The sequence below is a fragment of the Roseateles sp. GW821-FHT09B06 genome, from assembly GCF_059418245.1.
Genome location: NZ_JBWKPM010000001.1, coordinates 216,283 through 269,796 on the forward strand (window position 1 = coordinate 216,283; position 53,514 = coordinate 269,796).

Here is a 53,514-nt window from a genome sequence, read left to right on the forward strand (position 1 = left end):
CTGCTGCTGCTGCCGCTGCGCAAGGCGCTGGCCAGGCTGGATGTCTACCGCTTCGTCTGGCATCCCGCCCTGGTGGACCTCGCGCTCTTCGTGCTCGTCTGGGCCGGCCTCACCTGGGGATCCGCCGTCTTCGCCAGCCATTTGACTTCCATCCTGGGATAAGCGCATGAAGCCTGTCTTCAAACTCATGGGCCGGCTGACGGCCACCGCCCTGATCGTCGCGGCCTCCGCGGCGGCCGGCCATTATCTGTGGGGGCATTACCGCGAGGCCCCCTGGACCCGGGACGCCAAGGTGCGCGCCGACGTGGTGCAGATCGCGCCGGATGTCGCCGGGCTGGTGGAGCGGGTGCATGTTCGCGACAACCAGTTCGTCAAGGCCGGCGAGCCGCTCTTTTCCATCGACCGCGCGCGCTACCAGCTGGCGCTGGCCCAGGCCGACGCCAGCTTGCGCGGGTTGCGGGCCCAGATTTCCCAGGCCGCGCGCGAGGATCGCCGAAATGTCGCGCTCGCCGAGCTGGTCCCTGCCGAACTGCGGGAGCAGAGCGCCGCCCGGCTCGACCAGCTGAACGCCTCGCTGGCCCATGCCGGCGCGGCGCTCGAGACCGCACGCCTGAACCTGAGCCGGACCGAGGTGAAGGCCTCCGTCGATGGCTGGGTCACGAACCTGGATCTGCGCCCCGGCACCTATGCGACGGCGGGACGCCCGCTGCTGGCCCTGGTCGACCAGCAGTCCCTGCATGTGGTCGGCTACTTCGAGGAGACCAAGATCCCGCGCGTGCATGTCGGCGACGCCGTGGCCATCCAGCTGGTCGGCGAGTCCGGCAAGCTCAGGGGCCATGTCGAGAGCATCGCCGCGGGCATCGAGGACCGCGAGCGCCAGAGCAGCTCGAACCTGCTGGCCAATGTGAACCCGACCTTCAACTGGGTCCGCCTGGCGCAGCGCATTCCGGTGCGGGTCCGGCTGGACGCCGCCCCCGCCAACGCGCAGCTGATCATGGGCCGCACGGCCACGGTCGAGCTGAGCCGGGCCTCGCCCGCCGGCGCCACCCCGGCCCAAGGAGAGCTTTGATGCGCGGCCTGCTCGCCATCGCCGCGGCGGCCTTCCTGGCCGCCTGCTCGACCGTCGGCCCCGACTACGGCCGCCCCGCCGCAGCGCTGGCCAACCAGCCGTCCGCACAGGCCGACTTTCTCGGCAGCGCCGACCCGGCCTACCTGAGGGAAGAGCTGCCGCGCCATTGGTGGCGCCTCTATCAAAGCCCGCCCCTCGACCGCCTGATCCAGGAGGCGCTCTCCGCCAACACGGACCTGCGCATCGCCGCGGCCAATATCGGTCGCGCCCGTGCCGGCGTCGACCACGCGGACGCGGCAACGCGGCCGGCGACGAGCCTGTCGGCCGCGCCCTCCTATGCGCGCCGCTCGGCCGAGGAAGAACTCAGGCCCGGCAAGGCGCTGCCCAACAACTGGGTCTACGGCGCCGGCCTGTCGGTCTCCTACCAGGCCGATCTGTTCGGACAGATCCGGCGCGCCATCGAGGCGGCCCAGGCCGACCTGGGCGCGGCCACCGCGGCGCGCGATGCCGTGCGCGTCACCGTCGTGGCCGAAACCACCCGGGCCTTCCTCGAGGCCTGCGCGCTGGGCCGCGAGATCGGTGTCGCCGAGCAATCGGTGGCGCTGCAATCCAAGAGCACCGCGCTCGTGCGGCAGCTGGCCCAGGCCGGCCGCGGCAACGCCATCGACGTCACCCGCTCCGCCGCCCAGGAGGAACAGGTACGCGCCACCCTGCCCACGCTGCGAGCCCAGAAGCGGCTGGCCCTGTACCGGCTGGCCGTGCTGACGGGCCGCACGCCGGCCGAGTTCCCCCAGGAGGTGCAGAGCTGCCTGCAGGAGCCGCAGATCTCCCAGGCCCTTCCCGTGGGCGACGGGGCGGCGCTGCTGAATCGGCGCCCCGATCTGCGCCGCGCCGAATTCGAGCTGCGCTCGACGACGGCCCGGATCGGCGTGGCGACCGCGGAGCTGTACCCCAAGGTCTCGCTCGGCGCATCGCTGGCCTCGGTCGGCCTGGCCAAGAACTTCGGGAATGCGGACACTTTCAAGTTCTCCCTGGGGCCGCTGATCTCCTGGCAGTTCCCGGACAGAACCCGCGTTCGGGCCCAGATCCGCGCCGTCGAGGCCGAGCAGCAGGCCGCCCTGGCCCGCTTCGATGGCGCGATCCTGAACGCCCTGAAGGAGACGGAGAGCGCGCTGGAAGTCTACGCACGCGACCTGGAACGCCGGGCCAGCCTGGAGAAGGCCAGAGACAAGGCGCGACAGGCGGCCACGGACACCGAACGCCTGTTTGCCGCGGGACGCTCGGGCTACCTGCCCGTGCTGGATGCGAACCGAACCCTGATCGCCGTCGAGCAGACCGTCGCGGCCGCCGACAGCAAGCTGGCCGCCGACCAGGTCGGCCTGTTCCTGGCCCTGGGCGGCGGATGGGAAGAATGAGCCAGCAACCCGACCTCAAACAGGAGCACCGCATGAGCACCAGCCGTACACCACTGTATTTCGACGACCTCCAGCCGGGCGATCGCTTCACGACCGACAGCTACGCGATCAGCGGCACCCAGATCAAGGGCTTCGCGAACGAGTTCGACCCCCAGCCCTTCCACCTCGACGAGGCCGCCGCCGAGCGCTCCTTCTTCGGCGGGCTGGCCGCCAGCGGCTGGCACACCGCGGCCATCACCATGCGGCTGCTCGTCACCAGCGGCCCGGCGCTGGCCAACGGCATCGTCGGCGCGGGCGTCGAGATCGGCTGGACCGCTCCGGCCCGCCCCGGGGACGTCCTGCATGTCGAGAGCGAGGTCCGGGAACTGATCCCCTCGCGTTCGCGACCCGATCGCGGCATCCTGGTGCTGGCGTCCAAGACCCTGAACCAGCGCGGCGAGGTCGTGCAGACCATGACGGCCAAGCTGATGCTGGCGCGCCGCGCCTGAAGCCGCGCGCGAGGCCCGCCCCTTTTCCATGCCGAGGCCATACCATCGGCCATCTGCAACTCGGCCGCGCCCCATGGACCGCATCAGTGCAATGAGGACCTTTGTCCGTGTCGTCGAGGCCGGCAGTTTCACCAGGGCGGCGGACTCGCTGGACCTGCCCAAGGCCACGGTGAGCCGGCTGATCCAGGGGCTGGAAGACGAGCTCAAGGTCCGCCTGCTGCAGCGGACCACGCGCTCCATCTCGGTGACCACCGAGGGCGCCGTCTACTACGAGCGTGTCGTGCGCCTGCTGGCCGAATTGAACGACATCGAGGCGAGCACCCGGCAGTCCCTGTCCAGCCCGGCGGGTCGCGTGCGCGTCGAAACCGCGGCGGCGATCGGAACCCTGGTGCTGGTCCCCGCCCTGCCCACCTTCTACGAGCGCTACCCCCATATCGAGGTGGAACTGGGCCTGGGCAACCGGACCGTCGACCTGGTGTCGGACAATATCGACTGCGCCATCAGGGCCGGTGTCGTGACGGACCAGGCCGTGGCCGCGCGGGTCGTCGGGGCATCCCCGTTCATCACCTGCGCGAGCCCCCGCTACCTGGCCTTGCATGGCACGCCAACATCGGCGGCCGATATCCCGGGCAGGCACCGCACCATCGGTCTCGTCGGCAGCGGGGGCAAGGCGCTGCCCTTTCGCTTTGCCGGAGCCCAGCATGGCCCGGACATCGAGTTGACCCTGCAGCACCGGCTGCTGGTCAACGACAGCAATGCCTATCTGGCGGGCGGGAAAAGCGGCCTGGGCATCATCCAGGCGCCCGTGTACTCGGTCCGGGAAGCCCTGAAAGCCGGGGAGCTGGTGGCCATCCTGACGAACGGCCAGACGGCGCCCACCCCGATCAGCATCATCTACCCGCCCAACCGCTTCCTCAGCGCCAAGGTCCGGGTTTTCATCGATTGGGTAGCGGCCCTCTTCGAAGCCGATCCGGCACTCCGGCGCGCCTAGCAGCGTGATGGCGGGCGAGCGCGGCGAATCACTGCGACCCGTGAATCACCCCATTTCACGAACGTTCGCAAAGTCGACTTCGGCCGCGCGACGACCTGCCGTCTTTGCCTCGTAGGACCGCATGTCCGCCACCTTCGCGAGCGCATCAAAGTTTGCCCCGTCCCGGCCGAGTATCGCAATGCCTATGGACGCACCGATGCTGACTTCGGCCGCCCCCAGTTGAATCGGCCGGCTTAGTGAGACCGCGATGCGATCGGCAATACGGGAAGCACGGTCGTAACTATCGATGTTCGGCAATGCCACCAGGAACTCGTCACCGCCCACGCGAGCCAGAAGATCGTCATCCCGGCATTCCTGCTTCAGCCGCATTGCCACCACCCGCAGGACTTCGTCGCCGGCGGCGTGACCGAAGCGGTCGTTGACGGGCTTGAACCTGTCCAGGTCGAAGGCCATGACGGTCAACGCAGCGCCGGCCAGGGTCTCGATCCTCTTGGACAAGCCGCGGCGGTTCAGCAGGTCCGTCAAGGGATCCCGCAGCGCCCTCACCCGCAGCTCATCAAAGGCGGCCTCTCCGGTGCGCACGAGTTTGGACGAGTAGCCGATGGCCCACAGGATAAAGACGCCAAAGGTCAGGCCTGCGCCCAGCGCCAGGCGTTTGAGCTGCTCGAGTTCCTGCTGGCGCCTCTCACGTCGCTCGCTGAGCAGTCTTCGCTCCTCGGTCTCAAGCGCGTCCAGCGTCTCGCGGAGGCGGCGCGCGCCCTCTGCACTCAAGCGCCTGATCAGGACCTGGTGGAGTGCATCTTGACCATCGCGCTCGCCAATCACGACGGAGCTGCCCCTTGCAATGTGCGTAGCCGTGGATGTTTCCGAGCCGCCGCCGCAACACGCCCCACAGCGCTCGCCTCACGGTGAGCAGCGCGAGCGCCCCGACAGAAACCTACGACCGGGTCAACACCAGCAGCACGTCCGAATACCAAGCCAGGTTGAGCCCCAGCGAGGCATCGCGCAGCGTATCGCGCGAGGCCATGTCCATGCGGGAGGCATGCACACCCAGCAACTGCCACGGCAGGCCGGCATCGCCGTAAGGATCATGGCGCACCACCGGTGCGCCACTGCTGCCGCGATGCATGGGCGCGTCGGTAACAAAGCAACCCTGTCCTTGGAAACGCACGCCAAAGGCCGAAGCCACCACCGCGCCGCGCGCGACCGGCAGGTGGTGCAGGGTGTCGTGGAAACCCAGCGGAAAACCCACCACCAGCAGCGGCTGGCCCAGGCGCACGGCCTCCATCTGCACCCGGACATGGCTGGGCGTGAAGGCAAAGAACTGCGGATGCCGCGGCATGAGCATCGATGGGATCTCCAGCGCGGCCACGTCCACATCGCCGCCGCCGTCGATGGCCTGGCGCCACAGCGGGATGCCGTTGTCGTAGAGCGGCAATGAGACGCCGTATTGCCGGGTCAGGTCCGCGCCGGCAGCATGCAAGGCGAACTCGATGCGCTGAGGCTTGTGGTCCGAGGCCAGGTCCAGCAGCACATGGCGACTGGTGATCAGGAACAGGCGCATGTCGTGGCGGAAGAAGAAGCCGCTGGCCGCCGTCAGGGCCTGAGGGCCGATGAAGGTGGCCACGCGGGTGCAGGCCAGCAGCAGCGGCTCCACACCATGGGGGCGAGGCTGAGCCGTGCAGCCCGGGTGTTGAAGCGGCTGGCTGCAAGAGGCCCCGTTTCCGTGCCCCATCATCCCGGGCCTCGATGCCTGGATCGACAGCGGCGGGCGCGCCCCGCCGGGCGCACGGCAAGACAGGCTCGGCCCGCCATCGAGGCCAAGCCATCGATTGCCCGGACAGGGGTGGGCACCGTCATGGCAGGCGGCTCGTTCGTATCAGCGCCGCAGCGCGCGCACCAGCAGCGCCAGCAGCATGCCGGCGCCCGTCGCAATCAGCACCGAGCGCACCGGATGAGTGCGGACATGCTCAGACGCATCGTCTCGCCAGGTTTCGGCCAGCTCGCGCATATGCTCAACGCCGCGCTGCGTCGCATCCCCGGCCTTGGCCACGAACTTGCGCACCGCCTCGCCGCCTCGCGCGGCAGCCGGATTCAGTTCACCATCGACGATCTGCGTCGCGGGTGTCGAAGGGTCTTGCAGGTCTGAACGGTTCATGGTGGTTTCTCGTTGAGAACAAATTGGCGCCGCCGGCCGCAGATACAGACTGCGGCCGGCGGCGCGGTCACGCGAGCCGGGTTCGTGGAACCAGCGGCAGCACCATGCTGCAGCAACGGGAGGGCTCGGTCGGTGCGCTGCCCCACATTGCGGGCCGAGCGGCCGCCAGAGCGATCCGGGTCGCACCGGATCGGCCCGCCGCAGCGGGGCCGGTTCCGTGCGTCAGCGCACCGACAGGGGCTGGCGATCGGCAGGACTCTGGCCTCGGACAGGCGCACGGGATTCGGTGCCCGCGCCATACACAAGGACTGCCATGAACATCCCGATCGAAACCAAGCCCGCGCTATGGGGTGCGGCCGCCGGCGCCGTCACGCTGGCCGTCATCGGCTTTACCTGGGGCGGCTGGACAACCGGCAGCCGCTCCGAAGCCCTGGCTCAGGCGCGTGCCAACGATGCGGTCGTGACCGCACTCGCGCCGGTCTGCACGGAGAGATTCGAGCGAGCCAGCGATGTGGAGATCCAGCGCGTCGCGCTGCTGAAGACCGAAGTCTGGTCGCAAGGCGACTTCGTGGAAAAGGGCGGCTGGGCCACCGGTTCGACCGGCAAGCCGCCATACCTCACCGCCGTGGCCAACGCCTGTGCGGCCCTGCTGGTCAACAAGGCCGCTCAACCCCTCACCAGGAGCCCATGATGTCCAAAGGTCAACGCGGCAACAAGGAAGCCAAGAAGCCCAAGCAACCCAGGCCGCTCGAGAAGAAGGTCGCGCCCCCACCCCATGAACCGATCGTCGGCAAGCGCCCGCCCGGCGCCGGCTGAGGTGCGCGGCCGGCTCAGCGAGGCATGGAGGCCGCCGAGGCGAGCATCAAGGCCCGCACGCCGGCGCTGCTGCCCGGCCTCTCCAGCAGGTAGCGCTGCAGGCAGGCCTCGCGCAGCGAGCGATTCGTCAGGGTCTGGCAGCGCCAGGTGGCCTCGGCAAGCAGGCCGCTGGCGCGGCGCTCCGCATCCCCCTGGCGTACGCCGTCCCGTACGACCGCCCCGAGGGCGGCCAACAGGCCGAGCGCGCCCAGCGTTCCGATCAAGATCAGCGCAGCCATGTGCGGCATCCTCGGTTCAAGCCGGTCTTGAAGCTGCCGGCCGCCGATGGTCTTCGCGGCCCGGCACCTGGGGCGCGGGCCGACGGTCTCGCATCACGGCCGCACGATGATCTGGTTCTTCACCTGCTTCACGCCGGCCACCTTCCAGGTCAGGCCCTCGGCCATGGTTCTTTCGTTCTGGCTCTTGGCGAAGCCCGACAGCATCACCGTGCCATTGAGCGTTTCGACGCTGATGGCCGAGGCGTCGACGCCGCGGTCGTCGACGAAGCGGCTCTTCACCGCGGTGGTGATGGCGCTGTCGTCGAGATAGGCACCCACGGTTTCCTGGCCGCGCGTGACGGCGCAGCCGACGGTGCTCAAGAGGGCGGCGGCGCTCAGCGCGGCGATGAGGATCTGACGGGTGACGTTCATGGCGATACTCCTGGGGTGAATCGTGCGGTGCTCCGGCGGCCTCCATCGGCCAGCCAGCCCTTCAACTCGTCGGCATGCTGCTGTTCATCAGCGGGTCGTTCATTGCATGTCCTTGACGGGCTCGGTCGAGATCCTGAACTCGCTGCCGAGGACGGTCGGTGCGTCAACGCACCGACCACAGCGCGCCCTGCGCCCAGGCTGCTCCGGCAACCACTCCAGGAGATCCCTGATGAAGCCGTCCCCTAGCCCCTTCACCCCGAGCCCGCTCGCCGCGGCCGTCCTGTCCCTTTGCGCGGCGCTCGGCGCCTGCAGTTCCATGCCTGCCGACAATGCCCTGCTGGTCGAAGCCCGCGGCAACTACCGGCAGACCATGAGCGACCCACAGACCCGCGAACTCGCCGCGCCCGAACTGCGTCAGGCCGGCACCGCGCTGGCCCTGGCCGATGCCGCCTGGCAGCGCGAGGATCCCCCCGCCACCGTGACCCAACTGGCCCATCTGGCCAAGCAGCAGACCGCGCTGGCGCAGGAGACGGCCCGCCGCAGGGCCGCAGAGCGGTCCAGCTTGAGCGCCCAAGCCGAAAGCGACCGGCTGCGCCTGGCGGCCCGCACCAGCGAGGCCGACACCGCCCGCATGACGGCCGGTCTGGCCCAGAACCAGGCTCAGGCGGCCCTGCAGCAGAACGACGCCACCCAGGTGCACAACCGGCTGCTGGAAAGCTGGCTGCGCGACATGAACGCCAGGCCGACCGAGCGCGGGCCGGTGATCACGATCGGCGACCTGCTGTTCGACAGCAACCGCTCGGAGCTCCGGCCCGAGGGCCTGCGCAGCATCGACAAGCTGGTCGACTTCATGACCCAGTACCCGCAACGCCGCGCCCTGATCGAGGGCTTCACCGACGACCAGGGCGGCAGCGGTGCCAACCATGCGCTGTCGGACCGCCGCGCCGACGCGGTGCGCATGGCCCTGGTGGGCCGCGGCATCGGCCGGGACCGGCTGGACACCCGGGGCTACGGCGAGGCCCATCCCGTGGCCGGCAACGACAGCCAGGATGGCCGCCGGCAGAACCGCCGCGTCGAGATCTTGCTGTCCGATGACAGGGGGCAGATCCCGCCCCGCTAGCGAGCGAGCGCCTGGGCCGCGGACCTCAGTCGCCCAGCGGCATCACGAAGCAGCTCAGCGGCGCCCGCAAGGCCGGCCAGGCCAGCACCTGGCCGGGGCGCAGCAGCTGCGCGTTCTCGCTGTCCATCAGCGCCAGCGCCTCGCCGGGCGTGCCGCGCAGCAGGATGAAACGCAGCTCCCGACCCGCCCGCCGCAGGCTCAGCTCGGCGCGCGGCCAATGCGTCGGCAGGCAGGGCGTGAAGCTCAGCGACTCGGCCTCCAGGCGCAGGCCGAAGATCGACTCCACGGCGGCCCGATGCAGCCAGGCCGCCGCGCCGGTGTACCAGCTCCAACCGCCCCGCCCCACATAGGGCGGCGCGCTGCAGATGTCGCCCGCCATCGCATAGGGCTCCAGCCCGTAGACCGCGCCCTGGGCCGGATCGGCGCTGCGATGCGCCGGGCTCAGCAGGCAGAAGTAGCGGTAGGTCTGATCGCAGTCGCCGCCGCCGATCGGGCGGTGCCGGGCCAGTCGCGTCTGGGCCATCAAGGCCCAGATCCCGGCATGGCTGTACTGCCCGCCGTTCTCGCGCACGCCGCCCGGATAGGCCTGGATATACCCTGCCTCGGGCCGCGCCGCGACCAGGGGCGGATGCAGCAGCCGGATCAACCCGGCCGCCGGATCGACCAGCTCGGCCTCCACCGCGGCCATGGCCTGCTGCTGGCGCTGCGGCGGCGCCAGGCCCGACAGCACGGCCCAGGCCTGGGCAATCAAATCGATGCGCGCCTCGGCGTTGGCGGCCGCGCCTAGCGGGCTGCCGTCGTCGAAGAAGGCGCGCCGGTACCAGCGGCCATCCCAGGCCGGCCCCTCCAGCGCCGCCTGCCAGCCCTCGGCCGCCCTGGCCCAGCGCTGGGCCCGCACCACCTCGCCGCGCGCCAAGGCCAGCGGCGTGAAGTCGGCCACCAGGCGTCCCAGCAGCCAAGCGAGCCAGACCGATTCGCCGCGGCCCTCGTGGCCGACCCGGTTCATGCCATCGTTCCAGTCGCCGCCGCCGATCAATGGCAGGCCATGCACACCGACGCCCAGGCTGCAATCGATGGCGCGCGCCGCATGTTCGTAGACGCTGGACTGCTCCGCGCTGGTGCAGGGCGTCTCGTACAGGTCCTCCGCCCCTGCGGGCACCGACGCCCCCTCGACAAAGGAGCAAGGCTCATCCAGCAGCCCGGCATCGCCGGTGGCGCGCAGATAGTGGAGGCAGGCCCAGGGCAGCCACAGCCGGTCGTCGGAGCAATGGCTGCGCACGCCGGCCCCGCCGGGGGCATGCCACCAATGCTGGACATCGCCCTCGGGATACTGGCGCGAGGCGCTCAGCAGGATCTGCTCGCGCAGCAGTCGCGGCGCGGCCCAGCTCAGGGCCAGGCAATCCTGCAGCTGGTCGCGAAAGCCGGTGGCGCCGCCGGCCTGGTAAAAGCCCGCCCTGGCCCAGAGCCGGCAGGCCACGGTCTGGTAGAGCAGCCAGCGATTGACCAGCGCATCGAACAGCGGGTCGGGCGTCGATACCGTCGTGGCGCCCAGCAGCCCATCCCATTGCGCCCGCGCGAGCACCAGGCGCTCGCCAGGCGGCCGCAATGCCGATTCGGCCGCCAGCTGTCGCGCCGCGGCCGGACTGTCCGCGTGGCCCAGCAGGAACACACGCTCGGCGGAGTCGCCCGGCGCCAGAGTCAGGCGCGTCGCCAGCGCGGCGCAGGGATCCAGGCCCGCCGCGCGCCGCTGCCCGAAATGGTCGGGCAGCTGCAGGCGGCCACGCGCATCAAAACACTCGCGCCGGTCGCAGCTCCAGTCGGCGTCCTCGTCCGCCGCGTCGGGCGCCAGCGCCAGCGCGAGAAAGGCCGTGGCGCCGCCGAAGCCGCCCGCCTGCTCGCAGCGCATCGCCAGCAGCGCCTGCAAGCGGCCCGCGGGCAGGCGCTGGCAGTACAGGGCCGAGGCCAGCTCGGCGCGCTCGCCGCGACCGGCACCCAGCTGCCATTCGGCCAGCCCCACCAGGCGCAGCCGCCGCCGGCGCCCGCCATGGTTGCGCAGCCGCAGCTGCACCTGCTTGAGCGCCGTCACCGGATCGACGCACCAGGTGGCGCTCAGCACCAGCCCATCGCGCTCATGGGTGATGCGGCTGTAGCCCTGGCCATGGGCAATGCGATAGCGCAGGGCACCGTCCCCCCAGGCCGAGGGCGCGACGCTCCAGCATTCGCGCGTCTCCAGGTCCTGCACCCAGAAATGCTCGGAGGGCGGATCGGCGACCGGGTCGTTGGACCAGGCGGTCAGCGCATGCAGCCGGCTGTTCAGCGCCCAGCTGCCGCCCCCGCCGCTTTCGGACAGATGGGCACCGAAGCCGGGATTCGCCAGCACATTGATCCAGGGCCGCTGCGTTCTCATGCCGGGGCCGACGTTGAAGCGGAACTCGCCGCTGTCAAGGTCGAAACGCCCCACCGGCGGCAGATTGCCCCCCGGCGCCGGCCTGGCCCGCCCGACCAGCGCGGCCGCGCCCTCTTCGCGCCGCTGCAGCGCCCGCTCGTGCCAGTCGGTCCAGGCCTGGACCTGCTGCAGGAAGGGCCGGCCATCGGCATGGAAGTGCAGGCGCGCCAGCCGGCGCAGGGTGTCCAGCTCGCCCGCCTCGAGGCTGCCCGCATCGAGCACGACGAAGGCGGTGGCCTCGGGGGCATCGGCCTGATGCCGCTCCCGCAGCGCGGCCAGCTCGCGCTGCAGGCTCATCTGGTAGGAGGCCGGCTCGGCATTCAGCACCACCAGATCGCAGGCCACCCCACCCCAGGCCCACAGGCGCAGGGCCTGGGCCAGGCTTCGCAACAGGCTCAGGCCCTGCATCGCACCGGCACTGACCAGCACGATGGGCCGCTCGCCCGAGAGCCCGAAGCGCCACAGCAGGCGCCGATCGCTGCGCATCTCGGGCGCCTCGCGCTGCGGGCGCGCCAGGGTCAGCAGCAGGGCCGTACTGAGGCTCTGCACCGCGGCGAAATGCTCGGGCCCGATCCGCAGCGCCCGCAGCCGGATGCCGGCCAGTGTGGCCGACATCAGCGAGGCGCGTTCGATATGGCTGGGCTGGCGGTACTTGTCGATCACCGCGCGCAGCAGCCCGGCCGAGTCCCCCGCCGCGGTGGCGAAGGTCAACACCGCCTTGGCCTGCGGCGCGATGCGCAGCGTCAGCGCCAGCGCGCAGACCGGGTCCAGCCCGGTGACCTGCTCGCCGGCTGCCGGCAGCAGCAAATCACCCAGCGGCTCGTGCGGCGCGCGGTTGCGGCCCAGCCAGCACTGGCGCTGCGTCTGCAGGCGGACGGCCAGCGGTGCCGGTTCGGCGGCGGCGACGAAATGCGCGGCCAGCAAGCCGACCTCCGCGGCACGGCGCGGCCGGCGTTCGAACAGCAGGGCCTGCTGGGCCGCCAGCCATTCGGCGCGCAGGAACAGATTGCTGAAGGCCGGGTGCGCCGCGTCGGCGCCGGCCGCCGCCAGGGTGGGCTCCAGCACCGAGACCAGTTCCAGCTCCAGCACCTCGTCGCCCAGGTTGCGCAGCTCCACCTGGCGGAACTCCAGATCGTCCTCGGGGCTGACCCAGACCGTCAGCTGGCTTTGCAGCCCAGGCCAGGCGGCGCTCAGGCTGACCCGGTCGGCATGGAAGACGCAGCGGTAGTCCGCCGCCTCGTCCGGCGCCGGATGCTGGCTCAGGGACACCAGGGCCGCGCCGGGCCGCGGGCGCAGGAAGAAGAAATGGCCCCAGGCGTCCCGCAGCGCATCGTCGCGCCAGCGGGTCAGATCTTGCGTGCCCCAGCGACTCCAGCCTGCGCCGTTGGAGCGCAGCGCGACACGGTAGCGCCCATTGGAAAGCAGATGGCTGGGTTCGACCGCGCTCACGCCCGGCCGCAGCTCGCGCCGCTGGCCCGGCGCGGGGCGCTGCTTCACCAGCGGTGTTCCCGCAAGCACGGGCAGGCGCAGATGGGCGATCTCGCGCGGCACCCGCTCATGCAGCAGCGACGCCACCGCTTGCAGGTGCGGATTCGCCATGGCCCAGCGCTGGGCCACCCCGTCCAGCAGCGCATTGGCCAGGGCCACCAGGCTCATGCCCTGGTGATGCGCCATGAAGGTGGCCACCGGGGTGCAGGGTTCGCCGATCTGCTGGCGTTCGGGCGTGAAGTCCAGCGCCTCGATGAAGCCGAAGCGGCCGCGCGCGCCCAGCGCCTGCAGCGCCGAGAAGTTGCGGCAGGCGCGGTCCGGCGCGATCTGCGCCGCCAATGCGGTCGCATACGGCGCGATCACCAGCTCATCCGGCGGGCTGCGGCGCAATGCCAGGCGCGGCACGCCCTGCGGCGCGTACTGGTAGGCCAGGCTCTGGTCGCGCCCGGCATAGGCGGACTCGGAGATGCCCCAGGGCAGCCCATGCGCCTGGGCAAAGTCGATCTGCTCCCGCAGCGCGGCACGGCTCGACTCCTCCAGCAGGCTGCCCCGCGGTTCCGCCAGCACCAGGCCCGGCATCAGGTATTCGAACATCGAGCCCGACCAGGAGCGCAGGCAGGCCCATGTGCCCACCGCGTGCAGTGGCCGGCCCAAGGCCAGCCAATGGCGCACCGGCAGCTGGCCATGCGCGATCGCCAGCAGGCTGGCCAGGCGCGACTCCGACGCCAGCAGGTCGTAGCAGGCGGCGTCGAGCTGCTGCTCCATGACCCGGTAGCCGATGTGCAGCAGATGCCGCCTGGGGTGATAGAGGAAGGCGAAATCGGCCTCGCGCGCCAGGGCCTCGGCGTGCATCGCAACGGCCAGCAGGCGCGGCCCCAGCTCGGCCTGTTCCGGCGGCAGGGCGCGGCAGGCCTGGGCCACGGCGAGCAGATGGGCGCAGAGATTGCCGCTGTCCACGCTGGAGACATACAGCGGCAGCAAGGCCGCGCCGCTCTGGGTGTCGTACCAGTTGAGGAAATGGCCGCGGTGCCGCTGCAGCCCGGCCAGGCTGGCCAGGGTGGCCTCCAGCCGCTGCAGCAGCTCGGCCACGGTGATCCAGCCGAAGGCCTGGGCGCAGGCCGCGCCGAGCAGGTACAGGCCGATATTGGTCGGCGAGGTGCGATGCGCCAGCATCTCGACCGGCAGCAGCTGCAGGTTGTCCGGCGGCAAATGGCGGTCCGCGGGGCCGACGCAATACTCGAAGAAGGCCCAGGTGTCGCGCGCGATGCCCAGCAGCTGCTCGCGATCCGCGACCCGCAGCGGCCTGGGCGGGCGCCGCCCCCGGCCGGCCCAGGCCACCCACAGCGGTGCGCCGGCCCACAGCAGCCCGAGCGCCGCCGCCGGCGCCAGGTACGCCGGCGCGCTGGTCGCCAGCAGCAGGAGCAGGGCCGGCAGCGGCGCGCATCCATGGCGGCGCAGCAAGGCGATCGGATCCGTGGACAAGGCGGACTGCACCGCGGCGGCCGTGGTCCATTGCAGCAGATGGCGGCGGCTGAAGAGCAGCCGGTAGAGCGTGCGCGCCACCGCGTCCAGAGCCGCGCCCGCGAGGCCCGGCAGCATGGCCAGCTGCCAGAGCCCTCCGGCCAGGGCGCGCGCCAGCTCCGCCAGCGCCAGCTTGTAGAAATGGCGTCGGGCCAGGTCGACCCGCGCCGAGGTCAGGCCGGCCAGCGCGCCCAGCAGCGGGCCGGCGCTGAAGGCCGCCAGCACCAGGATCAGCGCCACCCGGGGCGCCATCAGCTGACCGGCCAGGGCCAGCAGCAGCAGGGTCAGGCTGGCGGGCGCCACCAGCGAGCGGCGCAGATTGTCGAACAGCTTCCAGCGGTTCAGCGCTCCCAGCGGATAGCGGGCCGGCTGCAGCAGCAAGGGCAGCAACTGCCAGTCGCCGCGCACCCAGCGATGCAGGCGCGCCGCAGCCACATCGGGATGGGCCGGCGGCGCCTCGATCAGCGCCACGTCGCCGAGCACCGCGCAACGCACCAGCGCGCCCTCCAGCAGATCGTGGCTCAGCACCCGATCGGCGGGCAGCCGGCCGCCCAGCATCCGGTGCATGGCCTGCACCTGCAGCAGGCCCTTGCCGCTGTAGCTGCCCTCGCCGAACAGGTCCTGGTAGATCTCGGAGCCGGCGGCACTGTAGGGGTCGATGCCGGCCTGGCCGGCGAACAGGCGGTGATAGCCGGTGGCCTCGGCCGGCGCCGGCAGCGGCATGACCAGGCGCGGCTGCAGGATGGTGAAGCCGCCGTCGACGCGCCGCCCGTCGGCCGCCAGGCGCGGCCGGTTGGCCGGATGGGCGGCCGCCCCCACCAGCTCGCGCAGCGTGCCGGGCGGCAGCCAGGTGTCGCTGTCCAGCGTGACGAGATAGCGGATGCCGGGGGCCAGGGTCGAGGCGGCGCCCAGGTCCAGGAAGGCGCCCGCCGGCCCGCCGGCCAGCTGGGCGATCAGCTGCTCCAGCTTGCCGCGCTTGCGCTCCCAGCCGATCCAGCGCCGCTCGGTGCGGCAGTAGCGCCGCTCGCGCTGCAGCAGGATGAACCGCGCCGGGCCTGGCGGCGCCTCAGCGCCCGCGTTCAGCGCAGCCAGGGCGGCCAGCGCATGCGCCAGCAGCGGCGCATCGGCATCGAGCGTCGCGGCGTCGGCATCGGTCCAGTCGCCCAGCAGGGCGAACTGGGCCTCGCGCTCCGGATTGGCCAGCCGGTGCAGCAGCAGGCGCCGGCACAGGGCGTCGATCGTGGCCCTGTCGCCGAGCAGGGCCGGGATCACCACCAGCACCCGGTGCTCCGCCGGGATGCCGTCGGCCAGCGCCAGCCGCGGCAGCGGCGCGGGCGGCAGCGACTCGCTGATCAGGCGATGCAGCAGCGCCACCACGGCCTCGGAGGCCGGCAGCAGCACCAGCAGCGCCGCGCCGGGCCAGGCCCAGGCCGGCAAGGCCTGCCCCCGCAGCAGCCAGCCCGTGAGCGCGAGGCTCAGCAGCGCCAGCGTCCCCAGGTAGAGCGGCAGCAGGCAGGAGCGCCAGTACGGCGCCAGGCCGCGCAGGCCGAGCGCGCGCAGCAGCTCCGGCCGACCGGCCTCCCGCAGCCAGTAGCCGGGCGCCGCGGCCGGTTCGTCGGACAGCGCGCCGGCGCGCCGCATCAGGTCCAGCAGCAGCCTGGCCACGACCATCTCGCCGCAGCCGCTGCGTCGCGCCAGTTGCTCGATCGCGTGCAGGCTGCGATCGCGCGTGCCGGCATGTTCGGCGGCGAACAGCGGTGCGCCCAGCAGGAGCCGGATCAGCGCGCTGCTGCGCGCGATCAGCTCGGACCAGTCGGCGCCGGCGATGCCGCGCAGCGAGCCCACGGCATTGCTGACGCTGAGGTTGTCCGCGGTCTGCTCCCGCTCCTGCTGGGCAAGCAGCGGCGCCGGGTCGGGCAGCACGCGCCGCAGCCAGGCGCGCAGGCCGGTGCGATCGGCGCCCTGCCCGTCCTGCAGGCTGAGCCAGAGCTGGGCCAGGAAGACCGCATCGACGCCGCGCAGCCGCAACAGCTCCAGCAGCTGGTCCAGCGCCGCGGGGGCGCAGGCCTCGCCGCGCTGGTAGCAAAGGCGGGCCGCTTCACGTGCGGCCTTGTGGGCGGCCAGTCGTTCGGCGAGCCGGCTCAGGCTCTCGACCAGCACCACGCGCAGGCTGGTGGGCAGGGCCCACATCTCGCCCAGGCTCAGTTCGCGGCTTTGCTGATAGGCGCACAGGTAGCGCTGCAGCAGTTCCTCATCAAAGGCCCCATCGGTATGGGCGACAAAGGCCCAGGCCACGCCGTAGATCCGCGGCAGGCCGGCCAGCGGCTCCTCCAGCAGCACCGGCAAGTGGCGGAAATAGGGGCGCGGCAGGGCTTCGCGGATGTCCTGGAGCTGGGACTCGATCAGATGGAAATTGCCCAGCAACCAGTCGGCCGCCGGACTGTCCGCATCGCCGCTGCCGGCCGGTTCGACCATGTAGCGCTGGGCCGCATGCAGCATCCGCACATTGGCGCGCAGGCGCGGAAAGAAGCGGGTGCGATGCCAGCTCGCGGCGCCGGCGCGGTGCGTCTCGCCCAGGCTGCGGCCGTGCTCGGCAAAACGCCGCACCCCGAAGATCTCGGCCCGGATCGGCGGCGGCAAGGGGCCGGCCGCCGCATCCAGCATCAGGTAGAGCGTCTGCGGCGCGTCGGGTAGCAGGCGCCGCAGCTTCGACAGGCTGCTCGATGCACCCATGCTTCACAGCGCCGACCAGGCGGCCCCCAGCAGCACCAGCAGCAGTCCGGTGCTGACCAGGTGCGCGCGCACGAAGCCATGCAGCAGTTCGACCGCGCAGCAGAGGCCGAACCAGCGTCGACCGCAGCCGCAGCGCGCCAGTTGCTCGCCAAGCAGCGAGCGCTCCCGCGCCAGGCAGGCGACGTCGTGGGTGTGGCAGGCGGTGCTCCAGGGATTCAGGCTTGGCATGGCGGTCTCCAGCGCCATCGCATGCAGCGCTGGCGGACAACGGGGGGCGGGGAACGGGGCGAGGCGGCTGAGGATGGCATTCGGTCGGGGCGCTCAGTCCATCCCCCGGCGTGGCGCACTGCCGAACACATGGTCCCAGACGCCGCTGCTGACGCCATAGCAGCCCGACGCGGCGTGGCCGTGGTGCCGGGCATGCCAGCGCTTGCGCCCCAGCAGCCAGGCGTTGCGATCGGCCCGCCCATGGTGGGTGGCGTGATGGATCAGGGTGTAGACCAGGTAGCCGCCCAGCACGCCCAGGGTCAGGGCCTGGGCGGGCCGGGCACCCAGCAGCAACTGGGCCGGCAGGAACACCAGCAGGCCGATCAGGCTGCCGCCGAGCAGGGTCGGAGCGCAGATCAGCGCCGTCGGGCGCCGGTGATGATCCGCATGCCAGGCGGCGAAGGGCTGCAACCCATGCAGCACGAAGCGGTGCAGCACATACTCCAGCAGGCTCCAGCCGAGCAGGCCCAGCAGCACCAGGGCGAGCAGGATCGGGGCATCGGCGCGCGAACTCGCGCGCAGCAGGTGCAGCCCGAGCAGCAGCACCGCGGCGCCGTAGAGCCCGATGTCGGCCCGATAGGCCCAGCGGCCATGTTCCATGGAGAAGCAGTTCATGCCCTAAGCTAACGGCCCCGGGGCCTGGCCATCTGTTCGATGGCGAACACAGCAGCGATGCCAGCCTCGTCTATAGTCAGACCGTCGCAACCCTCGGGGCCTGCTGTGATGTCGACGGAGGACCTGCGCAGCAATCAACTGCTCGCCCAGCTCTCGCCCGCGGAGCGGGTGCATTGGCTGCCGCAGCTGGAAGCGCTGGAAATGCCGCTGGGCCGGGTGCTGTACGAGTCCGGCCGGCCGCAAAGCCATGTGTATTTCCCCACCACCGCCATCGTGTCCCTGCTGTATGTGCTGGAGAACGGCGCCTCGGCCGAGATCGCGGTGGTCGGCAACGAGGGCCTGGTCGGCATCGCGCTGTTCATGGGTGGCGAGACCACCCCCAGCCGGGCCGTCGTGCAGAGCGCCGGCCAAGGCTTCCGGCTGCGCGCCCAGGCCATGAAGGACGAGTTCAATCGCGCCGGCCCGGTGATGCATCTGCTGCTGCGCTACACCCAGGCCCTGATCACCCAGATGACGCAGACCGCGGTGTGCAACCGCCACCATTCGCTGGATCAGCAGCTGTGCCGCTGGCTGCTGCTGAGCCTGGACCGGCTGCAGGGCAGCGAGCTGGTGATGACCCAGGAGCTGATCGCCAATATGCTGGGCGTGCGCCGCGAGGGCGTGACCGAAAGCGCGCTGAAGCTGCAGGCCGCCGGGCTGATCCGCTATGCCCGCGGCCACATCACCGTGCTGGACCGCGCCGGCCTGGAGGCGCGCGCCTGCGAATGCTACGACGTGGTGCGCCAGGAATACGCCAGGCTGCTGCCCGCCAACGCCGGCTGATCGGCATCGCTTGGTGCGCTGGAGCACGGTGGTCGGCCCCGGCGCGGTGCAGACTGCAGTCAGCCTCCGGAGATCTGCGTGCCCGCTGCCCAGAATCACTTGATCGATCGGTTGCCGCGCCCCGACCGGCTGCGCCTGCTGGCCTGCTGCGAGCGGGTTCAGTTGCGGCCGCCGCAGGTCCTGTACCGATCGGATCAAGTCATCCGCCATGCCTATTTCCCGATCGGCGGCCTGATTTCCTTGTTGACCCGCGCGGACGAGCATCCCGCCCTGCAGATCGGCATGGTGGGACGCGAGGGCATGCTGGGCATGTCCCTGGTGCTGGGCGTGGGCCGGACCTCGCTGTGCGCCATGGTGCAGGGCGCGGGCGAGGCCTGGCGCCTGGCCGCGCCGGCCTTGAAGCGCGAGCTGCTGCTCAGCGCAGCGCTGCGGCGCTGCCTGAACCGCTACATCGCCATCTGCATGGCCGATATCGCGACCTCGGTCGGATGCCAGCATTCCCATCTGCTGGCCCCTCGCCTGGCGCGCTGGCTGCTGATGAGCCTGGACCGGGCGTCGGGGCGCGAGCTGCTGGTGACGCAAAGCTGGATTGCCCGCATGCTGGGCGTGCGCCGCGAGGGAGTGACCGAGATCGCCTTGAAGCTGCAGGCCGCCGGCGTGATCCGCTACACGCGGGGGCACATCACGGTGCTGGACCGGGGCGGCCTGGAATCGCGGACCTGCGGATGCTATGCGGCCAGCAAGCAGGGGTACGAGCGGCTGCTGCCCGGCCTGGCGCCGGCCGGCGAGCCGCTGCCGCCGGCGGCCCCGGGCTGATCCGCTCATGCCGAAGCCGCGCTGGCGGCGCGGTCGTCGGGATCGCGGTTCGGGGGCGGCGCCACGGCATGCCCGGCGTCCTCTCGCTGCTCGCCGACCTTGGCAAAGAAAACATGGCCGACTCTCAAGCGCTTGGCCGCATACATCGCCGAGTCGGCGCTGCGCATCAAGGTGGCGGCGGTGCGGCCGTCGGCCGGATGGACGGCGATCCCGATGCTGGGCCGCACGCGCAGGCGCAGGCTGCCGATCTGCATCGGCGCGGCAATGGTCTCGTAGAGCTTGCGCGCCAGCCGGGCGAGTTCGCGCGGGCTGACCGGGCCGCAGCGCAGGCAGGCGAACTCGTCGCCGCCGAGCCGGCTCACCATGTCTTCGCTGCGCACCCGGCGGTCCAGCCGGCGGGCCACCACCTTGAGCATTTCATCGCCGATGTCGTGGCCATAGGCGTCATTGACGGGCTTGAAATCGTCCAGGTCCAGATAGATGACGGCGAGCCGCGCTTGCTCGCCCTGCTCCAGGATCGCGGTCGCATGGGTCAGGCGTTCGATGAAGAAGCGGCGATTCGGCAGAGCGGTCAATGCATCATGCAAGGCTAGGTGCCGCGCCCGACGCTCGCCATCCTGGGTGCTGGCCAGCTCCGCACGGGCCAAGCTCAGCGCCGCCTGCGCCTCCAGGGCGAGCCGCTCCATCTGGTGGATGCGCTCGAACTCGCGATCCAGCAAGGGCCGCAGCTGCGCCAGGGCATCCAGGCATTGCCGCAGTCGATCGTGCATCAGGAACGACGCCAGGACGCCCTCGCCGGTCTGGCCGCCCTGGGCGCAGCCACAGGCATGCGCGCTCGCCTGCAGCTGGCTCCGGATGCCCGACAGCAGCGCCTGCCAGGCCTGGGGCACGGACTCTCCAGCGCCGTCGGGCAAGGCGGCATTCATGTGCGGCGGGCGGCTTTGCGCCCGCGCGCGGGCGGCCGGGCGGCATCGCCGGGGGCCGGCATGACGGGAGCGCCGATGCCGACCTTTCCCGGCGGCGGCGAGCCCTCCGATGTGAAGTCGGCTTCCTGCCGGCTCGGGTTCGGCGACGGTTTGGCCCGCTGGACCTCGGGTAACGCGATACGCTTCATGAGGACCTTTCAGAAAATCGGTATTTGGACCGGCAGCTACTGGAGTCTGGGGGCACGCTGGGCCGCCGTCCGTGCGGCATCGCACGAAAGCCCGCCCCGTGCCGGCTGGGTGCGCTGGCGCACCGACCCCGGCACGTCCATGCGCGCAGGATCGGCTCAAGCCACGGCCGAGGCGATGTTGCCGCGACCGCGGCGGCCGACGAATCCATGGCGGTTCGGCCGACCCGACCTCCGCATCGAGAAGGAGCCTGACATGAACGCTATCGTGCTGATCGCCGCCGCGGCGCTCGCGACGCTGGGGGCGCTGCTGTTCGCGCTGGACTACATCGGCTGGGGCCTGGCGCTCTGGGTCGGTGCCGCCGTCGTGTCCCAGTCCCTCATCATGGCCGAGGTCTGGCGCGAGCTGCGCCAAGGCCGACCGGCCGGCGCACGGCCATGGGCCGGACCCTGGCATGCCGGCGACCTGGTCGCCAGCATCCAGCGGGTGCTGGCCAGGCATTGAGGCCTTCGCCGCGCCCCGGCAAGGCTCCTGGCGGCGCGTCGGTGCTGTAGCGCACAGACCGGGAAACCGGTCGGCGCCATGCTGTGCGCTGCGTTCACCGCATGGGGGATCACATGCAACCGCAAGCGTTCTATCACCTGACGTCCGGATCGGTGCGATTCTGGGTGCTCGTCGACCAGGAAATCGTGGGGGCCAGCATCAGGAAGGAAACCCTGCACTACGGCTACAGCCCCAACAGCCATGACGACGATCCCCTGAACACCTACCTGGCCCATGCGGCCGAGATCGACGAGATCGTGCGCCGCCGCGTCGCCGGCGGTTCGCGCGAGCCGGTGATGGTGCGGGACCACGACATGCGGTGATGCAGCCGATGCAGCAAGACGCGGGCAGCGCCGCGGCGTCGTCCACCCCGCACCGCTTCAAAGGAGCTGTCATGCTCACCTCATTGCTTCCGCGATCCCGTCTCAGCCAGCTCAGGGACGCTCTTTCCAGCAGCGTGGCGGCACTGCATCGCCGCCATGCCGCGGAGATTCCGACGGGCTATATCGAGGACTATGTGTCTCTGAGCTGGCTCGAATGGCATGGCGGCCATCTGCGCCTGACCATTGTCGGCACGAACATCTTGCAGCAACTGGACCATGAGGCCATCGCCAAGGTCCAGCCTGCGCCCCGCAAGCATCCATGAGCGACCGCCCATGCGAAGCCCCCACCTCGGTCAATCTGCCGCACGGATTGATTGACCGGATCACGCCGCCATTCGTCAAGTTCCTGCGCATCGAAGCGGCCGGCGGGGCCGTCCTGCTGCTGTTCACCATCGCGGCCCTGCTCCTGTCGAACTCGCAGGGGTCCGAAGCCTTCCTCGACCTCTGGGAGACGCAGCTCGAATTCCGGCTCGGCGGCCTCGAGTTCAGTCGATCGTTGAAGGGCTCGATCAATGACGGGCTGATGACCTTGTTCTTCTTCCTGGTCGCGCTGGAGCTCAAGCGCGAGCTGGTGCTCGGCGAGATGCGAGATCCGCGCATGGCGGCACTGTCCGTGGCTGCCGCGGTGGGCGGCATGATCATGCCGGCCGCCGTCTTCATCGCGCTGCAGTGGGGGCTGCCGGGGCGGCATGGCTGGGGCATCGTGATGGCCACCGATACGGCGTTCGTCATCGCCTGCCTGGCGCTGCTGGGCTCGCGCATTCCGCACAGCCTGCGCGTATTCATGCTGTTCCTGGCCATCGCGGATGACATTGGCGCCATCCTTGTGGTCGCCATCGGGTACAGCAGCTTTCTGGACTGGCGCATGCTGGCGCTGGCGGCGTTGAGCGTCGTGATCCTGCGCGTGCTGGCACGAATCGGCATCAGACGGCTGCCCATCTATTTTCTTGGCGGAGCGCTGACCTGGCTGGCCATCGATGCCTCCGGGCTGCACGCCACGGTCACGGGGGTGATCCTCGGGGTGATGGCGCCGGCCAGGCGCTGGGTGAGCGACGAGAGGCTGTACGCCATTCTGGATCAGGTCATTGCGCATCCGACGCAGAGTCAAGGCAGCGGCGATACCCGCGACAGGAAGACGCTGCTGATTGCGGAGATCGCTGCGCGCGAATCGCTGTCCCCGGTCGAGCGCCTCGAGATGGCTCTGCATCCCTGGGTCAGCTTCTGCATCATGCCCATCTTCGCCCTGGCCAACGCCGGTGTCCAGCTGTCATGGGAAGGCGCCATGCAACCGGTATCCGCCGCTGTCTTCCTCGGATTCTTCCTGGGCAAGCCGGCGGGCATTCTTCTCTTCAGTTGGCTGGCGCTCCGTTCGGGCCTCGCGACTCGCCCCCCGGACCTGGGCTGGAATGTCATCGCGGGCGGCAGTTTCCTCGCCGGCATCGGCTTCACAATGGCGCTGTTCATCGCCAATCTGGCTCTTGCCGGCCCGTTGATGGACGGCGCGAAGATCGGGATCTTCATGGCTTCACTGTGCTCGGCCGGGGTGGGCTTGGCGCTCCTCATGCGGGCCTCGAGGCCCACCGTCTCCGAGCGCCGCTGAACGGCCCGGCGCCGCCTCGTCGGAAGCTGCTCAGGCCCGGCGAGGCTTGAGCAGCCCCGTCCATTGGCAGGTATAGCTCAGGCAGTTGTAGCGGTGGCGGGGCATGAACAGGCTCAGCAGCCGGTCCAGGGCATGGCGCGGTATGCGGTGGATCCGTCCGCCGCAGCAGGGGCATGTCGGGCGATGGTGGCGCCGCGTGCCCGGCGCCGCCAGGGCATCGATCGAGCGTCCCGGCCTGCGGGCGAGCAGCCTGTGCAGCGCCAACCGTGCTTGAAGAAGGATCATGGACTTGCCTCGGGTGCTTGGTGGTCGCCCTGCCCTGCTCGTGCGCTACCGATGCCGCTTGCCGGCCCGCTCGTCTTCGATCACGAGTGCGTTGATGTTCATGTGGGGATGTTCGACGCCGCGGGCGGCGGCGTCGGTGCCCTGGCGCTCATAAGGCAGGGTGCTGTGACGCACAGACGCCGGGCGTCGGCGGCGCACAGTGGGGGCGTGCATGAATCCTCAGCATCGCCGACAGCCTGGAGGAGCGCACCGGACACCTGCTTCGAGAGGAGATGCTCATGAACAAGCTCTTGACCTTGCTGGCCTGCGAAACCGGCTACGTGCTTCGTTTCGACGATCTGTTCAATCGCGGGCACTGGTACGAATTTCCCTGCGACGCCGATGGGCGCGTCGCTGTCGCCGCCATGAGCGCCCGCGCCCGCGACAGCTACGCGCAGGCGCTTGAGGCGATAGGCCGCGAACTGTCGCTGCCGATCATTGCCTGCGCCGGCACCGCCGTGCAGCGCAGATCGTAGAGGCCGGCCGGCTCTTGGCGGGGCTGCGGCCATGGTGCCGCTAAGCGCCAGGAGAGCGCCGGCCTGCGCAAGCCGACAAAAAGCCCAACAGCCAAAAAAGCCTGCTGGGCAAGTCTTGGCGCCGTCGATCTGAGAGGAGGAGGTGGCGCCAGGATCTGGTTGACTCTACTCCTCCAAGGGAGCGGCACCGGGTCTTTACACAAGCAGGGTGGCGCGGTTCGGGCCCCGGCGAGCCCGGACCGGCACCAGACCTGGCAGGCGGCGCATGCGCTGCATCCCGCATGGCGGCGAGCAGTTGGCCACGCCGGGACAGGGCCTGGCGCTGCTGGCGGGCCCGAGCCCGGCCGCCTGGCTCCTGACCGGCTGCTGCTGCGCCGGCAGCGCACAGCGCGCTGAACGGGGATTCGCTCAAAAGTCCGTCGTGGCGGAGAGCATCACGGTTCTCGGCGCCCCAGCGCCAGGCTGGACAGCAGCGGCATGCCCCAGTAGGCCTTGTTCGTCACATTGGCGATATTGGCCCGCAGGGTCAGCGGCAGGCCGAAGGCGCTGCCGGCATAGCGCGCGCCGAGGTCATAGGTCGTGCGGCCCGGCACCCACAGGGCGTTGTCGGCGCTGATGTACTGCTTGGATACCGAGGTTGCATTGGCCGTCAGGGTCAGGCCCGGTAGCGCGGGCAGATCCCCCTGGTTCACGCCGCCGGCGGTCTTGGTCAGCTTGGGGTCGACATAGGCGGCCCTGCCCATCAGGCGCAGGCCGCGCAGGGCCGTGCCGAAGAAGCCCCATTCCAGGCCCCGGTTGCGCTGCTCGCCACCGAAGGAGAAAACCTTGCTGACCGGATCGGTGTAGCTGCTGGGGCGCTTGATCTGGTACAGGCTGACTGTGTGTGCGAAATCGCCCAGGTCGAGCTTGAGGCCCAGCTCCTGCTGCTTGGTCTTGTAGGGCGCGAACTCCTCGCCCGCATTGGCCGCGTCCATCGGCGCCCTGACGCCCTGGCTGAAACCCTCGATGTAGTTGGCGTAGACCGAGATATTGCTGCTCGCCTTCACCAGCAGGGCCATCGCCGGCGTCGTCGCGCCCTGGTCATAGCGCGAGGTCCTGGCCCCGGTCACGATACTGAAACCGTCGCTGACCACGTCCTGGCGGCGCAGCCCCAGGGTCAGTTGCACCCGGTCCTGTGCGAAGGCCAGGGTGTCCGCGAAGCCGTAGCTGTTCAGGCGCAGCGCCGTCTTGAGGATCTGCGGCGCGACGAAGGGCACGGCCGGCCCCCAGACCGGCTGGTAGAGGTTGGTGGTCCAATCGGCCCCGGGGCACGGTGCGGCGCCCATAGTCGTCCTGCTGCTGCTCGTAATGGCTGAGGCTCAGGTTGTGGCCGATGTCGCCGGTGCGGAAACTGCCACGCAGGCCCAGCTCGGCCGACTTCTTGTCGACCTCGAAGGCCAGCTGAGAGAAGCGCAGGCCGCAACTGGCGCTGGCGGACCAGAGCCCCTATATGCCCTGCATCGTTTTGGGGCTGGGGTCCGTCATGCCAGGGGTGATGCGCGTTTGGGACGTGGAACACGGGGCGTGCGCCATGATCCAGCACGCCTTACCAGCGGCTTTCGGGGGCGAGCAATTCGGTCCCCTTGCAATGATCGATTCCGGCGACTCTGGTACTTGGTCGCCCAGCACGTTCATCCGCTATGTCCTTGGCCGGACGAAGCTCGATTACCTGTTCATCACCAACGCTGACCAGGACCACATGAGCGATTTGCGCGGGCTCAGCCAGGCAGGCATAACCGTTGACACGCTCATACGGAACACCTCGTATACCGGCGCCACGCTGCGCGCGATCAAGCTCGGCGGCGGCCCCCTGACCGGTGATGCCGAGTGGTACGTTGGGGCGTGCGACAGCTTCAACCAGCCCACAAGCCGCCCCTTCAATCAATGCATGAACGGGATCACCTGCGAGGTGTACAGCAACCCGTTTCCGCGATTCATCGACACCAACAACCTGAGCCTTGTTGTGTTCATCAGCTATGGCGGGGCGACCTTTCTATTTCCCGGTGACTTGGAGCGCGATGGGTGGCTTGCCTTGCTTGAGCGGCCCGATTTCCGGGCACGCCTTGGTGACATGTCAGTCCTGATGGCGTCGCACCATGGCCGGGAGAATGGCTACTGCAAGGAAGTCTTCGACCACTGTTGGCCGCACGCTGTCGTCATTTCCGACAAGCCCATAGTGCACGACACTCAGCGCACCCTGCCGGACTATCGGGCGGTGGTGCGGGAAAGTGGCCTGATAGTGAGAACCACCGGCAAACGGCGGCACGTGCTCACCACCAGGCGCGACGGCTGGATTCAGTTCGAAGTGGATAGCAACGGCATCTGCTTCGTAGATACAGAGTGCCAAGGATGAAGGCACGATCCGACGTTCTCAAGGTCGCGAACATCAAATGGCTAGTCATGCTTGCCGCGCTGGATGCGGCCCTGGTGCTGCTGTTCATCGCGCCCGAACTGGTGGACGCGAGCATGATGGCCCTGGTGCGGGCAAGCGTGTCGCCGCTGCTGCCTGTTGCGGTCCTGTTGCTCACGGGGCTCCTGTCGCACGAAGCGAAGGCGAGGCTGGTGTACTGGAGGGTGGCGAACCCGCTGCCGGGCAGCCAGGCGTTCACGAAACACGCGCCTGCAGATGCCCGCATCGACATGAAGGCGCTTGCGAAGAACGTGGGCGCGCTGCCGACCGAGCCAGGCGAGCAGAACGCGAAGTGGTACAAGCTCTATCGGATGGTGGGTGATGATCCTGCCGTGGTTCACGCGCACAGGCTGTATCTGATGTACAGGGACATGGCGGCCATGTCGCTGTTCTTGGTGCCGCTGGTGCCGGCCGCGCTGTGGTACGCCGGGGCAGCGCCGGCCAGCCGCTGGATCGCTGGTGGCTTGTTCGCCCTACAGTACGTGCTGTGTGCCGTCAGCGCCCGTCACAGCGGCACGCGGTTTGTGTGCAACGTGCTGGCCGTCCACTCGACCAGGAAGGTGAAGGCGACCACAGCGGCCGTCGCCAAATGAACCGGCCTGCTGGCCTTCCCTGACGCCACAATTGACCCGTGGAGCCTCATGGCGGAAGTGTTTAAACAGATTCAGCGGGACAGCCTTTCGGGTCGCGCTTGCATCTCTGAAAAATTCGGGTACGCGTTAGGGTACAAATTCAGATGCGAGAAAAAATATCGTTTTAGATCAATGAGTTATCATGAAAATTAGACTCGCCACCTGGAACGTCAATTCCCTGGCCGTGCGCCTGCCCCAGTTGCTGAACTGGCTGTCGGCCAATCCGGTCGACGCCCTGGTGCTGCAGGAAACGAAACTGACCGACGACAAATTCCCGACCCTGGAGATCGGTGCGGCCGGCTATCAGGTGCAGTGGTTCGGACAGAAGACCTACAACGGCGTGGCCCTGCTGAGCCGCGAACCGGCGCAGGACGTGGTGAAGAACATCGTCGGCTATGCGGACGAGCAGGCCCGCGTGATCGCCGGCACCCTTCCGGGACAGGGTGCGGGCGTGCGCGTGATCGGTGCCTATTTCCCCAACGGCCAGGCGCCGGACAGCGAGAAGTTCGTCTACAAGATGGGCTGGCTGGACGGCCTGCGCGCCTGGGTCAAGGCCGAGCTGGCGGCGCACCCGCGCCTGGTGTTGATGGGCGACTTCAATATCGCGCCCGAGGATCGTGACGTCTACGACCCCGTGGCCTGGGCCGGCCAGATCCATTGCACGCCCGAGGAGCGCGCGCATTTCCAGGGCCTGCTGGACCTGGGCCTGGCCGACGCGTTTCGGATGTTCGAGCAGCCGCCCAAGAGCTGGAGTTGGTGGGACTACCGCAACCTGGCCTTCCGCAAGAACCAGGGCCTGCGCATCGACCACATCCTCGTGAGCCCCGCGCTGCAAGCCAGCGTCACCGCCTGCGTGATCGACAAGCTGCCGCGCAAGAACGAACGGCCCAGCGACCATGCGCCGGTGATCGTCACGCTGGATTGAAGCCGCCCTGCGGGCGCAGGCCGAAACATTTGAATCGGGCCGGGGCGGTCAGGTCGCCGGCGGTGCAACGCGGCTGAAACAACGGCGCCCGACGATGGCATCCCATCGAACATCGCAGCAGCCCGCCGGTCACCATGAGCCTGAACTGAGTCAGCCGCCCGCCAACGCCGCCTCGAAGGCCGCGTAGAAACGCCCCACATGCAGCCCATCCATCAAGGCATGGTGGACCTCCACCGCCACCGGCATCCAGTGCCGCCCCGCCTCGTCCCGGCTCAGCTTGCCGAAGGCCAGCTTGGGCACGCAGTCGCCCGCGCCGCGCGCATGACTGAAGCTGCTGAAGGCCAGCCAGGGAATCGTGGTCATGTGAATCATGGCATCGGCGAGTTCGGGCTCGGCCTCGCCCAGCCCAGGCGACACGCGCTTGGCGGCCGCCAGCACCGGCAGCGCTCGTTCTACGAAGGCGCCGAAGTCGGGTTCGTAGGCCAGGTTGGCAAAGCCGATGCTCTCGTCCTCGCGCAGCACCGTGGTGCTGCCATGTACCCGCGCATGCACGCGCACCCGCTCGCCCTCCAGCCGGAAACGGAACGGCGCCACCGCATTGGCCGCCCGCAGCGCCGCGTGGTGGTAGCCGAGGAACAGGGTCGCGCCCGGCTGGCGCCGCACGCGCTCGACCAGGGCCGAGATGTCCACCGGCGCGCACAGGCTGAAGAAGGGCTGGGCCAGCCCGCGGAAATGCTCGAAGGCCGACCGGCGCGGCCAGTGATCCGGATCAAGAAACTCGCTCATCGTGACATCCTACCGGCGTCGCACGGGCTCGCCCGCCACGCGCGCCGCACTTGAGCCACATCAAGTCGCCTCCGCGCAAACCCTGAGAACCTCGCGGAAAAATCTCAGGAGTTCCTTGATGCGAGACAAGCGGCCCGTGAGCCAGCGCGAATACCCCTTCCCCAGCGGGCAGAACCTGGTCTCCACCACCGATCTGAAGGGTCGCATCCTGCATTGCAATGCCGCCTTCGCCGAGGTCAGCGGCTTCACGCGCGCGGAACTGCTGGGGCAGCCGCACAACCTGATCCGTCACCCCGACATGCCGGCCGAGGCCTTCCGCGACCTCTGGGCCACGGTGGCCTGCGGCAAGCCCTGGTCGGGCCTGGTGAAGAACCGCCGCAAGAACGGCGACCATTACTGGGTGATGGCCAACGTGACGCCGTTGCTGGACGGCGGTCGGCCCGTGGCCTATATGTCGGTGCGCAGCGAAGCCAGCCGCGCGCAAATCGACGCGGCCGAGGCGTTGTACGCCCGCATGCGGGCCGAGGCGCGTAGGGGCGATCTGCGGCAGGTGCTGCACGACGGCCAGGTCTTGCGCGGCGGCTCGCTCGGGCGCCTGACCGCCCTGGGGCGCCGCGCCGCACAGCAGTTCGACAGCTGGCTCGGCTATGCGCTGATGGGCGCCTTCGGTGTCGCGCTGGACGCCCTGCCCTGGTCGACATCGCTGCCCGCGCTGGGCTTGCTGGCCGCCGCGGCCAGCGTCTGGCTGCAGTCGCGCCGCCGCGCCGCACTGGCGCCGGTGCTGGACTTCGCCAACCGCTTGGCGGCCGGCGATCTGAGCCAGCAGCTGACGCCCGGGGGCAAGGAATCGACCCGGGGTCTTGAGGTGGCGCTGAATCAACTGACCGTCAATATGCGCGCCCTGGTGTCGGACGGCCAGCGCGAGCTGAGCCAGATGCTGGTGGCCAGCGACGAGATCGCGCGCGGCAACCAGGATCTGGCCGCGCGCACCGAGTCGCAGGCCGCCAGCCTGCAGCAGACCGCGGCCAGCATGGAGCAGATCACCGCCACCGTGCGCACCAGCGCCGAGGCGGCGCGCCAGGCCCATGGCCTGGCCGAGGAGCTGAGCACGGTATCGCAGCGCAGCGGCGCGGTCGTGCATTCGGTGACCGACACCATGGGCGATATCGCCGGCGCCTCGCGGCGCATCGGCGAGATCATCCAGCTGATCGACGGCATCGCCTTCCAGACCAATATCCTGGCACTGAACGCCGCGGTGGAAGCGGCGCGCGCCGGCGAGCATGGGCGCGGCTTCGCGGTGGTGGCGGCCGAGGTTCGGGCCCTGGCCCAGCGCAGCTCCGGCGCGGCGCGCGAGATCAAGCAACTGATCGGCGACTCGGCCGGCAAGGTAGAGGCCGGCGAGCAGCAGACCCGTGCGGCGCGTCAGAGCATCGACGAGACCCTGGGCTCGGTGCATCGGTTCGCCGGCCTGATCGATGGCATCGACAGCGCTGCGCGGGAACAGCTGCAGGTCATCTCGCAGGTGCACGAGGCGGTCCAGCAGCTGGATGGCATCACGCAGCACAACGCCGCGCTGGTGGAGCAACTGGCCGCCTCGGCCGGGCGCCTGAAGACCCAGGCCGGCGAGGTCAATGCGGCGCTGCAGGTATTCCGTCTGCACGGCGGGCGCGCTGCCGCGCCGCTGCCGGATGCGGTGGCGCTGCGCCGCGCGGCCCGGCTGCTGCGGGCCGCCTGAGGCCGGGCCGGGCCGCGCTCAAGCCGCCTCGTCCAGCAGCGCCAGGCATTCGTCCAGCAGCGCGTGCAGGCGCTGCACCCGCTCCTCGCCCAGGCGCGCATTGATCGAGAGCTGGGCGCGTTTCCAGTCGGCCTTCATCGCGGCGCGCTTCGCGCGCCCCGCTGCGCTGGCTCGCACCTGGCTGCTGCGGGCATCCTCGCCCGGCAGTTGCTCCACCCAGCCGCCGGCCAGCAGGGGCTGCAGATTGCGCGACAGGGTCGAGGTGTCCAACCCCATGCGGCGCGCCAGCTGGCTGGGCTGGATGGGGCCGAGCAGATCGATATGCGAGAGCAGCGAGTACTGCGTGGTCTTCAACCCGCTGGCGGCAAAATAAGGTTCGCAATGCTGAGACACGCGGCGCGTCAGCTGGCGCAGCTTGAAGTTGGTGCAGCCGCGCGGGCCGGCCGGGTCGGCAGCAGCGCGCGCCGACATCTTCCTTGCCGGGGTCTTTGTTGCCTGGGTGACAGTGGCCATGGAATTATTGTATCTACAATAGTTGCAGCCACAAATTCAGGAGCACGCGATGACGACCAGCAATCACGAGCAGGTGTTGCAGCAATGGATGGCCGAGGAAGAGGCGGTGCGCGCGCGCATGCAAACCGAACCCGGCCTGGCACGCCCCGAGCAACTGATGGGGCGGACCGGCCTGCAGCAGATGCAGGCCCTGCTGAGCGGCGAGGTGCCGCCGCCGCACATCGCCAAGACCTTGGACTTCACCCTGATCTCGGTGGCGCAGGGCGAGGCGGTGTTCCAGGGCAGGCCGCTGCTGCGCCACTACAACCCATTGGGGGGCGTGCATGGCGGCTGGTTTGCCACCCTGCTCGATTCGGCCCTGGGCTGCGCGGTGCACACCATCCTGCCGATCGGCAAGGGCTACACCACCTTGGAGTTCAAGGTGAACCTGGTGCGCGGCCTGAATGCCAAGGTGCCGCTGGTGCGCGCGATCGGCAAGGTGGTGCACACGGGCAAGCAGATCGCCACCTCGGAGGCGCAGCTGCTAGGCCACGACGGCAGGCTCTATGCCCATGCCAGCACCACCTGCATGATCTTCGATCTGCAGTAGCCCACCCCCTACGCGCTGCGCGCGCCCCCTCAAGGGGGCGCACCCGTAGGACCGGCGGAGCCGGATCCTCGGGTGCCTTGGCCGCAAGACCTACTTGCGCAGGGCCTGCGCCTCGGCGGCCAGGCGCGTGATGCGCGCCCAGTCGCCCTGCTCCACCGCGTCCTGCGGGGTCAGCCAGGAGCCGCCGCAGACCTTGACATTGGACAGCGACAGGAACTGCGGCGCTGTCTCCAGCGAGATGCCGCCGGTCGGGCAGAAGGCCACGTCTGGGAAGGGACCGCTCAGGGCCTTCAGCAGATTGAGGCCGCCCACCGCCACGGCCGGGAACAGCTTCAGGAACGAATAGCCGCCGACATTGGCCTGCATCACCTCGCTGGCCGTGGACACGCCGGGCAGCAGCGGCAGGCGCTGCTCGCGGCAGGCCGCGCCGATCGCGTCGGTGTAGCCGGGGCTGACGCCAAACTTGCAGCCGGCATCGCGCGCCGCCTTCACGTCGTCCACCGTGCGCAGGGTGCCGGCGCCAACGATGGCCTCGGGCACGGCCCGGGCCATCGCTGCAATGGCCTGCAGCGCCACCGGCGTGCGCAGGGTCACCTCCAGCACCTTGACGCCGCCCGCCACCAGGGCCTCGGCCAATGGAACCGCATCCTGCAAGCGCTGGATCACGATGACGGGAATGACGGGGCCGTGGCTGGCCAGGCTGAGGGTTTCAGTGCTCATGGTGCAACAGATGAGTTGATGTTACCGAGTGAAGCCCGAGGATCCGGCTTTGCCGGTCCTCCGGACTTGCCTCCTTGAGGAGGCGGCCGCAGGCCGTAGGGGGTGGGCCATCACAGCCACGTTACCGCGCCTTCTTCGGCACATTTCACATTGCGGCGGATGCCCGTGAACAGCTCGCGGCCCAGGCCGTGGCCGTTGTCCTCGACGGCCTCGGGCCGGATCTGCGCCGGTTCGCGCGCCGCCCATTCGGCGTCCGGCACCAGGGCCTGCAACTGCCCGGTGACGCCGTCCAGACGCACCAGATCGCCGTCGCGCAGCTTGCCCAGCGGGCCGCCGGCCAGGGCCTCGGGCGAGACATGGATGGCCGCGGGCACCTTGCCGGAGGCGCCGCTCATGCGACCGTCGGTCACCAGCGCCACCCTGTAGCCCTTGCCCTGCAGCACCGCCAGCGGCGGGGTCAGCTTGTGCAGCTCCGGCATGCCATTGGCCTGCGGGCCCTGGAAGCGCACGACGACGACGACATCGCGCTCCAACTCGCCGGCCTTGAAGGCGGTCTGCATCGCCTCCTGGCTGTCGAAGATGCGCGCCGGCGCCTCGACGATGTGGCGGTCCTCGGGCACCGCCGAGACCTTGATCACCGCCCGGCCCAGATTGCCGCTCAACAGCTTCAGGCCGCCGGTCGCGCTGAAGGGCGCGGCCACGCCGCGCAGCACGTCCGCGTCGCCGCTGGCCTTGGGCAGCTCCTGCCAGACGGCGCTCCTGCCATCGGGCGCCAGCACCGGCAGGCGGGTCTGCGGGCGCAGGCTCTCGCCGTTGATGCTCAGCACGTCCTCGTGCATCAGGCCGGCGTCCAGCAGCTCGCGGATCACGAAACCGGGGCCGCCGGCGGCCTGGAACTGGTTCACGTCGGCCGCGCCGTTCGGGTAGACGCGCGCCAGCAGCGGCACCACGCCGGACAGCTCGGAGAAGTCGCTCCAGTCGATCAGGATGCCGGCGGCGCGCGCCACCGCCACCCAGTGGATCAAGTGGTTCGTGGAGCCGCCGGTGGCCAGCAGCGCCGCCATCGCGTTGACGATGGCGCGTTCGTCCACCAACTGGCCGATCGGGGTGTAGCGCGAACCATTACCGGCTTTGGGCGTGATCGCCAGCGCCCGGGCCACGGCCGCGTCGGTCAGGGCCTTGCGCAGCGGCTCATGCGGATGCACGAAGGCCGCGCCGGGCAGGTGCAGGCCCATCGCCTCCAGCAGCATCTGGTTGCTGTTGGCCGTGCCGTAGAAGGTGCAGGTACCGGCGCCATGGTAGGCGGCCGACTCGGCCTGCAGCAGTTCCTCGCGCCCGACCAAGCCCTGCGCGTACTGTTCGCGCACCTTGGCCTTGGCGTTGTTCGACAGCCCCGAGCTCATCGGCCCGGCCGGCACGAAGACGCAGGGCAGATGGCCGAAATGCAGGGCGCCGATCAAGAGGCCCGGTACGATCTTGTCGCAGATGCCCAGCAGCAGCGCGGCATCGAACACGTCGTGGGACAGCGCTATCGCGGTCGACATCGCAATGTTGTCGCGTGAGAACAGGCTCAGCTCCATGCCGGGCAGGCCCTGGGTCACGCCGTCGCACATGGCCGGCACGCCGCCGGCCACCTGTACGGTGGCACCCAGCGCCTGGGCCGCGGCGCGGATCTGCGCCGGATAGCCCTCGTAGGGCTGGTGGGCCGACAGCATGTCGTTGTAGGCCGTCACGATGGCCAGATGGGGGGCCTTCTCGGCCACGATGCGCAGCTTCTCGTTGCTGGGCAGGGCGGCCACCGCATGCGCGACATTGGCACAGCCCATGCGCTCGATGCCGCGCTGGCGTCCCGCCAGCCTGGCCATGCCGGCCAGATAGCGCTCGCGCGTCGCCGCACTGCGTGCGCGGATGCGCTCGGTGACGCTTGCTAAGGTCTTGTTCATGCCTTCGACCGATGTAACTCGGCGGTTGGAAAGTTGGTAACCATATTACAAGCAAAACGTGGCCGGTGAGTTACAAGCGGGGTACATCCGCCGCCCGCGTCCCCTCACTGTGGCAGCATAGCCGGGTCATGAGTGCCGCAATGGGTGAGCAAGTATTTCCGGCCGTCCCCTGGCCGGACGCGCCGGTCGGTGCCGAATGGGAGGCGCGCAGCGCACGCTTGCTGCAGGAATGCCTGACACGCCTGCAGGGCCGTGATCTGCATCTGTTCGCCTACGGTTCGCTGATCTGGCGGCCGGAGTTCGAGTTCAGCGAGCAGCAGCTGGCGCGCGTGCAGGGGTTCCATCGTGCCCTGCGCATGCGTTCCCGGCTGTACCGCGGCACGCCGGAACAGCCCGGTCTGGTGCTGGCCCTGCTGTCGGGCGGCAGTTGCACGGGCCTGCTCTACCGGGTCGACGCGGCCCGCGCCGAGGCCGTGCTGCGCCAGGTGTGGGCGCGCGAGATGATCAGCGGCGTCTACCGGCCACGCTGGCTGCAATGCCACCCGCGCCAGCATGGCCCCAGCCTGCCGGCGCTGGCCTTCACGCTGTCACGCCGCAGCCCCAGCTGGACCGGCCAGCTCAGCGAGGTCGAACTGCTGAACGTGTTCCGCCATGCGCGCGGCCACTACGGCTCGACCCTGGACTATCTGCGGCGCACCGTGCAAAGCCTGCGCGCTCATGGCATCCACGACCGCGAGCTGGAGCGTCAGCATGCGTTGGCGGTGTGCCATGGCCTGTGCGGGTCGCTGCCGTTGCATCTTTCCCGGCCGCTGGCGGCCGAGGCGCAGCGCGGCTAGGCCGCGTCGGTCTTGACCTCGATGCGATGGCCGTCCAGGTCGCTGAACATCGCGCCGAAATAGCTGTCGCTGATGTCCGGCCGCGGCCGTGGCGTGAACAGGTCGGTGCCGGCCGCCGCCAGCGCCGCCGCATGCACCTGGCTCACCTGCGCGCGCGTGGTCGCGCCCCAGGCGATATGGGCCCCCGGCGCGGTGACGGTCGAGGTGCCCTCGACCGGATAAACGAAGAAGCACCAATGCGCCGACGTGCCGAAGGCGGCCTCCTTGCCGGTGTCGCGCAGCAGGCTCAGGCCCAGCGGCGCCAGCACCCGCTGGTAGAAGTCCACCGCCTCGGCATAGCGGCGGGATCCGATGGAAATATGGTCGATCATCAGCGGTGTTTCGTGTCGATAAGGATGAATGAATAATCGCGCAGCGCCAGTGTGATGGCCGCGCCCCTGCGTCGCGACGCATTGCGCGCCCTCTTCCCGCGGCCTGGCCGCATCCTCACCCCCCACGATCGCGGCACGCCGAACACGATGACCCTGGACGCCTTCGACCGACATATCCTCACCCTCTACCAGCAGAACACCGCCAGCTCCGGCGAGGCCATCGGCGCCCAGGTCGGCCTGTCGGCCGCGGCGGTGCAGCGCCGCCTCAAGCGCCTGCGCGACGCCGGCGTGATCCAGGCCGAGACCGCGCAACTGGACTGCCGCGCCCTGGGATTGAACCTGACGGCCCTGGTACATGTGGACCTGATCGACGAGTCGGCGCGCGCGGCCCTGGCCTTTCGCAACCGCGTGCTGGCCCGTCCCGAGCTGCAGCAATGCTATGGCGTCACGGGCGAGGCCGACTTCGTGCTGATCGTGGTTGTGCCGGACCTGCCGGCCTACGAGGCTTTTTGCGAAGCCTGCCTGCTGCACGACGCCAATGTGCGCAGCTTCAAGACCCAGGTCGTGCTGGATGCGGTACGACGCTGCGGACCGCTGGCGATTCCGCCCCGGGCTTGACCAGGCGGCCGCGCAGCCCCTCCAGGTCGGCCAGCGAATCCACGTCCAGCAGCACGCCCTCGTCGTCCAGCTCCACGCCGTACGAGGGATAGCGGGCCAGGATGCGGCGCGCGCCCTCGTCCCCCTGCAGGACCACCAGTTCGGAGAACAGCTCGGCACCGAAGCCCACCGGATGGCCGCGCTGGCCGCGATACTGGGCGTAGGCCACCGGATGCTGCTCGAGCACCGCGGCCACCGCCAGCAGGCTTTCCGGACGCAGCATCGGCATATCGCCCGGCAGGATCAGCCAGCCGTCGGCATCGCCGGTGGCGCCGACGCCCGCCGCGATCGAATGCCCCATGCCCACCGGCAGCGGACGCCCCGTGGCATCGAACTCGCTCAGCTCGACCACGTCGCGGCTGGCGACCAGCCGGCGCACGCTCGGCGCCAGCCGCTCGCTGCTCACCACGACCACCGGCAGGCGCGTGGCCATCGCGTTTTTGAGCGTACAGCCCAGCACCGTCTCGGCCCCCAGTGCCTGCTCCAGCTTGTGTCCCTGACCGCGAAAGCGCAGTCCGCGCCCCGCCGCCAGCACAACGACAACCGGTCGCTGCTTCTTCATCCGTCCGATCCTTTACTACGCTTTCCCTCGGAGCCCGGCGGTCTGCCGCCGCCATGGCTCCTGGGGTACCAGCATGCCAGCGCCCCCGGGCGGTGCCACTGGGGCCTTCACTTAAGCGTTTTTCAGTAAAGCCGGGCTCGCGGCGGGGTTGAATATGCGCGCAGACCGCGGTGAGACCCGCATCGACAGCCGGGCCCGCCACCGCAGCGCTGGGCCGCAGGCATACTTCCTCCATGAGCAACAAGCTTTCCGATCTCCGCAAGAGCTACGAGCTGGCCGAACTGGACGAGCAGCAGCTCGCCGGAGCGCCGCTGCAGCAGTTCCAGCAATGGCTGGGCGAGGCCCTCAAGGCCGGCCTGCCCGAGCCCAACGCGATGACCCTGGCCACCGTCGGCCCCGAGGGCCGGCCCTCCACCCGCGTCGTGCTGATCAAGGAATACGACGAACGCGGCATCGTCTGGTACACCAACTACGACAGCCGCAAGGGGCGCGAGCTGGCCGCCAATCCGCATGCCGCGCTGCAGTTTCATTGGGTGGAACTGGAACGCGTGGTGCGCATCGAAGGCCGCGTCGAGCAGGTCGAGGCCGCGCAGTCCGATGCCTACTACCGCTCGCGCCCGCTCGACTCGCGCCTGGGCGCCTGGGCCTCGCCGCAGAGCCAGGTGATCGCCTCGCGCGCGGTGCTGGTGGCCAATGCCGCCAGGGCCGCGGCCCAGCATGGGCTGAATCCCGAGCGCCCGCCGCATTGGGGCGGCTACCGCCTCGTGCCGGAGCGCTGGGAGTTCTGGCAGGGCCGCAAATCGCGCCTGCACGATCGCCTCAGCTACCGCATCCAGCCCGACGGCAGCTGGCTCAGGGAGCGGCTGGCGCCCTGAATAGACCCGTCCTGCGCGCTTCACGCGCCCCTCAAGAGGGCCGAGGTCGGACACCAACAGTCCCGAGAGAACTGTTGGTGTCTGCCGAGGGTCAGGGCCTCTGGCCTTGGCGAGCCCGTAGGACCGGCGCAGCCGGATCCTCGGACTCTGCCGGGCCCGGCATGGTCATGCCTGGGGCAGGCGCGACTCAGAACCGCAGCTGCAGCCCGCTCAGCAGCGAGCGCCCGGGCAGCGGCGAGATGTCGCGCAAGGTGGCCATGCTGGTGGCGCTGTAGGCCCGGGTATTGCCCAGGTTGTCCAGCTTCAGATACCACAGCGCGTCGAAGCCGCCCAGCTTCAACTGGCGTGCCAGGCTCAGCTTGACGATGCCATAACCCGGCGTCGGCGTGTCGAGCGCGGGCACGCGCGTCTGGCGCGCCGCCAGGCGCAGCTCCAGCCGCGCGGACCACAGTCCGCCATCGTCCGCATCCAGCGAGAGCGTGGCGCGGCGCGGCGCCAGGCGCGGCAAGGCCTCGCCGGTGGCGCGGTTCACGCCGCGCACCGCGTCGAACTGGCCGCCCAGGCTGAAGCGCCAGGGCCCCGACCAGGCCATGCGCGGCAGCGTCTGCCGGACCTCCAGCTCGAAGCCGCTGAGGCGCGCCGGCACCGCGGTGTAGCGGTATTCGGGCAGGACCTCGCCCTCCTCGTTCTCGAAAGACGCACCGGTCGCATCCAGCGCGATGTAGTTGCGAAACCGCGTCTGGTAGACGTTGAAGCGCACCAAGCTGTCGGCGTCCGGCTGCCAGCGCAGGCCCAGATCGATGCCGCGCGCGCGTTCCAGGCCGAGGTTCGCGTCGCCGCGCTCGAAGGCGCCCGTGGCCACATGGACGCCCTTGGCATAGAGCTCGTAGAACATCGGCGCGCGCTGCGTGTCGCTCAGATTGGCCTGCAGGCTCAGGGTCTTGCCGAGCTCGTAGCTGCCGGACAGCGACAGGCTGCGTGGATCAAAGCGGCGGCCGGCCGCGGCCCCGAAGCGCGGGGCCTCGGCGGCCGGTGCGTCGCCGGCGGCGCGGATGCGCACCGACTCCTTACGCGCGCCGGCCGAGACCGCCAGCGGCCCGCTGCGGTACTGCTCCAGCAAGAACAGCGCGCCGGAGCGCGTGCGCGTCGCCGGCACCAGGGCCTCCTCGCCCAGGGCCGAGAAGTCGGAGCGCTCCCATTGCAGGCCGAACACGCCGCGCACCGCGCCGATCGCCGCATGCTCGGCCTCGAGGCGCAGATCGTTGCCATGGCTCTTGAAAAGCGTGCCGACCTCGCCCGTGCCCTCCACTTCCTTGTGCTCGTAGATCGAGCGGCTGGCCTGCCATTGGATGCGCGGAACGGCGCCGCCCGGATTGCGCCATTCGCCGGCCGTGGCCAGGCGCTGGCGCTGCATCTTGATGCTGACGTCCGGCTCCACCGTGACGCCGTAGTCGTTGCGGTAGTCCTCGAGCGAGACACCGGCGTAACCCTGCGAGAACAGCGCCGAGGCGCCGAGCGCGCCGCCATGGCTGTCGCTGGCGGAGTTGCGCACATGCCCCAGCGGACCCGGCACGCGCAGATCGTCGGCCTTGCGGCCGGACAGATCGGCATGCCAGGCCCATTGAGGTCCCGGGCCGCTCTTCCCGTCGCCCGTGCCGCCGTCCAGCGTGACCGCGCCATTGCGTTCGTCGGCCGCGCCGCCCAGGCGCAGCTCGGCCGCGCCCGAGAGGCCCGGCGTCGGCGTGCGCGGAATGCGCTTGTCCAGGGTATTGACCACACCGCCCACCGCACTGCCGCCGTAGAGCAGCGCCGCGGCGCCGCGCAGGACCTCGATGCGGTCGACCACCAGCGGATCGATGGGCACCGCATGGTCGTAGCTCAGGCTGGATGCATCGATGGAGGCACCGGAATTGCTGAGCATGCGCACCCGGTCGCCATCCAGGCCGCGCAGCACGGGGCGGTTGGCGTTCGGGCCGAAATAGGTGGCGGCCACGCCGGGCAGGCCATCGAGGCTGTCGCCCAGGGTCGCGCCGCGGCGCAGGGTCAGCGCATCGCCGCTGAGCTGCAGGCTGGGCTGCACCGGCTCCTTGTCGCGCAGCGGGTTGCCGGTGACCAGCACCGGCTGCAGCTGTTCATTCGCCTGGGCCCAGGCGGCGCCCGCATGCAGGCAGCACAGCAGCACCGCCAGGCCGAGGCGGCTCTTCGTCATTGACATGTTCATTGAATACTTCTCCAGGGTCGCGTGCGCATCGGCGCATGGCTGCGCGTCTCGCCCGGCAGGCGAGATCGGCCGGATTCCGTGAGGAACGGAAGTCAGCCCTGGAGGGGCGGGGCGCGCGCGCCACGGGACCAGCGCGCGCCGAGGAAGACGGCTTGCGGTGCCGCCACGGCCAGCCAGCCCTGGGGCAAGGCGGCGGCCGCCAGCGCGGGCAGCGGGACGGGCCCGCAGTCATGCGCCAGGTGGTCGAGGATCTGGCAGTCTGCGCTGCCGCTGGCATGGCCCCAGCCCTCATCGTGCTGATGCCGAGGCGCGTCCGGCTGCTGCGCATGGGCGATGCGGTGCACCTGTCCCAGACCCTGCGCGCTCAGCAGCAGGGCCAGGCTCAGCCACAGCAGCCAGCGGCTCAGCTGCTGCAGCGACACTAGGCGCGGACCGGAACGCATCATCGCGAACAGCGGCTCAGTTGCTCACAGGCTGGGCATCCAGCACGCGATAGAACAGGCCGTAGGGGTCGCTGCTCAGCACGGCCATCTGGCCCTCGACCGTGACCGGCTCCAGGGTGTAGCGCACCGGCGTCCTGCTGCGCACCTCGATCAGGCCCTCCGGACCGGCCGGCACGCAGAAGGAGCAGCTGGTGGGCACCGACGAGAGCAGGAAGTGACGCTGCTTGTCGCCCGGCTCCAGCGGCATCATGAAACCCTGCACCTTGACGGTCTTCTTGTCCAGCGCCTGCACCGGCGCCGGGAAGCTGGGCACCAGCCTGCTCTTCTCGGCCTTCACCGTCACCGAGGACAGCAGCGGCCAGGACACCACGCCCTCGCGCTCCTGCAGCGGCTTGAAGGGGCTGCGCGGGTCGTGATAGCCGGGACCCTGGCCCATCGCCGCGCCGGCCGGAGCGCCGGCGTCCTGAGCCTGGGCGCCCAGCGCGAGACCGCAAAGCGCGGCGAGCGCGAGGCGGCGGAAGAAAGGATGATGGCGTTCAGTGTTCATGCTTCAAACCACAGTATTTGCCGATGGCCAGACCCTTGCAGGCGGCCAGCAGGGCCTTCTGGCAGCGCTCCTCGGTCGCGCCGGACTCCAGGCAGCGTGCCGCGTCTTCATGCGCCTTGGCCATCGCGCGATGGCGGGCGATGTCCTTCTTGGCATGCTCGTCCAGCGGCTTGGCCGTACTCGATTGTGCCTGCACCGCGGTGGCCGTGCCCAGCACCAGCAGGGTGGCGATCATCAACAGCTTCATCTCGATCCGTCCTTTTTCCCGTCTTTTTCTAATGAGGGGCCTGCAGCAGCTCGGTCACGTCCAGGCGGTAGGCCCGCCAGGCCGGCCAGGCCGCGCTGGCCAGGGCCAGCAGCACGGCCATCGCCGGAACCATCAGTTCCCAGACCGAGAACCAAGCACCGACCACGCGCAGCGACTGCTGCTGCACCAGCACAAAGCCTAGCAAGGCTGTCAAGCCATGGCCCAGGGCCAGACCGCAGGCGCTAGCCAGCAGGGCCAGCCACAGCGCCTCGCTGCTGATCAGCGCCGCCACCCGCGGTGCCGGGGCGCCCAGCATGCGCAGCATGGCCAGATCGCCCTGGCGCTCGCGCACCGCGTGCAGCAGGGCCACGAAGACCGACAGGGCGGCCGCCAGCAGCAGCACCGCCCCGAAGCCGCGCAGCACCTCGGTGCCCGCGCCCACCATGCGCAAGAGGCGCGCCGTCTCGAGCGCCGGTGCGGCGGCCTGCAGGCCGTCCTGCGCATTGACCCAGCGCGGCAGGCTCACCGCGGCCAGCGGGCTGCGGTAGCCGACCAGCACCAGGGTCACCTCTCGCTCGGCCTCCAGCACCTTGCGGTCGTCCGCGTCCAGCGCATGCATGTCCTCGTGCACCTGCCAGACCGAGGCCAGGTCGGTCAGCACCAGGCGGTCCAGCACGCTGCCCGCGGGTTCCAGCAGGCCCACCACCTGGTAGCGATGCTCGCCATGCTCATGGCCGGCGGCCCCCAGGCCATGGCTGCCGGCAAAGCGGTCGCCGATCTTCAGACCGGTGGCGCGCGCCACCTCGGCACCCAGCAGGGCCTGCAGCGGCGCGTTCCAGGCCTGCCCCTCGCGCAGGCGGCCGCCATAGAGCCTCAGATAGTCCGGCGTGGTGCCGACGATGCGAAAGCCCTTCAGGCTGTCGCCCAGCGAGAGCGGCACGGCCCGCGCCACCAGCGGGTGGCGGCGCAATTCGTCGAGCGTGGCCAGCGGGATATTGCCGGTCGGCACGTCGAGGTGGAACACGCCGGCCAGCATGATCTGCATCGGGCTGCCCTTGGCGCCGACCACCAGGTCGATGCCGGCCAGGTCGCGCCGCACGCCGGCCTCGATCTGTTCGCTGACCAGCAGCACGAAGGTGCTGGCCGCCAGCCCCAGACTCAGAAGCAGCAGGTTCAGGCCGGCGACCAGGGGGCGGGCCCATAGATAGCGCCAGGCCAGTCGCAGCAGGCTCATGCCAGGCCTCCGGCCGCGAGCCTGGGCAGGACCAGGGTCGGCAGCACCGCGCCCAGGCGCGCGGCCACGCGGGCGTCGTGCGTGGCCAGCACCAGCACGGCACCCTGCTCCGCCGCGGCCTGCTGCAGCAGGTCCAGGCTGGCGGCGGCCGACTCGTCGTCCAGATTGGCCGTGGGCTCGTCGGCCAGCAGCAGGCGCGGCCGGCGCAGCAGCGCGCGCGCCAGCGCCACGCGCTGCGCCTGGCCCAGACTCAGCTGATGCGGCCGGCGTCCGGCCAGGGCCCGCAGATCGAGGCGCGCCAGCAACTCATCCACCCGCGCCGCATCGACGGGCAGACCCGCCGCCACATAGGGCAGCCCCAGGTTGTCGCGCACGCTCAGGGCGCCGCTGAGGTGCAGGCGCTGGGGCACAAAGCCGAGGGTGGCGCCGCGCCAGGCATCGCGCTGGCGCGAGCTCAGGGATCCGAGCTCGGTGCCCGCCATCAGCACCCGCCCGGCACTGGCCGTCAGCAGCCCCGCCATCAGGGCCAGCAAGGTGGACTTTCCGCTGCCCGAGGCGCCACGCAGCAGCAGCCCGGGCGCCGCACCCAGGCCGAAGTCGGCAAACGCGATCTCGGGTCCCTGCTGATAGCGGTGACGCAGTCCCTGCAGCTCGATCATCGGACGATCAGACGGGATCGCGCACCAGGCGCTTGAAGGTGGACAGGAACTTGTCCACCTTGGCCGCCACCACGAAGGCGCAATAGCCCTGGTCCGGGTTGCGGGCGTAGTAATGCCGGTGATAGGCCTCGGCCTGGCTGTAGTTGCGCTCGGGCAGCAACTCGGTGACGACCTTGCCGCCCCCATCGGCGTATATGGCGGCCTGCGCCTCGGCCAGCACCTCGCGCGCCAGCGTCTCCTGCTCGGGTCTGTGGAAATAGATGCCGGAGCGGTACTGGGTGCCGACATCGGCGCCCTGGCGGTTCAGCGTGGTCGGGTCGTGAACCGCGAAGAACACCTCCAGCACCTCGCGCAGGCTCAGCTCCCGCGGGTCGAAGCGCACGCGCACCACCTCGGCATGGCCGGTCTGGCCGGAGCAGACCTGCTCGTAACTGGGCGCCATGACATGGCCGTTGCAGTAGCCGGGCTCGACCGACAGCACGCCACGCACGCGCTCATAGACGGCCTCGGTGCACCAGAAGCAGCCACCGCCCAGAGTGATCAATTCGCCGTGTTCGCCGCTCATGCCCGACCCCAACCTATGCAGGGCATGGAGCATAGCCTAGGGCCGGCGCCGATTGTTTTCGCGGGCTTGTCCCGGAAGATGCGCCAGCCTCGCCATTCGCCCCTGCAATGAACCTCCCGTACGAACTCAAGGCCCTGCTGCTGCCGCTGCTGCAACCGCCGCTGCCCCTACTCCTGCTGATGCTGGTCGGTGCCGGCCTGCTGCGCAAGCGGCGCTGGGTCGGCCGCGGCCTGATCCTGCTCGGCTTTGCCGGCACCTGGCTGAGCTTCACCGAGTTCGGCGCCAACAGCCTGCAGCAACTGCTGCTGGGGCCCGAGCAGGCCTTGGACAGCGCCGGCATCGAGCAGCTGCGCGGCCGTGCCGATACCGCCATCCTGGTGCTGGGCGGCGGTGCGCTGCAGGCGTCACCCGAGTACGGCGGGCCCACCCTGAAACCGCTGACGCTGGAACGGCTGCGCTACGGCGTCTGGCTGGCCCGGCGCACGGGCCTGCCGCTGGGCTATTCGGGCGGCCTGGGCTGGCACAGCGAGGCGGACGATGTCAGCGAAGCCGCGCTGGCCCAGCAAATCGCGCGCGACGAATGGCGGCTGCCGCTGCGCTGGGCCGAGCAGCAGGCCCGCGACACGCGCGAGAACGCCAGCCTGACCTTGCCCCTGCTGCAACGCGACGGCGTGCGCCGGCTGGTGCTGGTCACCCATGTCCAGCACATGCCGCGCGCCGAGCGCGCCTTCCGTCGCGTGCCGGGCGGGCAAGCCATCGAAATCGTGCCGGCGCCCGTTGGCCTGCGCGCCATCTCGCCCTATGTGTATGGCGACTTCCTGCCGGCGGGCGAGGCGATCCGCAAGACCCGCTACATCGTCTACGAGTGGCTGGGCCTGCTGGCCGGGCATTGAATCGAAAAACGGACCCCAGAATGACAGACCCCTCCCGAACCTAGGGCTGGGAGGGGCGGGTGACTCACGCCACCGGTTGGGGCTCTGCGGCTATCTGCCACAGGGCTCCTGGCGCGCAGAGACTGCGCCAGAGGTTGAACCTGCTAGGCAGGCAGGTCAACAATAGATCAGATCAATGCCACCCGCAAGCCTGGGCGAACCCCAGTTGAAACTCAGACGAACAGACGCCGGTACAGATCCTCCATCCGCCGGCTCACTTCGGGCGTCATGCGGATGTCGCGCCCCCATTCGCGCGCGGTCTCGCCCGGCCACTTGTTGGTGGCATCCAGCCCCATCTTGCCGCCCAGGCCGCTGACCGGGGAGGCGAAGTCCAGATAGTCGATCGGTGTCTGGTCGACCAGGGTGGTGTCGCGCACCGGGTCCATGCGGGTCGTGATCGCCCAGATCACTTCCTTCCAGTCGCGGATGTTGACATCCTCGTCCACCACGACAATGAACTTGGTGTACATGAACTGGCGCAGAAAGCTCCACAAGCCGAACATCAGGCGCTTGGCATGGCCCGGGTAGGCCTTCTTGATCGAGATCACCGCCATGCGGTAGCTGCAGCCCTCGGGCGGCAGATAGAAGTCGATGATCTCGGTGAACTGCTTCTGCAGAATCGGCACGAACACCTCGTTGAGCGCCTCGCCCAGGATGGCGGGCTCGTCGGGCGGCTTGCCGGTGTAGGTGCTGTGATAGATCGGCTCGCGGCGCTGGGTCAGACGGCTGACCTCGAAGACCGGGAACCAGTCCTGCTCGTTGTAGTAGCCGGTGTGGTCGCCGAACGGGCCTTCCAGCGCATGCAGATAGCCGCCCTTCTCCTTCAGCGGGATGCCGTCCTCGCTGTGGCCGGTGAAGCCTGGCTCGGCTACCGGAATATGCCCCTCCAGCACGATCTCCGCGCTGGCCGGCACCTGCAGCATCCGGCCCACGCCATTGACGACTTCGCCGACACCGCTGTCCACCACCTCGGTGCGCGAACCGCGCAGCAGGCCGGCGAACTGATATTCCGACAAGGAGTCCGGCACGGGTGTTACCGCCCCCAGGATGGTGGCCGGGTCCGCACCCAGAGCCACCGCGATCGGAAACGGCTGGCCGGGGTTGGCCAGGGCGAAATCGCGGAAGTCCAGCGCGCCGCCACGGTGGGCCAGCCAGCGCATGATCAGTTGCCGGCGGCCGATCAACTGCTGTCGATAGATGCCCAGGTTCTGGCGCGCGCGCGGCTGGGCCACCGATTGCGGCCCGCGCGTCACGACCAGACCCCAGGTGATCAGCGGCCCGATGTCGCCGGGCCAGCAGGTCTGGATCGGCAGCGCCTTGAGGTTGACGTCCGCCCCCAGAAACTCTTCCTCCTGGCAGGCCGCCCGGCGCACGCCGCTGGGCTTCATGTCCCACAAGGCCTTGGCCATCTGCAGCAGGCGCCCGGCGTCCTTGAGCCCCTTGGGCGGCTCCGGCTCCTTCAGGCTGGCCAGCACATGGCCGACGTCGCGCAGTTCCCGCAGACTTTGCGCACCCATGCCCAGCGCGACACGGCGAGTGGTGCCGAACAGATTGGTCAACGCCGGCATGGCATGGCCGGTGGGCTTTTCGATCAGCAGCGCGGGGCCTCCGGCACGCAGAACCCGGTCGCTGAGGGCCGTCACCTCAAGTAAGGGGGATACCGGCTCGACAATGCGCCGCAACTCTCCCATACCCTCTAGATTGTGGAGAAAGTCGCGAAGATCTCGGTACTTCATAACCATTAGTAATTTTGATTTAGCCCTATAAGCTTGACGGGTTATTTTTGATCCTTAGAATCCGCCTGCCCTGACCCCAGGGTTATCCCGTGTCTTGGCCTTGGGACGGTCAAGGCATCCCGCTGCCGATGGACCCGGCCCGACCTTGCCAAAGCGTTAACCAAAGCGTTAACGCCAGGCAAGGCCAGAAGTTGCCGGCCCATTATCACTGCCATGTCTGCAGGCTCGCCCCGACAGGGACCGGCCGGAACGCCGTGGCGGAGAAGAAAGGAGTCGCATGACAGCGCGTCGTGAAGTCATATCCCTCGCCCGCAGTGCCACCGAGGCTGCGTCCTTGTTTGTCAAGGACATCGGCCATGGACTGCTGGTGGTCAGCCACAACACCCTGGCCCTGGTCGGGCTGGCCGTCGTGGCTGTTTTGCTGATGTTCGGCAGCCAGGCGGATTTGCGCCACAAGTTGGAAACCGAGGCTTTCGGCTGGCTCACCGCCCGCCAGGAGGCCCGTGCCGAAGCCAGCGGCAACACCCTGCAGGGCCTGTCCGAACCCGATGCGCTGGCGCGCGCCACCGCGGCCGATCCTAAGGATTTGCCGCGCCAGCAGGCCGCCGTGGCCATGTGGCTGGCACGCCGCTACAAGGTGGCGCCCGAGCCGATCAGCCGCCTGGTGCAGGAAGCCTGGACCGTGGGCCAACGCGCCCGCGTCGAGCCCACGCTGATCCTGGCCATCATGGCCATTGAGTCGGGCTTCAACCCCTTTGCCCAGAGTTCGGTGGGTGCCCAGGGCCTGATGCAGGTCATGACCCGTGTGCATGACGACAAGTACGAGGCCTTCGGCGGCAACCTGGCGGCCTTCGACCCCATCACCAATCTGCGCGTCGGCGTGCAGGTGCTGAAGGAATGCATCCAGCGTGCCGGCGGTCTGGAGGAAGGCCTGCGCTACTACGTCGGCGCGGCCAACCTGCCGGACGATGCCGGCTACGCGGGCCGCGTGCTGGCCGAGCATGAGCAGATGAAGTCGGTGATCGCGGGCCGCCCCTATGCCCCGACGCCGAAGCCGGTGCGCGAGGCCACGACCGCCGCAGGCAACGAGCGCGTGGCGCTGCTGGACTGATCTCTCTCACAAGGCCCCTTGTCCGCTACACTGGGGCCTTCGCGCAACTGGCGATCAAGGCTGCGGTCGGGAACACACGACCCGCGGCCCGAGGTGGTGGACCACCGGGGAGCGCGAACGGTCACGGATAGCTCTTTGCCGAGACATCCGGCCGTCATCAGCCGTTCGCCTGGGCAGCCTTGCATCACTCGCGCCGGCCGTGAGCGATCGCGCCAGGCTCCAACCCTCAAGACCCGCCACCACATCATGTTTGATCGCAGCCAATCGACCCTCGCCAATGTCGACCCCGAAGTCTGGGCCGCCGTCCAGAACGAGAACCAGCGCCAGGAAGCTCACATCGAGCTGATCGCCTCGGAGAACTACACCTCGCCGGCCGTGATGCAGGCGCAGGGCAGCCAACTGACCAACAAGTACGCCGAGGGCTATCCCGGCAAGCGCTACTACGGCGGCTGCGAGTACGTGGACGTGGTCGAGCAACTGGCCATCGACCGTCTTAAGGAGCTGTTCGGCGCCGGCTTCGCCAACGTCCAGCCGAATTCCGGCTCGCAGGCCAACCAGGGCGTGTTCTTCGCGCTGCTGCAGCCCGGCGACACCATCATGGGCATGAGCCTTTCCGAGGGTGGCCACCTGACCCACGGCATGGCGTTGAACATGAGCGGCAAGTGGTTCAACGTGATCTCCTACGGCCTGAACGCCAAGGAAGAGATCGACTACGAGGCGATGGAAGCGCTGGCCCGCGAAAAGAAGCCCAAGCTGATCATCGCCGGCGCCTCGGCCTACAGCCTGCGCATCGACTTCGAGCGCTTCGGCAAGATCGCCAAGGAAATCGGCGCCTACTTCATGGTGGACATGGCGCATTACGCCGGCCTGATCGCCGCGGGCGTCTATCCCAATCCGGTGCCCTTCGCCGACGTCGTCACCTCGACCACGCACAAGAGCCTGCGCGGCCCGCGCGGCGGCATCATCCTGATGAACGACGAGGCGATCGCCAAGAAGATCAACTCGGCGATCTTCCCCGGCATCCAGGGCGGCCCGCTGATGCATGTCATCGCCGGCAAGGCCGTGGCCTTCAAGGAAGCGCTGACCCCCGAGTTCAAGGCCTACCAGGCTCAGGTCGCCAAGAACGCCAAGGTCTTGGCCGACACCCTGATCGAGCGCGGCCTGCGCATCGTCTCCGGTGGCACCGAGAGCCATGTGATGCTGGTGGACCTGCGCCCCAAGAATCTGACCGGCAAGGAAGCCGAGGCCATCCTGGGCGCCGCCCACATGACCTGCAACAAGAACGGCATTCCCAACGACCCGCAGAAGCCCATGATCACCAGCGGTATCCGCCTGGGCACGCCGGCGATGACCACGCGCGGCTTCAAGGAGGAGCAGGTGCGCGCCACCGCCCATCTGATCGCCGACGTGCTGGACAAGCCGCACGACGAGGCCAACCTGGCCGCGGTGCGCGAGAAGGTTGCCGCGCTGACGCGCGACTTCCCGGTCTACCGTTAAGCCGCCTGCCCGCCGATGCGCTGCCCCTTCTGCACCCATGGTGAGACCCAGGTCGTCGAGACCCGGGAATCCGACGAGGGCGATGTGGTGCGGCGCCGGCGGCGCTGCCTGGCTTGCGACAAGCGCTTCACCACCTATGAACGAGCGGAAATCGCCCTGCCCGTGGTGGTCAAGAAGGACGGCACCCGGGCCGACTTCGATGCAAGCAAGCTGCGCGCCTCGATGCAACTGGCGCTGCGCAAGCGGCCGGTCAGCATCGAGCAGATCGACGCGGCGCTCTCCCGCATCGAGGAAAAGCTGCTGACCAGCGGCGCCCGCGAACTGCCCTCCACCAAGCTGGGCGAGTTCGTGATGCGTGAACTCAAGCGCATCGACAAGGTGGCCTATGTGCGCTTCGCCTCGGTCTATCGCAGCTTCGAGGACGTGGACGAGTTCCGTCAGCTGATCCGCGACATCTAGCCGCCCGCCCTTCCCTCCTAAGGGGGTGGCACCTCCCTCTACGGCAGGACAGAACTGCGGCGCTTCGCCTCCTAGATTTGGCTGTATCGACAGCCGATCTTCCCGGGAGGCACTCATGCAACAGTCGCCCAACCGCCGCCAGATGCGCGGCGTCAGCCTGATCGAGATCGGCGTCGTGACCGCCGTGCTGGGTGTGCTGCTGAGCCAGGCCGTGCCGTCCTTCCGACAGTTCCAGCTGAGCCAGCGTATCCAGGGCATTGCGCAGACCTTGCGAACCGATCTGCAGCAGGCGCGCAGCGAGGCCGTGCTGCGCGGCGAGGCCATCCAGTTCCGTCTCAGCCAGCATGCCGGCGGCAGCTGCTACATCATGCATAGCGGCGCGGCCGGGCAATGCCAGTGCGAGGAAGGTGGCCGCACCATCTGCAACGCTTCCGCCCAGTTGCTGAAGTCCGAGTGGTTGCCCATCAGCCGCGCCGCCACCATCCAGGCGAATGTCGGCAATCTGAGCTTCCATGCACGGCAGGGCATCGTTACCTCCACCGGCAGCATCGAGGTGCGTGGCAGCGACGGCCGGACCATCCGCCATGTGGTCAGCATCGCCGGGCGGGTGCGTTCCTGCACGCCCGGTGGCGGTTTTGCCCATTTGCCGAGCTGCGGCTGACGCAGCGCTATCACCGCCATTCAACAATGGGCGGAGGGATCAGCGGCTAGGCTCCGCCGACAGGCGGTACAACTGAGATCGCCAACCCAGCCCCGCTCCAGATAATGGAATCATGGTCGGCCCCACGTTTTCGCAAGCGGTTCCCCCGAAGCTGCGTACCACCGGCGCGGGCGGCGTGACGCTGGTGGAGCTGATGGTGGCGGCGGTGGTGATCTGTATCTTGCTTGCCATGGCCCTGTCCTCCTACGAGCGCCATGTGCAGCGGGGCCGGCGTGCCGATGCCAGCGCCGCTCTGTCGAGCGTCATGCAGGCGCAGGAGCGTTGGCGCGCCAATCATCCGTCGTATGCGCTGTCGCTGACCGAAGACCTGAATTTCAGCGGGCGCTCGGACAAAGGCTATTACCAGCTGAGCCTGGAGGACGTCGGCCCCGCCGGATATGCGATCAAGGCCACCGCGTCCAGCGGCTCCCCGCAAGCCCGCGACACCGCCTGCTCCACCATGACGATACGCATGCGCGTGGGGGGCATCGTTTACGAGCCCGCCACGGGCTGCTGGCCGCAATGAACGGACATCGGCACCCGAGCTCAGGGCCCGACGCTTGTCGAGCCAAGGGGTGCCGTCGCGGTATCGGGAATTGTGCGGGCCGTCATGACCCATCCTTCGGGCGACGCGGCGGCAGCGGCGGGCGTGAGGCGATGCCGGCGACCGAGCGTCTCAGCCGGCTGCGGCAGCGGGGCGTCAGCCTGGTCGAGATGATGATCGGCTTGGCCGTGGGCATGATCGTCGTGGCCGGCAGCATCGTGATGACGGTGAGTCAGGTCAGCGAGCACCGCCGGCTGCTGCTGGAAACCCAGGTGCAGCAGGACTTGCGCGCCGCTGCCGACCTTGTCATGCGCGATCTGCGCCGGGCCGGCTTCTGGGCCTTGCCGGAACAGGGAGTCTGGGCCGATGGGGCGGAGTCCCCCATGGCCAATGCCTACAGCGCGGCGAGCGCGCCCAGCGAGCAGCAGGTCAACTACAGCTATTCGCGCCACGACAACCGCGCGGGCGGCAGCCCCAAGGATCCCGAGGACAACACGCTCGGCGACAACGAGAGGTTCGGCTTCAAGCGTGAGGGCGGCATTCTGAAGCTGCGCCTGGGCGGGGCTTGGCAGCCGCTGACCGACGAGCGGACGCTGACCATCACGGCCTTCCGCGTCAGCATCGACACCCAGACCCTGGCGCTCGACGAGTTCTGCACCCGCCCCTGCTCCGCCGGCGTGGCGCCCTGTCCGCCGCTGCAGCAGCTCAGGCAGGTGGACCTGTACCTGACCGGCACCGCCGCCCACGACCCCGAGGTGGTCCGCAGCGTGCGGCTCAGCACCAGGCTTCGCAACGACCATATCGCCGGGGGCTGCTGACATGCCGCGGCATTGCCACCATCGCCCGCGCCAGGTCGGCGCAGCCACGTTGCTCACCGTGACGGTGCTGTTCTTCGTGATGGCCATGGTGGCGGCCTTCGCCAGCCGCAACCTGGTCATCGAGCAGCGCATCGCCGGCAACTACTACCGCGCCGGACTGGCTCTGGAAAGCGCCGAGGCCGGTGTGGAGTGGGTTCTGAACCGGCTCAATGGCGGCCTTATAGACGCCAGCTGCAACGACAGCGCTGCCGCCAACAGCGGCTTTCGCCAGCGCTATCTGGGTCTGGCCCAGGATCGCAAGATCAGCCCCTTGCTTGCGCCCTCGGTGAAGGCCGCCTCCTGCGTCAACAAGGGACATGCCGGCTGGAGTTGCCGCTGCCCGGAGGCCGGCGATCCGCCCGACCCCGCGCAGGACGGCCTCGCCGACTACCAGCCCATGTTCACCGTCGAGTTCCAGCCGGCCGAGCGGGCCGGTGCGGTGCGCCTGCGCGTGAAGGGCTGCACCGGCCTGTCGGCCGGCTGCGAGTCGAGCGTTCTTGCGGCTGCGCTCGGCCTGTCCCAGGCCACCGTGGTCGTGGATGCGGCCCTGCTCAGCGCGCTCAAGGTGCCGCCGTCGGCGGCCTTGACGGCCGGCGGCAATGTCGACTTCGGCACCACCGGCCTGGGCCTGCACAATGCCCAGAGCGGCCTCAACGGCCTGCTGCTGCAGGCCGGCGGCAGTTACAGCAACAACACGGCCCGCCTCAGCAGTGCGCCCGGCACCCCGGCCACCGACGCCCTGATCACCGAGGACCGAAGCCTGGCCGGCAATGCGGGCATTGCGCAGACCATGTTCCGGCTCTTCTTCGGTATGGCGCCGCAAACCTATCGCCAGCAACCGGCGGCGCGCACCGTGGTCTGCGCAAGCGGCAACGACTGCAATGTCGCCCTGCTGAAAGACTACAACGCCGGCCACCGCGTCCTCTGGGTGGAGGGCGATGCGCAGATCGCCAGCAACTTCGCGCTGGGCAGCATCGACGACCCGGTACTGCTGGTGGTGAATGGCGCGCTGCGCCTGGACGGCCCGGTGCAGCTGAACGGCCTGGTCTATGCCCGCGGCGACGTGCAATGGATCAATGGCAGCGGCGTCCCGGCCCGGCTTAGCGGCGCGCTGCTCGGCGAGCGCAATGTGCAGGCCGACGGCGTGGTGGACATCGTGTACCACGGCGGCATTCTCCAGATCCTCAGCAAGCAGCGCGGCAGTTTTGTGCGTGTGCCGGGCAGTTGGATCGACCAATGAAGCAGCCCGCCTTCCTTCTCGCCGCCGGTCGACCACCGCCCCAGGCCGGCGCCACCCTGGTCGAGGCCATGGTGGCCCTGCTGATCATGGCCTTCGGCATGCTGGCGATGTCCGGTCTGCAGAGCACGCTACGGCGCAGCGCCGACCTGGCCAAGCAGCGCAGCGAGGCCGTCCGCCTGGCGGAGCTGGACATGGAACAGCAGCGCGCCTTTGCGACCCTGGCGCCGCAGCAGGGCCTGCGCGCGTTCGACGACATCGCGACCGAGGTCAATGACGACGCGGGCGATGCGGTACGCAACACGCAATTCGTCCGGCAGCGCTCGGTCATCGAGCGGGACGAATCCCGCATGAAGCAGATCCATGTCGAGGTGTCCTGGATCGACCGTGCCGGCAAGGCCCAGCAAGTCTGGCTCACCAGCTTCGTCGGCCGGGTCGATCCGCGCCTGAGCGCCGCCCTGGCCATCGCCCCCGATGGCGGGCCGACGCGCCGGCCCATGAACCGCTCGGTCAGCATCCCATCCCGGGCCAAGGATCTTGGCGACGGGCGCAGCATCTTCATGCCGCCGGCCAGCGGCGGCATGGCCTGGGTGTTCGACAACCTCGGCGGCGAGATCATCGGTCGCTGCGAAGGTCTGCCCGAGGGCAGGCCGATGGCCGACCTGACCCTCGCCGACATGGCGGCCCATTGCGGCGGCAGCCTCGGCGCCACGCTGCTCAGCGGCCATGTGCGCTTCTCCACCGTCGAACCGCCGGATCCCGTCGCGCCCGTCAGCGCGCCCCTGCCCTTCGAGATGGGCCTGGACCTGGACAGCGGTGGCCACCCGACGCCGGCCTATCAATGCTTCGTTGGCTCGCCGCCTCCCTTCTCGGCCTCGGCGGCCGAGGGCATCAGGTACTACTGTGCCGTCTATCGCAACAGCACCGGGCGCTGGTCCGGCTTGCTGCGCCTGAACGGCCTTTCCCTGGCGGGCGACGGCTACAAGGTCTGCCGCTACAGCGCCGACTACGACGGCGACGATCACGCGAGCCTCGGCGAT

The 53,514-nt window shown here is 69.5% G+C and carries 57 protein-coding genes, 1 pseudogene and 1 riboswitch (2 of these 59 cut by a window edge); of the genes and pseudogenes, 32 read left to right on the forward strand and 26 right to left on the reverse strand.

Going from position 1 to position 53,514, the window contains the following annotated elements; genetic code table 11:
• The 5 genes from AC07OQ_RS01110 to AC07OQ_RS01130 all read left to right on the forward strand — a co-directional run.
• A protein-coding gene (locus AC07OQ_RS01110; RefSeq protein WP_495051231.1) for a DUF1656 domain-containing protein crosses the window boundary here: on the forward strand, nt 1-162 show its 3' portion. The gene continues 69 nt to the left of window position 1, outside the view; the window shows 162 of its 231 coding nt (coding positions 70-231); its start codon lies off the left edge, out of view; its stop codon occupies nt 160-162.
• Between the two features lie 4 nt (nt 163-166).
• Complete coding sequence (locus AC07OQ_RS01115) at nt 167-1,069, forward strand: efflux RND transporter periplasmic adaptor subunit (protein WP_495051232.1); 903 nt, start codon at nt 167-169, stop codon at nt 1,067-1,069.
• Nucleotides 1,069-2,484 carry an efflux transporter outer membrane subunit gene (locus AC07OQ_RS01120; RefSeq protein WP_495051233.1) on the forward strand — a complete coding sequence of 472 codons (1,416 nt, stop codon included), beginning with the start codon at nt 1,069-1,071 and terminating at the stop codon, nt 2,482-2,484. The genes AC07OQ_RS01115 and AC07OQ_RS01120 overlap by 1 nt, the downstream gene beginning before the upstream one ends.
• A 32-nt stretch (nt 2,485-2,516) precedes the next feature.
• Nucleotides 2,517-2,972, forward strand: a complete 456-nt coding sequence (locus AC07OQ_RS01125; RefSeq protein WP_495051234.1) for a MaoC family dehydratase — start codon at nt 2,517-2,519, stop codon at nt 2,970-2,972.
• Between the two features lie 91 nt (nt 2,973-3,063).
• A complete protein-coding gene (locus AC07OQ_RS01130; protein ID WP_495051235.1) occupies nt 3,064-3,963 on the forward strand; it encodes a LysR family transcriptional regulator in 900 nt (299 codons plus the stop codon).
• 45 nt (nt 3,964-4,008) lie between these two features.
• On the opposite strand, the gene AC07OQ_RS01135 is transcribed toward AC07OQ_RS01130, so the two are convergent.
• From AC07OQ_RS01135 to AC07OQ_RS01145, 3 genes are all read right to left on the reverse strand, one after another.
• Nucleotides 4,009-4,788 (reverse strand): GGDEF domain-containing protein, encoded by a 780-nt coding sequence (locus tag AC07OQ_RS01135; protein WP_495051236.1) that lies wholly within the window; start codon nt 4,786-4,788, stop codon nt 4,009-4,011.
• Nucleotides 4,789-4,900: 112 nt separating this feature from the next.
• Entirely contained in the window at nt 4,901-5,620 is a 720-nt protein-coding gene (locus AC07OQ_RS01140) for a S1 family peptidase (protein WP_495051237.1), read from the reverse strand.
• Nucleotides 5,621-5,842: 222 nt separating this feature from the next.
• On the reverse strand, nt 5,843-6,121 hold the full coding sequence (locus AC07OQ_RS01145; RefSeq protein WP_495051238.1) for a hypothetical protein: 279 nt from the start codon (nt 6,119-6,121) through the stop codon (nt 5,843-5,845).
• A gap of 313 nt (nt 6,122-6,434) precedes the next feature.
• On the opposite strand from AC07OQ_RS01145, the gene AC07OQ_RS01150 reads away from it, so the two are divergent.
• Together AC07OQ_RS01150 and AC07OQ_RS01155 are read left to right on the forward strand one after the other, a co-directional pair.
• On the forward strand, nt 6,435-6,812 hold the full coding sequence (locus AC07OQ_RS01150; RefSeq protein ID WP_495051239.1) for a hypothetical protein: 378 nt from the start codon (nt 6,435-6,437) through the stop codon (nt 6,810-6,812).
• A complete protein-coding gene (locus AC07OQ_RS01155; RefSeq protein ID WP_495051240.1) occupies nt 6,809-6,937 on the forward strand; it encodes a hypothetical protein in 129 nt (42 codons plus the stop codon). The genes AC07OQ_RS01150 and AC07OQ_RS01155 overlap by 4 nt, the downstream gene beginning before the upstream one ends.
• Nucleotides 6,938-6,951: 14 nt before the next feature.
• Here the strand turns inward: AC07OQ_RS01155 and AC07OQ_RS01160 are convergent, their stop codons facing one another.
• Nucleotides 6,952-7,215 (reverse strand): hypothetical protein, encoded by a 264-nt coding sequence (locus AC07OQ_RS01160; protein WP_495051241.1) that lies wholly within the window; start codon nt 7,213-7,215, stop codon nt 6,952-6,954.
• A 93-nt stretch (nt 7,216-7,308) separates the two neighbouring features.
• Nucleotides 7,309-7,626: a BON domain-containing protein gene (locus AC07OQ_RS01165; protein WP_495051242.1), complete on the reverse strand. Its 318-nt coding sequence runs from the start codon at nt 7,624-7,626 to the stop codon at nt 7,309-7,311.
• 229 nt (nt 7,627-7,855) lie between these two features.
• Here AC07OQ_RS01165 and AC07OQ_RS01170 point away from each other — a divergent pair, with 229 nt between their 5' ends.
• Nucleotides 7,856-8,746: an OmpA family protein gene (locus AC07OQ_RS01170; RefSeq protein ID WP_495051243.1), complete on the forward strand. Its 891-nt coding sequence runs from the start codon at nt 7,856-7,858 to the stop codon at nt 8,744-8,746.
• A 25-nt stretch (nt 8,747-8,771) separates the two neighbouring features.
• On the opposite strand, the gene AC07OQ_RS01175 is transcribed toward AC07OQ_RS01170, so the two are convergent.
• From AC07OQ_RS01175 to AC07OQ_RS01185, 3 genes are all read right to left on the reverse strand, one after another.
• On the reverse strand, nt 8,772-16,934 hold the full coding sequence (locus AC07OQ_RS01175) for a GH36-type glycosyl hydrolase domain-containing protein (protein WP_495051244.1): 8,163 nt from the start codon (nt 16,932-16,934) through the stop codon (nt 8,772-8,774).
• A gap of 3 nt (nt 16,935-16,937) precedes the next feature.
• On the reverse strand, nt 16,938-17,162 hold the full coding sequence (locus AC07OQ_RS01180) for a hypothetical protein (RefSeq protein ID WP_495051245.1): 225 nt from the start codon (nt 17,160-17,162) through the stop codon (nt 16,938-16,940).
• 93 nt (nt 17,163-17,255) lie between these two features.
• Nucleotides 17,256-17,816 (reverse strand): sterol desaturase family protein, encoded by a 561-nt coding sequence (locus AC07OQ_RS01185; protein WP_495051246.1) that lies wholly within the window; start codon nt 17,814-17,816, stop codon nt 17,256-17,258.
• Between the two features lie 108 nt (nt 17,817-17,924).
• Between AC07OQ_RS01185 and AC07OQ_RS01190 the strand changes: the two genes are divergently transcribed.
• Nucleotides 17,925-18,638 (forward strand): Crp/Fnr family transcriptional regulator, encoded by a 714-nt coding sequence (locus tag AC07OQ_RS01190; protein ID WP_495051247.1) that lies wholly within the window; start codon nt 17,925-17,927, stop codon nt 18,636-18,638.
• A 78-nt stretch (nt 18,639-18,716) separates the two neighbouring features.
• Nucleotides 18,717-19,454: a Crp/Fnr family transcriptional regulator gene (locus tag AC07OQ_RS01195; protein WP_495051248.1), complete on the forward strand. Its 738-nt coding sequence runs from the start codon at nt 18,717-18,719 to the stop codon at nt 19,452-19,454.
• Between the two features lie 5 nt (nt 19,455-19,459).
• Here AC07OQ_RS01195 and AC07OQ_RS01200 read toward each other — a convergent pair whose 3' ends face one another.
• Together AC07OQ_RS01200 and AC07OQ_RS01205 are read right to left on the reverse strand one after the other, a co-directional pair.
• On the reverse strand, nt 19,460-20,380 hold the full coding sequence (locus tag AC07OQ_RS01200) for a diguanylate cyclase domain-containing protein (protein ID WP_495051249.1): 921 nt from the start codon (nt 20,378-20,380) through the stop codon (nt 19,460-19,462).
• Nucleotides 20,377-20,568 carry a hypothetical protein gene (locus AC07OQ_RS01205; RefSeq protein WP_495051250.1) on the reverse strand — a complete coding sequence of 64 codons (192 nt, stop codon included), beginning with the start codon at nt 20,566-20,568 and terminating at the stop codon, nt 20,377-20,379. Before AC07OQ_RS01205 ends, AC07OQ_RS01200 begins: the two co-directional genes overlap by 4 nt.
• Nucleotides 20,569-20,821: 253 nt before the next feature.
• On the opposite strand from AC07OQ_RS01205, the gene AC07OQ_RS01210 reads away from it, so the two are divergent.
• From AC07OQ_RS01210 to nhaA, 4 genes are all read left to right on the forward strand, one after another.
• A complete protein-coding gene (locus AC07OQ_RS01210; RefSeq protein ID WP_495051251.1) occupies nt 20,822-21,070 on the forward strand; it encodes a hypothetical protein in 249 nt (82 codons plus the stop codon).
• A 113-nt stretch (nt 21,071-21,183) separates the two neighbouring features.
• Nucleotides 21,184-21,432 carry a DUF1488 family protein gene (locus tag AC07OQ_RS01215; protein WP_495051252.1) on the forward strand — a complete coding sequence of 83 codons (249 nt, stop codon included), beginning with the start codon at nt 21,184-21,186 and terminating at the stop codon, nt 21,430-21,432.
• The gene (locus AC07OQ_RS01220) at nt 21,432-21,755 is read left to right on the forward strand and encodes a hypothetical protein (RefSeq protein WP_495051253.1); all 324 of its coding nucleotides are present in this window, start codon (nt 21,432-21,434) and stop codon (nt 21,753-21,755) included. The genes AC07OQ_RS01215 and AC07OQ_RS01220 overlap by 1 nt, the downstream gene beginning before the upstream one ends.
• A complete protein-coding gene (nhaA, locus tag AC07OQ_RS01225; RefSeq protein WP_495051254.1) occupies nt 21,752-23,092 on the forward strand; it encodes a Na+/H+ antiporter NhaA in 1,341 nt (446 codons plus the stop codon). The genes AC07OQ_RS01220 and nhaA overlap by 4 nt, the downstream gene beginning before the upstream one ends.
• Nucleotides 23,093-23,122: 30 nt before the next feature.
• Here the strand turns inward: nhaA and AC07OQ_RS01230 are convergent, their stop codons facing one another.
• A complete protein-coding gene (locus AC07OQ_RS01230) occupies nt 23,123-23,377 on the reverse strand; it encodes a hypothetical protein (RefSeq protein WP_495051255.1) in 255 nt (84 codons plus the stop codon).
• A gap of 278 nt (nt 23,378-23,655) precedes the next feature.
• Between AC07OQ_RS01230 and AC07OQ_RS01235 the strand changes: the two genes are divergently transcribed.
• Nucleotides 23,656-23,892: a hypothetical protein gene (locus tag AC07OQ_RS01235; protein ID WP_495051256.1), complete on the forward strand. Its 237-nt coding sequence runs from the start codon at nt 23,656-23,658 to the stop codon at nt 23,890-23,892.
• A gap of 408 nt (nt 23,893-24,300) precedes the next feature.
• Here AC07OQ_RS01235 and AC07OQ_RS01240 read toward each other — a convergent pair.
• Nucleotides 24,301-25,338: pseudogene (locus AC07OQ_RS01240) on the reverse strand (TonB-dependent receptor); the annotation flags it as partial.
• 124 nt (nt 25,339-25,462) lie between these two features.
• Between AC07OQ_RS01240 and AC07OQ_RS01245 the strand changes: the two are divergent.
• The 3 genes from AC07OQ_RS01245 (at nt 25,463) to xth (ending at nt 27,898) form a co-directional block, all read left to right on the forward strand.
• The gene (locus AC07OQ_RS01245) at nt 25,463-26,284 is read left to right on the forward strand and encodes a ComEC/Rec2 family competence protein (protein ID WP_495051257.1); all 822 of its coding nucleotides are present in this window, start codon (nt 25,463-25,465) and stop codon (nt 26,282-26,284) included.
• Nucleotides 26,281-26,934, forward strand: a complete 654-nt coding sequence (locus tag AC07OQ_RS01250) for a hypothetical protein (protein ID WP_495051258.1) — start codon at nt 26,281-26,283, stop codon at nt 26,932-26,934. The genes AC07OQ_RS01245 and AC07OQ_RS01250 overlap by 4 nt, the downstream gene beginning before the upstream one ends.
• A gap of 187 nt (nt 26,935-27,121) precedes the next feature.
• Nucleotides 27,122-27,898, forward strand: coding sequence for an exodeoxyribonuclease III (xth, locus tag AC07OQ_RS01255; protein ID WP_495051378.1), 777 nt, complete (start codon nt 27,122-27,124; stop codon nt 27,896-27,898).
• 150 nt (nt 27,899-28,048) lie between these two features.
• Here the strand turns inward: xth and AC07OQ_RS01260 are convergent, their stop codons facing one another.
• Nucleotides 28,049-28,684 (reverse strand): CatA-like O-acetyltransferase, encoded by a 636-nt coding sequence (locus AC07OQ_RS01260; RefSeq protein WP_495051259.1) that lies wholly within the window; start codon nt 28,682-28,684, stop codon nt 28,049-28,051.
• 118 nt (nt 28,685-28,802) lie between these two features.
• On the opposite strand from AC07OQ_RS01260, the gene AC07OQ_RS01265 reads away from it, so the two are divergent.
• Complete coding sequence (locus AC07OQ_RS01265; protein WP_495051260.1) at nt 28,803-30,419, forward strand: methyl-accepting chemotaxis protein; 1,617 nt, start codon at nt 28,803-28,805, stop codon at nt 30,417-30,419.
• 18 nt (nt 30,420-30,437) lie between these two features.
• Here AC07OQ_RS01265 and AC07OQ_RS01270 read toward each other — a convergent pair whose 3' ends face one another.
• A complete protein-coding gene (locus AC07OQ_RS01270; protein WP_495051261.1) occupies nt 30,438-30,932 on the reverse strand; it encodes a MarR family winged helix-turn-helix transcriptional regulator in 495 nt (164 codons plus the stop codon).
• A gap of 49 nt (nt 30,933-30,981) precedes the next feature.
• Here AC07OQ_RS01270 and AC07OQ_RS01275 point away from each other — a divergent pair, with 49 nt between their 5' ends.
• Nucleotides 30,982-31,521 (forward strand): PaaI family thioesterase, encoded by a 540-nt coding sequence (locus tag AC07OQ_RS01275; RefSeq protein WP_495051262.1) that lies wholly within the window; start codon nt 30,982-30,984, stop codon nt 31,519-31,521.
• A 90-nt stretch (nt 31,522-31,611) separates the two neighbouring features.
• Here AC07OQ_RS01275 and eda read toward each other — a convergent pair whose 3' ends face one another.
• On the reverse strand, nt 31,612-32,241 hold the full coding sequence (gene eda, locus AC07OQ_RS01280) for a bifunctional 4-hydroxy-2-oxoglutarate aldolase/2-dehydro-3-deoxy-phosphogluconate aldolase (protein ID WP_495051263.1): 630 nt from the start codon (nt 32,239-32,241) through the stop codon (nt 31,612-31,614).
• A gap of 110 nt (nt 32,242-32,351) precedes the next feature.
• Entirely contained in the window at nt 32,352-34,184 is a 1,833-nt protein-coding gene (edd, locus tag AC07OQ_RS01285) for a phosphogluconate dehydratase (RefSeq protein ID WP_495051264.1), read from the reverse strand.
• A gap of 140 nt (nt 34,185-34,324) precedes the next feature.
• Between edd and AC07OQ_RS01290 the strand changes: the two genes are divergently transcribed.
• Nucleotides 34,325-35,020 carry a gamma-glutamylcyclotransferase gene (locus tag AC07OQ_RS01290; protein ID WP_495051265.1) on the forward strand — a complete coding sequence of 232 codons (696 nt, stop codon included), beginning with the start codon at nt 34,325-34,327 and terminating at the stop codon, nt 35,018-35,020.
• Here AC07OQ_RS01290 and AC07OQ_RS01295 read toward each other — a convergent pair.
• Entirely contained in the window at nt 35,017-35,391 is a 375-nt protein-coding gene (locus tag AC07OQ_RS01295; protein ID WP_495051266.1) for a VOC family protein, read from the reverse strand. The two genes, AC07OQ_RS01290 and AC07OQ_RS01295, sit on opposite strands and share 4 nt — an antisense overlap.
• A 54-nt stretch (nt 35,392-35,445) precedes the next feature.
• Here AC07OQ_RS01295 and AC07OQ_RS01300 point away from each other — a divergent pair, with 54 nt between their 5' ends.
• Complete coding sequence (locus tag AC07OQ_RS01300) at nt 35,446-36,009, forward strand: Lrp/AsnC family transcriptional regulator (RefSeq protein WP_495051267.1); 564 nt, start codon at nt 35,446-35,448, stop codon at nt 36,007-36,009.
• Here the strand turns inward: AC07OQ_RS01300 and AC07OQ_RS01305 are convergent.
• Nucleotides 35,942-36,610 carry a nucleotidyltransferase family protein gene (locus tag AC07OQ_RS01305; RefSeq protein WP_495051268.1) on the reverse strand — a complete coding sequence of 223 codons (669 nt, stop codon included), beginning with the start codon at nt 36,608-36,610 and terminating at the stop codon, nt 35,942-35,944. The two genes, AC07OQ_RS01300 and AC07OQ_RS01305, sit on opposite strands and share 68 nt — an antisense overlap.
• Nucleotides 36,611-36,843: 233 nt before the next feature.
• Here AC07OQ_RS01305 and pdxH point away from each other — a divergent pair, with 233 nt between their 5' ends.
• On the forward strand, nt 36,844-37,485 hold the full coding sequence (gene pdxH, locus AC07OQ_RS01310) for a pyridoxamine 5'-phosphate oxidase (protein ID WP_495051269.1): 642 nt from the start codon (nt 36,844-36,846) through the stop codon (nt 37,483-37,485).
• A 187-nt stretch (nt 37,486-37,672) separates the two neighbouring features.
• Here the strand turns inward: pdxH and AC07OQ_RS01315 are convergent, their stop codons facing one another.
• The 7 genes from AC07OQ_RS01315 to msrA form a co-directional block, all read right to left on the reverse strand.
• Nucleotides 37,673-39,694, reverse strand: a complete 2,022-nt coding sequence (locus AC07OQ_RS01315) for a TonB-dependent receptor (RefSeq protein WP_495051270.1) — start codon at nt 39,692-39,694, stop codon at nt 37,673-37,675.
• Between the two features lie 104 nt (nt 39,695-39,798).
• Nucleotides 39,799-40,152, reverse strand: coding sequence for a hypothetical protein (locus AC07OQ_RS01320; protein WP_495051271.1), 354 nt, complete (start codon nt 40,150-40,152; stop codon nt 39,799-39,801).
• Between the two features lie 13 nt (nt 40,153-40,165).
• A complete protein-coding gene (locus tag AC07OQ_RS01325) occupies nt 40,166-40,696 on the reverse strand; it encodes a DUF3299 domain-containing protein (RefSeq protein WP_495051272.1) in 531 nt (176 codons plus the stop codon).
• Nucleotides 40,686-40,943, reverse strand: a complete 258-nt coding sequence (locus tag AC07OQ_RS01330) for a hypothetical protein (protein ID WP_495051273.1) — start codon at nt 40,941-40,943, stop codon at nt 40,686-40,688. The genes AC07OQ_RS01325 and AC07OQ_RS01330 overlap by 11 nt, the downstream gene beginning before the upstream one ends.
• A 28-nt stretch (nt 40,944-40,971) precedes the next feature.
• Nucleotides 40,972-42,177 carry an FtsX-like permease family protein gene (locus AC07OQ_RS01335; protein WP_495051274.1) on the reverse strand — a complete coding sequence of 402 codons (1,206 nt, stop codon included), beginning with the start codon at nt 42,175-42,177 and terminating at the stop codon, nt 40,972-40,974.
• On the reverse strand, nt 42,174-42,836 hold the full coding sequence (locus tag AC07OQ_RS01340; protein WP_495051275.1) for an ABC transporter ATP-binding protein: 663 nt from the start codon (nt 42,834-42,836) through the stop codon (nt 42,174-42,176). Before AC07OQ_RS01340 ends, AC07OQ_RS01335 begins: the two co-directional genes overlap by 4 nt.
• Before the next feature lie 7 nt (nt 42,837-42,843).
• Nucleotides 42,844-43,401 carry a peptide-methionine (S)-S-oxide reductase MsrA gene (gene msrA, locus AC07OQ_RS01345; protein WP_495051276.1) on the reverse strand — a complete coding sequence of 186 codons (558 nt, stop codon included), beginning with the start codon at nt 43,399-43,401 and terminating at the stop codon, nt 42,844-42,846.
• A gap of 107 nt (nt 43,402-43,508) precedes the next feature.
• Between msrA and AC07OQ_RS01350 the strand changes: the two genes are divergently transcribed.
• Nucleotides 43,509-44,294 (forward strand): YdcF family protein, encoded by a 786-nt coding sequence (locus tag AC07OQ_RS01350; protein ID WP_495051277.1) that lies wholly within the window; start codon nt 43,509-43,511, stop codon nt 44,292-44,294.
• Between the two features lie 212 nt (nt 44,295-44,506).
• Here AC07OQ_RS01350 and AC07OQ_RS01355 read toward each other — a convergent pair whose 3' ends face one another.
• A complete protein-coding gene (locus AC07OQ_RS01355) occupies nt 44,507-46,069 on the reverse strand; it encodes a UbiD family decarboxylase (RefSeq protein WP_495051278.1) in 1,563 nt (520 codons plus the stop codon).
• A gap of 277 nt (nt 46,070-46,346) precedes the next feature.
• Here AC07OQ_RS01355 and AC07OQ_RS01360 point away from each other — a divergent pair, with 277 nt between their 5' ends.
• The 8 genes from AC07OQ_RS01360 to AC07OQ_RS01395 all read left to right on the forward strand — a co-directional run.
• On the forward strand, nt 46,347-47,180 hold the full coding sequence (locus tag AC07OQ_RS01360; RefSeq protein WP_495051279.1) for a lytic transglycosylase domain-containing protein: 834 nt from the start codon (nt 46,347-46,349) through the stop codon (nt 47,178-47,180).
• Nucleotides 47,181-47,213: 33 nt separating this feature from the next.
• Nucleotides 47,214-47,362, forward strand: a riboswitch (ZMP/ZTP riboswitch).
• 64 nt (nt 47,363-47,426) lie between these two features.
• Nucleotides 47,427-48,677 (forward strand): serine hydroxymethyltransferase, encoded by a 1,251-nt coding sequence (gene glyA, locus AC07OQ_RS01365; protein WP_495051280.1) that lies wholly within the window; start codon nt 47,427-47,429, stop codon nt 48,675-48,677.
• Nucleotides 48,678-48,692: 15 nt separating this feature from the next.
• Entirely contained in the window at nt 48,693-49,136 is a 444-nt protein-coding gene (gene nrdR / locus AC07OQ_RS01370) for a transcriptional regulator NrdR (protein ID WP_495051281.1), read from the forward strand.
• Nucleotides 49,137-49,251: 115 nt separating this feature from the next.
• Nucleotides 49,252-49,797, forward strand: a complete 546-nt coding sequence (locus AC07OQ_RS01375) for a GspH/FimT family pseudopilin (protein WP_495051282.1) — start codon at nt 49,252-49,254, stop codon at nt 49,795-49,797.
• A 112-nt stretch (nt 49,798-49,909) separates the two neighbouring features.
• The gene (locus tag AC07OQ_RS01380; protein WP_495051283.1) at nt 49,910-50,362 is read left to right on the forward strand and encodes a type IV pilin protein; all 453 of its coding nucleotides are present in this window, start codon (nt 49,910-49,912) and stop codon (nt 50,360-50,362) included.
• A gap of 131 nt (nt 50,363-50,493) precedes the next feature.
• On the forward strand, nt 50,494-51,198 hold the full coding sequence (locus AC07OQ_RS01385; protein WP_495051284.1) for a PilW family protein: 705 nt from the start codon (nt 50,494-50,496) through the stop codon (nt 51,196-51,198).
• A 49-nt stretch (nt 51,199-51,247) separates the two neighbouring features.
• Nucleotides 51,248-52,477, forward strand: coding sequence for a pilus assembly PilX family protein (locus AC07OQ_RS01390; RefSeq protein ID WP_495051285.1), 1,230 nt, complete (start codon nt 51,248-51,250; stop codon nt 52,475-52,477).
• Nucleotides 52,474-53,514, forward strand: the 5' portion of a protein-coding gene (locus AC07OQ_RS01395; protein ID WP_495051286.1) for a type IV pilus modification PilV family protein. 186 nt of this gene lie beyond the right edge of the window; the window shows 1,041 of its 1,227 coding nt (coding positions 1-1,041); it begins with the start codon at nt 52,474-52,476; its stop codon lies off the right edge, out of view. The genes AC07OQ_RS01390 and AC07OQ_RS01395 overlap by 4 nt, the downstream gene beginning before the upstream one ends.

Bases quoted from the DNA above. Each gene is read 5' to 3' on its own strand.
- AC07OQ_RS01115 (WP_495051232.1), top strand. From the start codon at position 167: ATGAAGCCTGTCTTCAAACTCATGGGCCGGCTGACGGCCACCGCCCTG.
- AC07OQ_RS01120 (WP_495051233.1), top strand. From the start codon at position 1,069: ATGCGCGGCCTGCTCGCCATCGCCGCGGCGGCCTTCCTGGCCGCCTGC.
- AC07OQ_RS01125 (WP_495051234.1), top strand. From the start codon at position 2,517: ATGAGCACCAGCCGTACACCACTGTATTTCGACGACCTCCAGCCGGGC.
- AC07OQ_RS01130 (WP_495051235.1), top strand. From the start codon at position 3,064: ATGAGGACCTTTGTCCGTGTCGTCGAGGCCGGCAGTTTCACCAGGGCG.
- AC07OQ_RS01145 (WP_495051238.1), bottom strand. From the start codon at position 6,121: ATGAACCGTTCAGACCTGCAAGACCCTTCGACACCCGCGACGCAGATC.
- AC07OQ_RS01150 (WP_495051239.1), top strand. From the start codon at position 6,435: ATGAACATCCCGATCGAAACCAAGCCCGCGCTATGGGGTGCGGCCGCC.
- AC07OQ_RS01155 (WP_495051240.1), top strand. From the start codon at position 6,809: ATGATGTCCAAAGGTCAACGCGGCAACAAGGAAGCCAAGAAGCCCAAG.
- AC07OQ_RS01160 (WP_495051241.1), bottom strand. From the start codon at position 7,215: ATGGCTGCGCTGATCTTGATCGGAACGCTGGGCGCGCTCGGCCTGTTG.
- AC07OQ_RS01165 (WP_495051242.1), bottom strand. From the start codon at position 7,626: ATGAACGTCACCCGTCAGATCCTCATCGCCGCGCTGAGCGCCGCCGCC.
- AC07OQ_RS01170 (WP_495051243.1), top strand. From the start codon at position 7,856: ATGAAGCCGTCCCCTAGCCCCTTCACCCCGAGCCCGCTCGCCGCGGCC.
- AC07OQ_RS01175 (WP_495051244.1), bottom strand. From the start codon at position 16,934: ATGGGTGCATCGAGCAGCCTGTCGAAGCTGCGGCGCCTGCTACCCGAC.
- AC07OQ_RS01180 (WP_495051245.1), bottom strand. From the start codon at position 17,162: ATGCCAAGCCTGAATCCCTGGAGCACCGCCTGCCACACCCACGACGTC.
- AC07OQ_RS01185 (WP_495051246.1), bottom strand. From the start codon at position 17,816: ATGAACTGCTTCTCCATGGAACATGGCCGCTGGGCCTATCGGGCCGAC.
- AC07OQ_RS01190 (WP_495051247.1), top strand. From the start codon at position 17,925: ATGTCGACGGAGGACCTGCGCAGCAATCAACTGCTCGCCCAGCTCTCG.
- AC07OQ_RS01200 (WP_495051249.1), bottom strand. From the start codon at position 20,380: ATGAATGCCGCCTTGCCCGACGGCGCTGGAGAGTCCGTGCCCCAGGCC.
- AC07OQ_RS01205 (WP_495051250.1), bottom strand. From the start codon at position 20,568: ATGAAGCGTATCGCGTTACCCGAGGTCCAGCGGGCCAAACCGTCGCCG.
- AC07OQ_RS01210 (WP_495051251.1), top strand. From the start codon at position 20,822: ATGAACGCTATCGTGCTGATCGCCGCCGCGGCGCTCGCGACGCTGGGG.
- AC07OQ_RS01215 (WP_495051252.1), top strand. From the start codon at position 21,184: ATGCAACCGCAAGCGTTCTATCACCTGACGTCCGGATCGGTGCGATTC.
- AC07OQ_RS01220 (WP_495051253.1), top strand. From the start codon at position 21,432: ATGCAGCCGATGCAGCAAGACGCGGGCAGCGCCGCGGCGTCGTCCACC.
- nhaA (WP_495051254.1), top strand. From the start codon at position 21,752: ATGAGCGACCGCCCATGCGAAGCCCCCACCTCGGTCAATCTGCCGCAC.
- AC07OQ_RS01230 (WP_495051255.1), bottom strand. From the start codon at position 23,377: ATGATCCTTCTTCAAGCACGGTTGGCGCTGCACAGGCTGCTCGCCCGC.
- AC07OQ_RS01235 (WP_495051256.1), top strand. From the start codon at position 23,656: ATGAACAAGCTCTTGACCTTGCTGGCCTGCGAAACCGGCTACGTGCTT.
- AC07OQ_RS01245 (WP_495051257.1), top strand. From the start codon at position 25,463: ATGATCCAGCACGCCTTACCAGCGGCTTTCGGGGGCGAGCAATTCGGT.
- AC07OQ_RS01250 (WP_495051258.1), top strand. From the start codon at position 26,281: ATGAAGGCACGATCCGACGTTCTCAAGGTCGCGAACATCAAATGGCTA.
- AC07OQ_RS01260 (WP_495051259.1), bottom strand. From the start codon at position 28,684: ATGAGCGAGTTTCTTGATCCGGATCACTGGCCGCGCCGGTCGGCCTTC.
- AC07OQ_RS01265 (WP_495051260.1), top strand. From the start codon at position 28,803: ATGCGAGACAAGCGGCCCGTGAGCCAGCGCGAATACCCCTTCCCCAGC.
- AC07OQ_RS01270 (WP_495051261.1), bottom strand. From the start codon at position 30,932: ATGGCCACTGTCACCCAGGCAACAAAGACCCCGGCAAGGAAGATGTCG.
- AC07OQ_RS01275 (WP_495051262.1), top strand. From the start codon at position 30,982: ATGACGACCAGCAATCACGAGCAGGTGTTGCAGCAATGGATGGCCGAG.
- eda (WP_495051263.1), bottom strand. From the start codon at position 32,241: ATGAGCACTGAAACCCTCAGCCTGGCCAGCCACGGCCCCGTCATTCCC.
- edd (WP_495051264.1), bottom strand. From the start codon at position 34,184: ATGAACAAGACCTTAGCAAGCGTCACCGAGCGCATCCGCGCACGCAGT.
- AC07OQ_RS01290 (WP_495051265.1), top strand. From the start codon at position 34,325: ATGGGTGAGCAAGTATTTCCGGCCGTCCCCTGGCCGGACGCGCCGGTC.
- AC07OQ_RS01295 (WP_495051266.1), bottom strand. From the start codon at position 35,391: ATGATCGACCATATTTCCATCGGATCCCGCCGCTATGCCGAGGCGGTG.
- AC07OQ_RS01300 (WP_495051267.1), top strand. From the start codon at position 35,446: ATGGCCGCGCCCCTGCGTCGCGACGCATTGCGCGCCCTCTTCCCGCGG.
- AC07OQ_RS01305 (WP_495051268.1), bottom strand. From the start codon at position 36,610: ATGAAGAAGCAGCGACCGGTTGTCGTTGTGCTGGCGGCGGGGCGCGGA.
- pdxH (WP_495051269.1), top strand. From the start codon at position 36,844: ATGAGCAACAAGCTTTCCGATCTCCGCAAGAGCTACGAGCTGGCCGAA.
- AC07OQ_RS01315 (WP_495051270.1), bottom strand. From the start codon at position 39,694: ATGACGAAGAGCCGCCTCGGCCTGGCGGTGCTGCTGTGCTGCCTGCAT.
- AC07OQ_RS01320 (WP_495051271.1), bottom strand. From the start codon at position 40,152: ATGATGCGTTCCGGTCCGCGCCTAGTGTCGCTGCAGCAGCTGAGCCGC.
- AC07OQ_RS01325 (WP_495051272.1), bottom strand. From the start codon at position 40,696: ATGAACACTGAACGCCATCATCCTTTCTTCCGCCGCCTCGCGCTCGCC.
- AC07OQ_RS01330 (WP_495051273.1), bottom strand. From the start codon at position 40,943: ATGAAGCTGTTGATGATCGCCACCCTGCTGGTGCTGGGCACGGCCACC.
- AC07OQ_RS01335 (WP_495051274.1), bottom strand. From the start codon at position 42,177: ATGAGCCTGCTGCGACTGGCCTGGCGCTATCTATGGGCCCGCCCCCTG.
- AC07OQ_RS01340 (WP_495051275.1), bottom strand. From the start codon at position 42,836: ATGATCGAGCTGCAGGGACTGCGTCACCGCTATCAGCAGGGACCCGAG.
- msrA (WP_495051276.1), bottom strand. From the start codon at position 43,401: ATGAGCGGCGAACACGGCGAATTGATCACTCTGGGCGGTGGCTGCTTC.
- AC07OQ_RS01350 (WP_495051277.1), top strand. From the start codon at position 43,509: ATGAACCTCCCGTACGAACTCAAGGCCCTGCTGCTGCCGCTGCTGCAA.
- AC07OQ_RS01355 (WP_495051278.1), bottom strand. From the start codon at position 46,069: ATGAAGTACCGAGATCTTCGCGACTTTCTCCACAATCTAGAGGGTATG.
- AC07OQ_RS01360 (WP_495051279.1), top strand. From the start codon at position 46,347: ATGACAGCGCGTCGTGAAGTCATATCCCTCGCCCGCAGTGCCACCGAG.
- glyA (WP_495051280.1), top strand. From the start codon at position 47,427: ATGTTTGATCGCAGCCAATCGACCCTCGCCAATGTCGACCCCGAAGTC.
- nrdR (WP_495051281.1), top strand. From the start codon at position 48,693: ATGCGCTGCCCCTTCTGCACCCATGGTGAGACCCAGGTCGTCGAGACC.
- AC07OQ_RS01375 (WP_495051282.1), top strand. From the start codon at position 49,252: ATGCAACAGTCGCCCAACCGCCGCCAGATGCGCGGCGTCAGCCTGATC.
- AC07OQ_RS01380 (WP_495051283.1), top strand. From the start codon at position 49,910: ATGGTCGGCCCCACGTTTTCGCAAGCGGTTCCCCCGAAGCTGCGTACC.
- AC07OQ_RS01385 (WP_495051284.1), top strand. From the start codon at position 50,494: ATGCCGGCGACCGAGCGTCTCAGCCGGCTGCGGCAGCGGGGCGTCAGC.